34 protein-coding genes are annotated in these 44,295 nt (G+C 46.3%); 15 read left to right on the top strand and 19 right to left on the bottom strand.

From position 1 onward, the window contains the following. Window positions 1-204 precede the first annotated feature (204 nt). The 5 genes from QZ327_RS08195 to QZ327_RS08215 form a co-directional block, all read right to left on the bottom strand. A complete protein-coding gene (locus tag QZ327_RS08195) occupies window positions 205-729 on the bottom strand; it encodes a chromate transporter (protein ID WP_294618590.1) in 525 nt (174 codons plus the stop codon). Then, window positions 726-1,277 (bottom strand): chromate transporter, encoded by a 552-nt coding sequence (locus QZ327_RS08200; protein ID WP_294618591.1) that lies wholly within the window; start codon window positions 1,275-1,277, stop codon window positions 726-728. Before QZ327_RS08200 ends, QZ327_RS08195 begins: the two co-directional genes overlap by 4 nt. Window positions 1,278-1,369: 92 nt before the next feature. After that, entirely contained in the window at window positions 1,370-2,806 is a 1,437-nt protein-coding gene (locus QZ327_RS08205) for a DUF3868 domain-containing protein (RefSeq protein WP_294618592.1), read from the bottom strand. Window positions 2,807-2,831: 25 nt separating this feature from the next. Next, complete coding sequence (locus tag QZ327_RS08210; RefSeq protein WP_366143349.1) at window positions 2,832-4,406, bottom strand: DUF5723 family protein; 1,575 nt, start codon at window positions 4,404-4,406, stop codon at window positions 2,832-2,834. Between the two features lie 14 nt (window positions 4,407-4,420). Continuing rightward, on the bottom strand, window positions 4,421-6,181 hold the full coding sequence (locus QZ327_RS08215; RefSeq protein WP_294618594.1) for a hypothetical protein: 1,761 nt from the start codon (window positions 6,179-6,181) through the stop codon (window positions 4,421-4,423). A gap of 393 nt (window positions 6,182-6,574) precedes the next feature. Between QZ327_RS08215 and QZ327_RS08220 the strand changes: the two genes are divergently transcribed. The 3 genes from QZ327_RS08220 to QZ327_RS08230 are packed head-to-tail and all read left to right on the top strand — an operon-like array spanning window position 6,575 to window position 8,786. Further along, window positions 6,575-6,970, top strand: a complete 396-nt coding sequence (locus QZ327_RS08220; protein ID WP_294618595.1) for a hypothetical protein — start codon at window positions 6,575-6,577, stop codon at window positions 6,968-6,970. A gap of 2 nt (window positions 6,971-6,972) precedes the next feature. Next, complete coding sequence (locus tag QZ327_RS08225; protein ID WP_294618596.1) at window positions 6,973-8,262, top strand: DUF3440 domain-containing protein; 1,290 nt, start codon at window positions 6,973-6,975, stop codon at window positions 8,260-8,262. Further along, window positions 8,259-8,786 (top strand): ParB/RepB/Spo0J family partition protein, encoded by a 528-nt coding sequence (locus tag QZ327_RS08230; protein ID WP_294618597.1) that lies wholly within the window; start codon window positions 8,259-8,261, stop codon window positions 8,784-8,786. The genes QZ327_RS08225 and QZ327_RS08230 overlap by 4 nt, the downstream gene beginning before the upstream one ends. Window positions 8,787-8,794: 8 nt before the next feature. On the opposite strand, the gene QZ327_RS08235 is transcribed toward QZ327_RS08230, so the two are convergent. The 4 genes from QZ327_RS08235 to QZ327_RS08250 form a co-directional block, all read right to left on the bottom strand. Further along, a complete protein-coding gene (locus tag QZ327_RS08235; protein ID WP_294618598.1) occupies window positions 8,795-11,686 on the bottom strand; it encodes a PD-(D/E)XK nuclease family protein in 2,892 nt (963 codons plus the stop codon). Continuing rightward, entirely contained in the window at window positions 11,683-15,129 is a 3,447-nt protein-coding gene (locus QZ327_RS08240) for an exodeoxyribonuclease V subunit beta (RefSeq protein ID WP_294618599.1), read from the bottom strand. The genes QZ327_RS08235 and QZ327_RS08240 overlap by 4 nt, the downstream gene beginning before the upstream one ends. Before the next feature lie 88 nt (window positions 15,130-15,217). Continuing rightward, window positions 15,218-17,278, bottom strand: a complete 2,061-nt coding sequence (uvrB, locus tag QZ327_RS08245; protein WP_294618600.1) for an excinuclease ABC subunit UvrB — start codon at window positions 17,276-17,278, stop codon at window positions 15,218-15,220. Beyond that, window positions 17,271-17,462, bottom strand: coding sequence for a hypothetical protein (locus tag QZ327_RS08250; protein WP_294618601.1), 192 nt, complete (start codon window positions 17,460-17,462; stop codon window positions 17,271-17,273). The genes uvrB and QZ327_RS08250 overlap by 8 nt, the downstream gene beginning before the upstream one ends. A 716-nt stretch (window positions 17,463-18,178) precedes the next feature. Between QZ327_RS08250 and QZ327_RS08255 the strand changes: the two genes are divergently transcribed. The 5 genes from QZ327_RS08255 (at window position 18,179) to QZ327_RS08275 (ending at window position 22,044) form a co-directional block, all read left to right on the top strand. Then, window positions 18,179-19,477, top strand: a complete 1,299-nt coding sequence (locus tag QZ327_RS08255; protein WP_294618602.1) for a phenylacetate--CoA ligase family protein — start codon at window positions 18,179-18,181, stop codon at window positions 19,475-19,477. Window positions 19,478-19,496: 19 nt separating this feature from the next. Then, window positions 19,497-19,922 (top strand): hypothetical protein, encoded by a 426-nt coding sequence (locus QZ327_RS08260; RefSeq protein ID WP_004290856.1) that lies wholly within the window; start codon window positions 19,497-19,499, stop codon window positions 19,920-19,922. 468 nt (window positions 19,923-20,390) lie between these two features. After that, a complete protein-coding gene (locus tag QZ327_RS08265; RefSeq protein WP_294618603.1) occupies window positions 20,391-21,194 on the top strand; it encodes an outer membrane protein assembly factor BamD in 804 nt (267 codons plus the stop codon). Window positions 21,195-21,250: 56 nt separating this feature from the next. Further along, window positions 21,251-21,586 carry a DNA-directed RNA polymerase subunit omega gene (locus tag QZ327_RS08270; protein WP_294618604.1) on the top strand — a complete coding sequence of 112 codons (336 nt, stop codon included), beginning with the start codon at window positions 21,251-21,253 and terminating at the stop codon, window positions 21,584-21,586. Next, window positions 21,586-22,044, top strand: coding sequence for a DUF4293 domain-containing protein (locus QZ327_RS08275; protein ID WP_294618605.1), 459 nt, complete (start codon window positions 21,586-21,588; stop codon window positions 22,042-22,044). Before QZ327_RS08270 ends, QZ327_RS08275 begins: the two co-directional genes overlap by 1 nt. A 272-nt stretch (window positions 22,045-22,316) precedes the next feature. Here the strand turns inward: QZ327_RS08275 and QZ327_RS08280 are convergent, their stop codons facing one another. From QZ327_RS08280 to QZ327_RS08290, 3 genes are all read right to left on the bottom strand, one after another. Next, a complete protein-coding gene (locus QZ327_RS08280; protein WP_294618606.1) occupies window positions 22,317-23,186 on the bottom strand; it encodes an Rpn family recombination-promoting nuclease/putative transposase in 870 nt (289 codons plus the stop codon). Between the two features lie 120 nt (window positions 23,187-23,306). Further along, window positions 23,307-23,993 (bottom strand): porin family protein, encoded by a 687-nt coding sequence (locus tag QZ327_RS08285; RefSeq protein ID WP_294618607.1) that lies wholly within the window; start codon window positions 23,991-23,993, stop codon window positions 23,307-23,309. Window positions 23,994-24,046: 53 nt separating this feature from the next. Further along, complete coding sequence (locus QZ327_RS08290; protein WP_294618608.1) at window positions 24,047-25,849, bottom strand: LysM peptidoglycan-binding domain-containing protein; 1,803 nt, start codon at window positions 25,847-25,849, stop codon at window positions 24,047-24,049. A 185-nt stretch (window positions 25,850-26,034) separates the two neighbouring features. Here QZ327_RS08290 and uvrA point away from each other — a divergent pair, with 185 nt between their 5' ends. From uvrA to QZ327_RS08305, 3 genes are all read left to right on the top strand, one after another. Then, a complete protein-coding gene (gene uvrA, locus QZ327_RS08295) occupies window positions 26,035-28,866 on the top strand; it encodes an excinuclease ABC subunit UvrA (protein WP_294618609.1) in 2,832 nt (943 codons plus the stop codon). 140 nt (window positions 28,867-29,006) lie between these two features. Continuing rightward, window positions 29,007-29,486 (top strand): Cys-tRNA(Pro) deacylase, encoded by a 480-nt coding sequence (ybaK, locus tag QZ327_RS08300; protein WP_294618622.1) that lies wholly within the window; start codon window positions 29,007-29,009, stop codon window positions 29,484-29,486. Between the two features lie 107 nt (window positions 29,487-29,593). Then, window positions 29,594-31,156 carry a peptide MFS transporter gene (locus QZ327_RS08305; RefSeq protein ID WP_294618610.1) on the top strand — a complete coding sequence of 521 codons (1,563 nt, stop codon included), beginning with the start codon at window positions 29,594-29,596 and terminating at the stop codon, window positions 31,154-31,156. 86 nt (window positions 31,157-31,242) lie between these two features. Here the strand turns inward: QZ327_RS08305 and QZ327_RS08310 are convergent, their stop codons facing one another. Continuing rightward, window positions 31,243-31,746, bottom strand: a complete 504-nt coding sequence (locus tag QZ327_RS08310; protein ID WP_294618611.1) for a GNAT family N-acetyltransferase — start codon at window positions 31,744-31,746, stop codon at window positions 31,243-31,245. 400 nt (window positions 31,747-32,146) lie between these two features. Here QZ327_RS08310 and QZ327_RS08315 point away from each other — a divergent pair, with 400 nt between their 5' ends. From QZ327_RS08315 to QZ327_RS08330, 4 genes are all read left to right on the top strand, one after another. Beyond that, window positions 32,147-32,473: a PadR family transcriptional regulator gene (locus QZ327_RS08315; RefSeq protein WP_294618612.1), complete on the top strand. Its 327-nt coding sequence runs from the start codon at window positions 32,147-32,149 to the stop codon at window positions 32,471-32,473. Window positions 32,474-32,487: 14 nt separating this feature from the next. Continuing rightward, the gene (locus QZ327_RS08320) at window positions 32,488-33,603 is read left to right on the top strand and encodes a PspC domain-containing protein (RefSeq protein WP_294618613.1); all 1,116 of its coding nucleotides are present in this window, start codon (window positions 32,488-32,490) and stop codon (window positions 33,601-33,603) included. A gap of 198 nt (window positions 33,604-33,801) precedes the next feature. After that, window positions 33,802-34,104, top strand: a complete 303-nt coding sequence (locus tag QZ327_RS08325) for a hypothetical protein (RefSeq protein WP_294618614.1) — start codon at window positions 33,802-33,804, stop codon at window positions 34,102-34,104. 4 nt (window positions 34,105-34,108) lie between these two features. Further along, window positions 34,109-34,891 carry a hypothetical protein gene (locus tag QZ327_RS08330; RefSeq protein ID WP_294618615.1) on the top strand — a complete coding sequence of 261 codons (783 nt, stop codon included), beginning with the start codon at window positions 34,109-34,111 and terminating at the stop codon, window positions 34,889-34,891. A gap of 142 nt (window positions 34,892-35,033) precedes the next feature. On the opposite strand, the gene QZ327_RS08335 is transcribed toward QZ327_RS08330, so the two are convergent. From QZ327_RS08335 to QZ327_RS08360, 6 genes are all read right to left on the bottom strand, one after another. Continuing rightward, on the bottom strand, window positions 35,034-35,156 hold the full coding sequence (locus QZ327_RS08335; protein WP_294618616.1) for a hypothetical protein: 123 nt from the start codon (window positions 35,154-35,156) through the stop codon (window positions 35,034-35,036). 17 nt (window positions 35,157-35,173) lie between these two features. Then, window positions 35,174-38,455 (bottom strand): fimbrillin family protein, encoded by a 3,282-nt coding sequence (locus QZ327_RS08340; RefSeq protein WP_294618617.1) that lies wholly within the window; start codon window positions 38,453-38,455, stop codon window positions 35,174-35,176. A gap of 163 nt (window positions 38,456-38,618) precedes the next feature. After that, window positions 38,619-40,043, bottom strand: a complete 1,425-nt coding sequence (locus QZ327_RS08345; protein WP_294618618.1) for a fimbrillin family protein — start codon at window positions 40,041-40,043, stop codon at window positions 38,619-38,621. A gap of 89 nt (window positions 40,044-40,132) precedes the next feature. Next, a complete protein-coding gene (locus tag QZ327_RS08350; RefSeq protein ID WP_294618619.1) occupies window positions 40,133-41,119 on the bottom strand; it encodes a DUF5119 domain-containing protein in 987 nt (328 codons plus the stop codon). Beyond that, window positions 41,116-42,513, bottom strand: coding sequence for a DUF3575 domain-containing protein (locus tag QZ327_RS08355; RefSeq protein ID WP_294618620.1), 1,398 nt, complete (start codon window positions 42,511-42,513; stop codon window positions 41,116-41,118). The genes QZ327_RS08350 and QZ327_RS08355 overlap by 4 nt, the downstream gene beginning before the upstream one ends. A gap of 388 nt (window positions 42,514-42,901) precedes the next feature. Next, window positions 42,902-44,295: S9 family peptidase (locus tag QZ327_RS08360; protein ID WP_294618621.1), on the bottom strand; the 1,394-nt coding region annotated here is incomplete at its 5' end.

The raw sequence follows: 44,295 nt of genomic DNA on the forward strand, positions 1-44,295 counted from the left end.
GCTAAGATATTGAGTACTTGAAGAATAAAACTAAGGTTCATCTTCCGTACGCACCGCTTCTCAAGAAAGCAAGATAATGAAAAGCTCTGATTCTTAACGGAATTAGAGCTTTTTTTTATATTCTTCCTTTGCTATATTTTAAAAAATGATGTGCATAATATGCGACCAATTTTAATAATCCGTGCGACTAATTCATGTAGTATTTTAATATAAGATGTATCCGGATACTCCTGCAAGTATTATCAGCAGGATAGGATGTATATTCCATTTCCAAGTTACTCCGAAGGCGGCTGTAAAAATCAGAATACTTTTGCCATCTATGAAATTCTCTTTATTCATCAATGATAAGGCGGCTGCGGCAATCAGTGAGACGGACATGGGCAGTAATCCCGACATGGCAGCCTTAATGTATTTATTATCCCTGCATTTCACGAAGAAATAGGAAATAAGCAGTACCAATATAAATGAAGGCAGGCAGACTGCTGTTGTAGCTATTATCGCTCCCCATACGCTTTGAGTAACGGCATAGCCGACATAAGTGGCACTGTTGATGCCGATTGGTCCCGGTGTCATTTGTGAGATGGCTATGACATCGGTGAATTGCTGGAGCGTTAACCAGTGATAGTGATCTACCACTTCATATTGGATTAGTGAGAGCATGGCATAGCCGCCTCCGAATCCGAACGTTCCGATTTTCAGATAGACTAAGATAAGTTGCCAGTAAATCATGCTTGAAGTTTTGTCAGTTTATCTTTTAACCATAATGTATAAACCAGTCCGCTGGCAATTCCTGCCAGTACGATATATACGGGAGACAGTCCGCACTGCCATATAAGTAATGTAGCAATGGCAGGAAGCATCAATTGCCGGTATTTCAATTTCAAGGCGCGTGTAGCGGAAATACAGGGAAATACAATCAGGGCAACTACCGCCGGACGAATGCCGTTAAAGATGCGTATCATTACCTGATTATCCTGAAAGTGTGCAAAAAACATGGCTATCAGCATCATAATGATAAAAGACGGAAGTATGGTGGCCAGGGCGCATACAATGCTACCTTTCACTTTATACAACTTGTAACCTACAAAGATGGATATGTTTACAGCAAATACTCCCGGTAGCGATTGGGTCAATGCGAACATTTCCATGAAATCCTCTTTAGTCATCCACTTCTTGTCCACAATTTCCCTCTCGATAAGAGGAATCATAGCATATCCGCCGCCGATAGTGAACATGCCTATTTTGGCAAATGTAAGGAATAGGATAAAATATTTCATTTTCTTGCTTATATCTATATATGCTGAAAGAGTTGCAAGATAGGGAGAAAATCCCGTTATTGCAACTCTTTCGCGTGTTATCTAAGTATGTGTTACTTAATCTTATTCAGGTTCTTCTGTGCCTTTTCCGGTTCGATGCTCAGGGCTTTGGTAAACCACTCTTTGGCTATTTCATCGTTCCCTGACAGCCATGCCAGTACGCCCAGGTTGTTCCATGCGCGAGGATCGTCTTTCACTCTTTCCAAATATTGCGCCGCACGGTCGAAATCGCCGTAGACGATATTGGCAGAGGCGGCATTGATATTTGCCACGATATCTGTAGGATAGCTTGTGGCTGCTATTTCATAAACCTCTTTGTATTCTTTCGTTCCCGGTTGGAAATTTTTGGCTACTCCATACATTTCCTGCAAGTTCAGCATTTTAGGATTCGTATGAATCAATGTTGCCGCTTCGGAGTTTCGTACTTCGCGTATTTCGTAATCGACGGCGATGGACAGACGGCGCAGGCGAGGGTAGTACTCGTTCATCATGGCACGATAAGAAACTGCACCAAGTCCTGCTTTCAGTTTAGCCTCACGCACATCAAGGTTGGTGTACTTATTGATGATTTCCAATGCCTTGTCCGCGTATGCGGGTTTTTCTGCTTCGAGCATCCTGACGAGACCGTCCCAGTCTTCACCGGCAGAGGTTACGTTCAGTATGCTGTCCGGGAAGTTATAACTTCCTCTCAAGTAAAGGGCGAATGAGTCGGCACGTTTTGTAGCTACGCGGTCGTTGGTCTTGGCGGAACCATCGGGAGAGGCATATCCACATACGTTGATGGCCTTGAAAGTCACTAAATCGCCTTCGGTCAGCGGGTTCAGAGTCTTTTTCAGTTTTTGGATTTCGGCAGAGTTGTTTCTGAAGTCTGCCTTGAATTCCGTGCCGCCTACTGCGTATTCTATATACAGAGTGTTCTGCTCCGAACGTACTTTCAGCGGTTCTTCCGTCGGAGTGAGGTAAGATACCATACTCATGCACGGTTCGCAGATGGAACCTTTCTGCGGCAATGGCTCTTTTTCCACTACAACTACCGGTTCTATTACTTGTATTTCGGGTAAATCTATCAAACAGTCTTTTCTTCCTTCCTGCAAAATCCACATATCCGCCTGGCTCATCCACTTTTCGTAAGGCAGGCATACGGTGTAGCTTACCAGGTTCTGACGGTTGGCAGGCTTGCCTTTAAGCACAGTGTAGGGTGCCTTGTAATAGCCTTTTTTGGCAAGTTTACGGTCTTTATGGCGCATTTTGAACTTACTCTTGCCGGTAACGACAACAGGCGGCAAAGTTTTATAGTTTTTTCCGGCAAACAGTACCGGAGTAAAAGCGTAAGACTGTGTACTGTTGACTTTTACGGCTTCCATGTTCCACTTGAAGTCCAATGTCAGCGTATCGTTCTTCAAAGTCAATGCCGGTTTGGTGACTTTTACTTCACCTGCCCATACAGCCAATGGCAACAAGGCAAACAGCAGACAATATATTTTTTTCATATTCTTCTTGTTTTAGTTGATGAATTTAAAGTGATTGGGTTTCTATCGTTTTGTATTTACGCTTGTGCTTGGGGCCGAATGTGAAGTTGATACCCAGATTAACGTTAACGGCAGCACGGCTGATAGGAGCGCCATAAGCCGGTTCGTATTTGCACATGGGAACATCCGCACCGATGAAGAAGTTGAAACCGCGCGGGTGGAAGTTCAACATGACACCTGCATCGGAGCCGAAGTTGGATAAAGCGTAGTTTACCGATGCTTCAAACCAAGAGAGCGGGGCGATGTTGGCAGAAACGCGCGCTTCTGTCCATGAGTGCTTGCCTTGCATACGGGTAGTGGAGAGGAGACCGAAATTCAGACGGTCGTAGGCTGGCAACGTGTACTGGGCACCTATGTGTAACGTGGCGGCAAGGGCAGTCGTACGTTTTAAACATTCACCTGCCTTATCGAATTTAGCCAAGTCCGACAGGTCGTCCACCAATTCATCTATTTGGGTATCCAGTTTTTTGTTATTGCTGGTCTCATCGTCTTTTATGGAGATTTCACTAAAACCATCGAACGTAAAGTTTTTGTTCATTGTTCCTTTAGTAGTATTTTTCCACGAAATGAAACCGAGGTCAAGCAAAGAAGCGGAAAATGTCCATTCGTCATTCAACTTGTAAGTTGCTCCCAAGTCAATTGCCATACCGAAACCTGTAGGACCGAGATTATCTGTATCGAAGTCCAGGTCATCGTAAGAAATCTGCTTGTCGGTACCTTCTTTCAATTGTTGTGTTCTGTCTCCGTTGGCATCCAGCATATAGTCATTTTCCTGATAGTTGCCGGTTTCACCTTTGGTGGGCACAATAAGACCTTTGGCAGACATATAGAGCTCGGCATTTTTCGGAGTGATGGTCCATTTGTCTTGAGAGGCGAGGATATTCAGCTCGTCAATGTGCATGGTTGCTTTTGCCAACCCCACAAGTGCCTTTACTTTAGCACCCACGGTCAGACGTTCGTTGATTTCGCGTGCGTGGCCGAGAGCGATTTCCGCATAGTTGGTAGATGTGATATCCAGGTTTTTCACATTGTAGTTACTTCCCGCTTCACTGGCTACTCCGTTTTTCATGAATTTGAAAAACTCATCGGGCATGGAGAAGTTGGTGTTCGATTTTACGGAAATGCCGAGTGTGTTGAAGCCGCCCCAGGCATGGAAGCCTAAGGAAAGTATTGTTTCGTCTAAGTTGGCGCCAACTTTCAGCCTTTTAGGCAGTCCTTTCAGGAATTCGGCACTGCCTACCTCTTCGTTCATGAAGATGGTGAGATCTCCGTTGGCTTTTTTGAAGATAAAGTCGCCTACGCCGCCTGTGGTTTGTGCACCGATGGTGAGGTTACCCAATCCGGGAAGGCTTACATAGCCGCGTTCGCCCATAAAGGCGGGATTGAGTTCGTGGCGGTAGGTGCTTCCTTCCAGAAAATAAGTTGAACGGCTATTTTGCGTCTGTGCCATTACGTTACCGGTTGCCAGTGCCGTTACTGCTCCGGACAGTATAATCGCTAAAATATTTGTTTTCATTCGTTTCATTATATATGATGGTTGAATCTTTTGTTTGTATTGCATGAAATGTGTCTCTTTTAGTTCAAATCCACTTTGATACCGTTAGGGATTTTGAGTTTCATGTCTTTAAGTTGTAACCATTGGGAACTTAGTAATTGAACGTCGGTTGCTTGTCCCGATATAGCCGTAACTTTCAGTTTCAGACCGTCCAACTTGCCGATGGCACCTTCTGTTGTTTCCTTCAAGGTGATATTAATCAGGCTTGAAGTCTCGGTTTTGCCGTCTTTGCTTTCCGTGATGTTTCCTTCTACGGTCACATCAATATCGTTTATCACGTTTCCGTTGACATCCAGTGCGCTGATATTCTCGTTCTTTATCTCCATTGCCAAAGGAATGGTGTTGACTGCGTTTATCGACAAAACAACTTTTTTAATGCCTATATCCTCAAGGTCGAGATCAAAACCGTCAATGGTCTCTTCGTATACGATTTTCAGGTCTTTGCCGAAACTCAGGGGGATATCGATGTCATAGCTGCTTTCCATCGTATATGATTCTCCTAAGTCGACAGTATAATATTCGTTGTAGGTTATCGCAGGTTGTAATTTCACGTCTACAGCATCGGGTATCTTCTTTATCAGGTTGTTGATGTCCGATACCTTAATGTTTACAGCTCCTTCTTTTCCGCCTGCCCCCAAACGGGAAAGTGCGATTGTGGTGGTTGAGTTAGGCGCCAGAATGATGGATTGTCCGTCCGTGCTCTTTTCATCACCTATATACACGACAGAGTTGTCTATTTTGACGCCATCCTTGCTGCCATACATCTCGCCATTCAGTACGATAGGGGCATTCAAAGGATTTTTTGCTATAAATGTGAATATGGGATTGGCTATGTCCAGTTCCGTTGCATCATCTTGCAGGAAGTCGGGAAGATTGTCCAGGCTTACGTTGGAAGCCGTTGCATCAATAGTGGGCTGTATAACACCTGTAATGCTTTTGATAGACATTGTGCCTATGCTGATTGACGGTTTGATATATAACTCACCTTGTGAATTGGCAGCAACTGTTACTGTAGAATTGCCTGTCACTTTGATGCCGTTATCTTCGATGACTGCTTTTTTGCCGTTAACAGATATTTCTCCTTGTTCGCCGGCCTTTTCTGCAAAACGGTAACCTGTAATGTTGTAATTGTATTCTATGTTGGCATTGTCTCCTTTAGTAATGTCCAAATTTAACGATAAAACGTTGTTATCATCTATTTCCGGATACTTTTGGGCGAATACCAGGAATTTAGGCAGTTGTATTTTCAAATCGGGCACTTGTATGCTTTTGTATTCCCGTTGACCTTCTATCACAATCTTAATTGTGAGAGGTACCGGATTCTGGGCAGTGATGGAACCTATTTTTTTTACAGCTTCGTCTACATTATTTGCTTCTGCCTTAATACTGCCATTCTGTGAGATAGTTGTCTCGATTTCTATTTCCACAGGTGATGCTGCGGCTTCTGTAATGGCTATCTGATTGATATCACTGTCGGTTGCATCTATACTTACAGGATCCACTGTTGTCGTGCTCGGGTCAATATTGTCCGATTTCAACAGATGATATTCTCCATTAACAATCTGCAGATCATCATCTTCACCAAGTTCGATGATTTTGTCCAGCGTTATTTTCTCCGTATATCCTACGGGGATTGCCAGATGTTCGCCACCAGCATTGATTGTCATGTCAATGTCTTTGTTTAAGTCATAGCTGTTATCGATGCACGATGTAGTTACTCCTAACGATGTCAATAACAGGGCCGCTGCTATGAGCGGTCTTCTTTTTGTGTTTAGCGTCATAATTCTATTGTTTATAATTGTAATTATTTTGTTGCTTGTCGTTTGTTAAGTACATGGCAAAATAGAACAGATTAGAAGTGTTTTAGAACACTTTCCAAAAACGGTGCAAAGATATGCATTTTATTTAATTAACTAAAGACCGATTGATGTTTTTAAGTAAAAAGTTTTTGAGTTTTGCTCCTTTTTTAACCTCTTTCCGGTTTATTTTCTGCTTTTTATCCTTATTATATGTAGCCCGTCATACTCCTATGGCAGGTGCGCAAAGTAAATCTCCAATTCTGCAGATGGCGTCTTAATTCTTAAAACTGTTTAAAAAGTACTTAGGGCATAAGGTTTAATATATATCTTTGAGCACTTTCATATATTACAAAATTAAAACACCGCTAATACTGGATGATACAAATTATTCAATTACAGGGAACAGACAAACGGCTTTATGAACTTGTGGCGCCATTGGTGATGAATCCCGATGTCTTAAAGCAGAATTATAACTATCCGTTTCGCACATCAGAAAATTTTGTCTGGTTTGTGGCAGTAGATAATAAGCAAGTCACTGGTTTTATACCGGTAGAAGAAAAGAAAAGGGAGTGTGTCATTAATAATTATTACGTGAAAGGTAATAATGAAGACACACTGAAATTATTGTTAGAGAAAGTCATATCGGAAACCACCGAAAGCAAGGAATTGACTTCGGTTACTTTTGTGGAGCATTGTTCTCTTTTTAAGGAATTGGGCTTTTCTGAGGAAAAAGTCTGGACTCGCTATGTGAAAATGAAAAAAGACAGATGAGTATGGCTGTATCTAAAAATGTATACGAACTGGCACAGGAACGTCTGGATTTGATATTCAGAGATTTTGATACGATATGCATATCGTTTTCCGGTGGGAAGGACAGTGGCGTATTGCTGAATTTGTGCATAGACTACATCCGGCGTAATAACCTCAAGCGGAAGCTGTGTGTGTTTCACATGGATTATGAGATACAATATACTGTAACCATAGATTATGTAGACCGTATATTGAAAGCCAATAAGGACATTCTGGAAGTCTATCGGGTATGTGTTCCTTTCAAAGTCACTACCTGCACATCCATGTATCAGAGTTATTGGCGTCCGTGGGACGAGGGCATGAAAGAACTTTGGGTACGCCAGATGCCTGCAGGGGCTCATACGAAAGAATCTTTCCCTTTCTATACGGAGAATATGTGGGATTACGAGTTTCAGATGCACTTTGCCAAATGGTTGCATTTGCGAAAAGATGCGGTGCGTACCTGTTTCCTCATAGGTATCCGTACGCAAGAGAGTTTCAACCGCTGGCGCAGCATTCATTTAAGCCGTAAATATCAGATGTACCATAACTACAAGTGGACTTCCAAAATAGGCAATGACATATTCAATGCTTATCCTATCTATGACTGGAAAACAACGGACATCTGGACTGCTAACGGTAAGTTTGGTTTCGACTATAACTATTTATACGATTTGTATTATAAGGCAGGGGTCAATATTGAACGCCAGCGTGTGGCAAGCCCGTTTCTTTGCGAAGCACAAGAGAGCCTGGCATTATATAAGGTGATAGACCCCAATACTTGGGGAAAGATGATAGGCCGTGTCAATGGAGTGAATTTCACAGGTATCTATGGCGGTACGCATGCTATGGGATGGCAAAGCGTACGCATTCCTAAAGGATATACGTGGAAAGGTTTTATGCAATTCCTGCTTTCCACTTTGCCCGAAGATACCCGGCGTAATTATCTGAAAAAGCTTACGGTCAGTATTGAGTTCTGGCGGACAAAAGGGGGATGCCTCAGTGATGATACCATAAAAAAACTACAGGATGCAGGTGTTTCCATCGAAGTGATGAACCATACCAATTACAAGACAAGCAAGAAACCTGTCCGCATGGATTACCTGGATGATATCGATATCGCGGAGTTCAGGGAAATACCTACTTATAAGCGTATGTGCATTTGCATCCTGAAGAATGATCACGCCTGCAAGTACATGGGCTTTGCCCTGACTAAGGAGGAGATATACAAACGAGATAAAATAATGGAACAATTCAAAAATATGATGTTATGAGTGTAGATAAAAGTCCGGTATACAATGTAAAGGCAGTACCTGTAGAAAAGATACAAGCCAATGATTACAATCCTAATGTGGTGGCGCCGCCCGAGATGAAATTATTGGAATTGTCCATTTGGGAAGATGGTTTTACAATGCCCTGTGTCTGTTATTACGACCGGGAGAAAGATAATTACATTTTAGTAGACGGGTATCACCGTTATCAGGTCCTGAAGACTTCCCGGCGGATTTATCAGCGTGAAAACGGTTTGTTGCCGGTTGTCGTGATTGACAAGGAACTGTCCAACCGGATGGCGTCCACTATCCGTCATAACCGTGCGCGCGGATCACACAACATCGAGTTGATGTGCCACATTGTCGCCGAATTGGACCATGCCGGTATGTCCGATCAGTGGATTATGAAAAACATAGGAATGGACCGCGACGAACTGCTTCGTTTAAAGCAGATTTCGGGCTTGGCAGACTTGTTTGCCAATAAGGATTTCAGTATCCCCGATAATCAACCGGAATACATTTCTTGACATGTCCTTTATCTTTTACATAATCTCTTAAAGTCGCAGTACTCGCATTTTTTTGTATCTTCCGTTTGTGTGAAGGGAATTTCCGGATTGTATATTTCTTGCAGAAGTGCCAATAGCCGTTCGCGAAAATCATCTTCGTAAAATGCAAAATTATAGACCGGCACTTTAGGCTGGCGCGGTGCGCCCATTTCGATAACGGGCGAGTAACTATCGGATGCTGCACGGTGGATATACAGCAGGGATGGAGCTACTTTCAGAGCTTGCTTGCGGCACATGATGGCAGCGTACAGGAAAGTCTGGAAAATATAGCTTGGCCGGTTGTCGGCAGGAGTGAACAACTGTTCTATGTTTTCGGGAGTTTTGGGCGTACCGCCCGTCTTGTAGTCCACAATGCGCAGGGTGTCTTCCTTGCTGTCCATGCGGTCTATGGTTCCGCCGATGTTCAGGGGGAGTATTCCCATAGGAGTGTCTACTTCTATGGTCTCTGTCACTTTCTGTTCCATTGCTTCCATCCGGAAAGGGGCATACTGCAAATCGTTGCGGAGCAGTTGCCGCAGATAGGATGCAATGACTTTGGAGTGAATAAGTTGTGTGCCGTTGTACTCCGGCTGTTCGCCGGCAGGCACATGGAAAAACTTTTCTTTGAAAGCGGTGTCTACGTATGTCTGCAATGCTGCATCGTTGCGGAGCAACTGTTCCAGGTCTTCCTTGCGTATCTCTTTTCCGTTGGCGGTGAGGTCTTGATATACCAGTTCGGCGGAACGGTGAAAGATGGTTCCGAACAGGGCAGAGTCTATTTCTGCGCTTACCTCATCGGGAACTTTCAGTCCGGCAACGTAACGGTAATAGAATTTGAGCCGGCAGTCAAGATAAGTGTTGAGTGCCGAAGGCGAAAAGAGCGCGTTAGGATGCCGCCGGATGTCGTATGCGTTGTACATCCGTTGCAGTATCTTATCCGTCTTCCTGATTTCTATCTCGAAGCTGTGTTGGGGAGATTGTCCTGCTTCCAGGTATTCGCGTAAGATATCATGTGGAGATTCTACAAGGAATTGGAGCATGAAGCGCGACATTTCACCTCGATTCAATCCGTCGGACGCTGTATTGTATAGTAAAGTGACGTTCTCTGCACGCTGTATAAGACGATAGAAATAATAGGCATATACGGAATTCTTGTGCTCGATGGTAGTCATGCCGAATGCTTTTCGCAGGTTGTAGGGGATGAATGATGAGTCACCACCGGCTTTGGGAAGCTGGCCTTCGTTGAGCGATAGCATGACGAGGTTACGGAAATCGAGATTACGCGTTTCCAATACTCCCATTACTTGCATGCCGATAGCAGGTTCGCCGTGAAAGGGGATATTGGTCGATGTGAGCAGGCGGTTCATCAGACGGTTCAGCGTATCCGTTTGCAGGCTCAGCCCGTCACTTTCTATCAGGCTGAGCAGGCGGTTGACAAGGGTATAGCTTTTGAAGAGCGATTCTCTATATAATTGGTTGAAGATATCTTCTTCATCTTTCTCCTGGCGGTAGATGACTGCCACTTCGCGCAGCAGTTCGGTAAGATAACGGCAGATAGCGGCAATGCCGTTCTGCGGGGCGAATATCTGTTCAAGAAAGGCGTCTCTCTTAAGTTCCGACGGGAGAGGGTAGAAACGGTTGTCTTTGGTAAGCTGTCTCTCCAGATCTTCCGCAACGGCAGACAGTTGCCGGGTATAGGGATGCTTCAATACGGCAAGTACCGCTTCGTATGTATAGCGTCCCGTATCTTTGCGGTAACCGGAGGTCTGCAACTCCATAAGGGCATTGATATAACTGTATACGGGTGTCTGCGCCAATGGAAATCCCATGGTTATATTGACGTTCTCCACTTCGGAAGGAATGGAGTGCAGCACAGGCAGCAGCAACGCTTCGTTGCACAGTACGATGGCATTTTCCTTCTCCTTGCTTGTTTCAGTATCGTTTTTCATAACCGTACGTACCCATTGGGGCAGGTAGCGGGCTTGCGCATTCTCCGTAGGGGCGGATATGAAACGCACTTTCTTGGGATGCCGCAGAACGTCGAAAGCCGTTTCGGGCAGTTGGTTGGGAAATAACTTTAAATTGCGCAGGATGAATTCGCCCGCTTCATGCACGTAGGGTGGCTGCTGCGTATGGGGCAGGCGGGTATAGAATATATCATAATCCCAGTAGAACATGGCTTTACCCGCATCTTGTAGAAGTTGGAAGAAGCGGGTTTCCACTTTATTCAGTACGTTGAAACCGACAAATACGTAGCGGTCATAGCGCAGCCGGTCCGTATCAAGTTCTTCAATGACATGGCGGTACATCATGCCTTCGTATGCAACTCCCACTTCCGAAAGGCGCTTCCGGTAGTGTCTGTAGATGTCGCCCAACTTATCCCACAGGGAGATAAACTTCTCTTTCAGTTGCGTACGCTTGTCGATGGAGAAGTTTTGGAAAAACTGTTGTATGGCTTCTTCCTGTTCTTTGTCGAGAAAGTCGTAGTCGTCCATGATGTTTTTCAAGTCCTGCAGGTTACTGAATAGCTTGTCGGCATCCACAAGGTTTTTGTCTACATCATCAAAATCGCTGATGAGCAGTTCTCCCCAAAAATAGAAATCGTCCAAAGGTTCCTCGCTATGCCTCTCTTCACGGAACACTTTATACAGTTCGCACACCAGGCGGATAGGGTCGCCCGGTTTCAAGGGTGAAAGTTGGCGGAATAGTTCGCTGATATTGACGTATGCGGGCGACCATAACGGGCGGTCGCTCTCTGCTGCCAGGTATTCATTGAAAAACAGGCTTGCACGTTTGTTGGGGAATACGATGGCTGTGCGCGACAGGTCGTTTCCTATCTTGGAGTATAAATCTTTGGCTACTAATTGGAGGAATGTTTTCATACTTTCTCTATTATTTCTTCTTCTACATACCACAGATATCCGCTGATGGCAGTGGCATCATATCCCATGCGGATAAGCAATTCTATGTATCCTTGTACCTGTTTGTTGTATTTTTTATTAGGCTTGCCGAACTTGAAGTCTACAACTACAATTACGCCGTTCCGCATCATCACACGGTCGGGACGGCGATTGCGTAACTCTCCGTTCTCCTGCCAGATAATGTCGCACTCGTTGAATAACTGCCAGGTTCCCGAATACCAGTCTTTTATCTGCGGCAGTGCGAATGCTTTGCGGGTAAGCTCTCTTATCTCTTCTTCGGTTTCGGCACGTCCGATAATTCCTTCGAACACCAACCGGCTGATGGCATCGTCAATGTCCGCTTCCGTTTCGATAGCAGAGAAAAGTGTGTGCAACAGACGTCCCCGGTTGATGAAACGCCGGTTCGACTCGGCTTCGTCCACTCCGGCAATGAAGTCGGCGGAACGGTTTGACTGTCTGAACTCAATATCGTGGCGCATACTCTCCATGTGTACCGGAAGTTTGACGGGTTTCTGTGCAAGCTTGTTCGGCACTTGGTTTTTATCATTCCGGACGCTTTGAGGACCATCTTTTTCCGATGGATATACCGTTCCGTTTTCGTAGAGGTTACCTTCTTCGTCCCAACTGCCTTCTCCTGTTTTTACCACGTGGGGCAGGGCGGCGGAGAGAAGTTCGGACATCGTTCCTTTCTGTCCTTTTTTGCTCCACAGGATAAGGTTTTTCCCGGCACGGGTAAATGCTACATACAGCAGGTTCAGGTTGTCTACCCATAGCTGCAACCGTTCGTTCAGGTAGTCTTGCCGATAGACGGATTCTGCCATCGTGGAAGAGTAGTTGACGGGTACAAGGTCTATCGCGTTGTACGGCGATTGGGGGGCGGTGCACCACACCAACTGGTTGTGCGTCTCATTCTCTAACTTCCAATCGCAGAAAGGAATGAGTACCGTGTGAAACTCCAATCCTTTGGATTTGTGAATGGAAAAGATACGTATGCCGTCCATTTCTCCACTGGGGATTGTTTTGGAACAGAGTGTCTCGTCCCAATAGCGGATAAAAGCATCAAGGTCGGAAGAGTTGTTTTGCAAGTACTCCGTCACTGCATCGAAGAAAGAGAACAGGTAGGCATCCTGTTTCTCGATGCTGCCCATATCGAACAGCGTGAACAATTCTTCCAGCAGTTCGTACAAGGGCATTAGGCGCAGTTCGTCCATACGGGATACGAATGTAGCCGGGAGTGCTGTCGCCACATCGGCAGTCAGTAGCCCGTGCCAGTCCGCAGGCTTTGTAAGGTTCTCTTCCGGGTGGTTTCCATTTGCTCCTACGGCATATTCTTCTTCCCGAAGATTACTTGCATCTTCTACTGTCTTTTCCGCTTCTTTTTTGTCTGTGATTTGTAATCTGTAATTGGTGATTAACGATGCCCTGGCTATCTTTTCTTCCGGATTCGACAGATAGCGCAAGGCGTCTATCAGCATGCAGACGGCAAGCGAGGCATCAAGGCGGAACGCTTCGTCCGATACGACCGGCAGATGAAGCTCTTTGTCGAAATAATCCGCAATGGGTGGTATGTTCTTGTTTTTGCGTACAAGAATGGTGATATCATTCAGCCGCACGCCTTCCGAGAGCAGCCTTTGCACTTCTTCACCTAAAGCCGACAAGGTTTTCCCGGTATAGTTCTGCTCCTCGTTAGGCTCTATGAAAGAGACCTTGACATACCCCTTGCTTTCTGTCTTGGGAGACTCTTGGGCTACATCGGCGTAGGCGCGCTTTAAAGGAAAGCATTCCTCTTTCAACTCTTCCAGATGCAAGGTGTTCAGATAGTCTACCGCTGCGGCAAACAGGCGGTTGTTGAAGTTGATGACATTCGTCTCGCTTCGGCGGTTTACCTTTAATGTTTCCACGCGTACGGGATAAGGAAAGGGAAGTTGAACACTATGATTGTAAAGTTCTACACTATTATCATAATGTTCAACTTTAGGTTGTGAGTTTCCCAACCCGTTCAATATGCCCCAATCACCGTTTCGCCAGCGATAAATGGACTGTTTCACATCGCCCACAATCAAGCTGTCCGCTCCTTGCGAAAGCCCTTCGAGCAGCAGCAACCGGAAGTTATCCCATTGCATGCGGCTTGTGTCCTGAAACTCGTCTATCATCACGTTACGGATATTGGCGCCTATTTTCTCGAACACGAAAGAGGAGTCGCCTTCGCGCACCAGTTTATGCAGCAGTGCATTGGTGTCGGATAGCAGGAAGCGGTTATGCTCCCGGTTCAACGTACGCACTTCTTCATCAATGTGGTTGAGCAGTTGCAACTTGTTGAGGTGTTGCAACGAGAGACGGCAACTGTTTATCGTGCGGTTTTTCTGTGGGCGAAGCCTTTCCGCGTCCTGCAATAAGGATATCAGGCTGGTTTCGGCAAGGCGGATAATCTCATTCTTGCGCGAAGACGTTTTAGTCGCCCAGTTCTTGGCATCTGCCAGGCTGTTTTGCAAGGTTGCGTTCAATACGTCTTTGTCTGTCAACCGTCCGTCACGCAATTTGCGGAAATAGCTGCCTATGCCTCGTGCGCCACCTTTCAGGTCTTCGGCTACAAGGGCATGACCATCCAGTTCGCCTTCAAACTGGTCGTAGAAACCTTTCATCTGTTCCAGTGCGTCGGTTTCCATTTCGCGAAGCACGTCGCGATAGAGTTTTATTGTTTCGGGAGAGCGTAGTTTAAATCGCAGCCCTTCGCCACGTTCTATATAACTTTCATCGAAGATGTTTCGTCCGAAGCTCTTGACTTCGCCCGATACGTTCCAGCGTTTGTCATCGGCAATGCGTTCGTTGATATAGTCCAGCAACCAAGCCAATACGGGTGAAGTGGGAGTCAGTTTTTCAATCATGCTGTCTACGGCATCGCTCAGCACTTCGGTGTTGTTCAACTCGATATTCAGGTTGGGGCTAAGCTCCAGTTCGCGGGCAAGGTTGCGCATGACGGATTGGAAAAACGAGTCGATTGTCTCCACACGGAAGCGGCTGTAGTCGTGTAGCATGTATTGCAATGCCATTCCGGCACGTCGGCGTAACTCTTCATCGGAAAAAGAAACTGCTTTCCCGTCCGTTTTGTCCGCCGGGCTTCCTTCTTCATTCTCTTTACGGTATGTTTCCTGCCGGTGGTTTGCAGTTTGCAAGTCCTCTTTGATACGTTTCAGGTAGGCATCCGATGCGGGATCTTTCTTCCAGATGCCGTAAAGTTGTGTCAGGATACGTTCCTTCATTTCTGCCGTGGCTTTGTTGGTAAAGGTCACGGCAAGTATCTGACGATAGGCACGAGGATTGAGAATCAGAAGTTTGATATATTCCACTGCCAGTGTGAAGGTCTTTCCCGAACCGGCTGAGGCTTTATATACTAATAGTTCCATGTAGATTGCAACTTTGAAGTTTGATTACAAACATAGGTAAAAATCATGAGAAAGGCTGTGTAATGTTATGAAAAACAGGCATGGATTTTCATTCTGCCTTTTCTTTCAGCAAATCTTCCATTTTCAACACCTCGTCACGGTATTGCGCCGCTTCGATAAAATCAAGCCGCTTGGCAGCTTCCTGCATCAGTTTCTTGGTACGTTCGATACTCTTTTCAAGCTGCGTACGGCTCATGTACTGTACAATCGGGTCTGCGGCGAGCATGGTACCGCTCTCTTGTTCCATATATGGGCGGGGTGCTGTTGCGGAAGGCTTGTCTTTGCCGGCTCCGTTTTCGGCAAATCCTTCCGTACCGGCAAATACATTGAGGTTCTTTGCTTTCTTGATTTGTTGCGGAGTGATGCCGTGCGTTTCATTATACTTCAATTGTTTTTCGCGTCGGCGGTTGGTCTCGTCAATGGTGAGCTGCATGCTTTCCGTTATTTTGTCGGCATACATGATAACCATCCCGTTGACGTTACGGGCGGCACGTCCGGCAGTCTGCGTCAATGAGCGGTGGGAGCGGAGAAAGCCCTCCTTGTCCGCATCCAGAATAGCTACAAGAGAGACTTCCGGCAAGTCCAGCCCTTCGCGTAAAAGATTGACTCCGACAAGTACGTCGTATGTTCCTTCGCGCAGGTCGCTCATGATTTTTACCCGTTCCAGTGTATCCACATCACTGTGGATATAATTACAGCTTACACTGTTATTGAGCAGGTATTCCGTCAACTCTTCCGCCATACGTTTGGTCAGAGTGGTGACGAGCGTCCGTTCGTTGCGTTCGATGCGCAATTGTATCTCTTCCATCAAGTCGTCTATCTGGTTGTGGCTGGAGCGCACTTCGATAATGGGGTCCAGCAGACCGGTGGGGCGGATTACCTGCTCCACGACAATACCTTCGGATTGTACCAACTCATAGTCGGCAGGAGTGGCACTGACGTATATCACCTGCTTTGCCATAGATTCGAACTCTTCAAACTTCAGCGGGCGGTTGTCCATTGCGGCGGGAAGCCGGAAACCGTATTCTACCAGGTTTGTTTTCCGGGCACGGTCGCCGCCATACATGGCACGTATCTGCGGAACGCTGACATGGCTTTCGTCAATGACGATAAGGAAATCATCAGGAAAAAAGTCCAACAGGCAGTAAGGACGTGTACCTGCCGCGCGTCCGTCAAAATAGCGCGAATAGTTCTCGATACCCGAGCAGTGACCCAATTCGCGTAACATTTCCATATCGTAGGTGACGCGTTCCTGTAGACGTTTGGCTTCAAAGGGGCGTCCCTCGCTTTCGAACCACTGCACTTGCTTGTGCAAATCGTCCTCTATGTCATGGATGGCGCGCAAGGTGGCTTCTTTGGTGGTCATGAAAAGGTTGGCGGGATATATCTTGTAGGCATCGAACCGGGCGATTGTGACACCGTTTATAGGATCCACCTCTTCGATACTGTCCACTTCGTCACCCCAAAAGACTATCCGCAGCAGGTTGTCGGCGTATGCGAGATAGATATCCACGGTATCGCCTTTCACACGGAAGTTGCCGCGGTTCAGATCAATATCGTTACGGACATACAGGCTGTCTACAAGGCGTCGCAGGAATACGTTACGGCTGTAAATCTTCCCTTGCTGCACTTCGATTACGTTATTGTAGAAATCCGCCGGGTTCCCCATACCGTAGATGCACGATACGGAAGACACCACTATCACATCTTTTCGTCCGGAAAGCAGGGCGGATGTGGCGGCAAGCCGCAACTTGTCTATCTCGTCGTTGATGGCGAGATCTTTCTCTATATAGGTGTCCGAAGAGGGCAGGTAGGCTTCGGGCTGGTAATAATCATAATAGGATACGTAATACTCCACCGCGTTGTTCGGGAAAAATCCTTTGAACTCGCTGTATAGCTGTGCCGCCAGCGTCTTGTTATGGCTTAATATGAGAGTGGGTTTGTTGATGTTGGCTATGACGTTGGCGATGGTGAACGTTTTCCCGGAGCCTGTCACACCTAACAAGGTCTGTGCGGGAACTCCCTCGCGCACGCCTTCGGTGAGCTGTGCGATGGCTTCCGGCTGGTCGCCGGTAGGGCGATAGGCGGATGTTAACTCGAACTTATTCATATATCTTTCCCATATATAGAATCTTTGCAAGCAACGAATAATCAACCTGTCCCCAATCAATATCATTAAACTCAGATGAAGAATAATCCTCTATCCACGATTGCATGGCATTGAGAAACTCGCCTATCGTCCTGTTTTCCCATTCCTCGGAATTTGTTAGGAAACTGCTATTCAGTTCGTCCAAGAATACTAAAAAAGCTTTTTTATCAGCTATTTTTTCGATACGTTTAGAAATACAATCCATAGTCATTTATCACGATTCAAAAACGCAGTTGCAACTTCGGGCGAACTCAGTTGCCTTGCCGAAAAGTCTTCCTACGTTGCCTACTTACAAGAGGGCATACCGCTTCTTGTTTTTTTTCGTATGTGTGGGATAGAGTTGCCTCAATCCAAATACAAAGGTAATGAAATTCCCGTAAAATCTCTCGCTGACAGATGAAAAACAGCGTTTGACGGCTCATTTTCCCCTTTTTGTACCGCTATTGGTTCTTCAAGCGTTCAAAAACCTGTTTTTTAGCGGTGAAAGATAATCCCTTGACAATCCTTTACGATTTAGACACGCGTAAAGTTCTTGAACTGAATGTTTAAGAATATTATTACGATCTCCTCTTTCTTCATACCCCCTTCAGAATGTGTTCTGGAGAGGTTGACGATGAGTCAGGGAGTAAAAGGCATTCAGCTCCTGGCTCAAAGCCTTTCAGTCCCTGGCTGAATGGACTTCATTCGTTGAGCCATTGTTGGATGCACTTGCAGATTGATTGTTTTGTAAGTATATAGCACTATTCATTGGGACGGTTGAGAATATTGAAGTTTTTGGGAATGAAAATTTGTAAATCAGTAAGTAAAACATATCTTTGCACTATCAAATTAATAATAACCATTAATGTAATACAACAAAACATGATTTGGAATGAGAGCATCGAATGTATGGACCGCGAAAGCCTTCGTAAAATCCAGGGCATTCGTCTTAAAAAGACAGTGGAGCGTGTATATCATGACACTCCTTTCTACCGCAGGAAAATGCAGGAACTGGGAATCACTCCCGATGATATCAACAGTATCGATGATATCGTAAAACTTCCTTTTACCACCAAATACGATCTTCGGGATAATTATCCTTTCGGGCTTTGTGCCGTTCCCATGAGCCAGATAGTCCGTATCCACGCATCTTCCGGTACTACCGGCAAACCTACCGTAGTAGGATATACGCGCAAAGACCTCTCGGCTTGGTCGGAATGCCTGTCGCGTGCCTTTACGGCATACGGTGCCGGCAGTTCGGACATTTTCCAGATATCATACGGCTACGGGCTCTTTACCGGCGGGCTGGGTGCTCATGCCGGTGCCGAGAATATAGGCGCTTCCGTCATTCCCATGTCCAGCGGCAATACGGAGAAGCAGATTACGTTGATGCACGACTTCGGTTCGACGGTGCTTTGCTGCACGCCTTCTTATGCGTTGTATCTGGCAGATGCCGTTAAGGATTCCGGTTTTCCGCGCGAGGAGTTCAAGTTGAAATTCGGTGCATTCGGTGCGGAACCGTGGACGGAAAATATGCGCCGTGACATTGAGGCGAAGTTGGGAATAAAGGCGTATGACATTTACGGGCTGAGTGAGATAGCAGGTCCTGGCGTAGGATACGAATGCGAGTGTCAGCACGGAACGCACCTCAATGAAGACCATTATTTCCCGGAAATAGTAGATCCGAATACACTTGAGCCGGTTGCGCCGGGCGAGACGGGCGAACTGGTGTTTACCCACCTGACTAAGGAAGGCATGCCGTTGCTGCGCTACCGTACCAAAGACCTTACCGCCTTGCATTATGACAAATGTCCCTGCGGACGCACATTGGTGCGTATGGACCGCATTCTCGGACGTAGCGACGACATGCTTATCATACGTGGCGTGAATGTATTCCCCACACAAATCGAATCCGTTATTCTTGAAATGCCGGAGTTCGAGCCGCATTATCTGTTACTTGTCGACCGTAAGAACAATACGGATACTATGGAACTGCAAGTGGAAGTCCGTCCGGAATATTATTCGGATGAAATCAATAAAATGCTGGCTTTGAAGAAAAAACTTACCGCACGTCTACAAAGCGTATTGGGCTTGGGAGTGGATGTCCGCTTGGTAGAGCCGCGCAGCATTGAACGCAGCGTAGGCAAGGCGAAGCGCGTAATTGATAATCGTAAATTGTAAATCGACTAATAATAAAACTATGGTAGCAAAACAACTTTCTATTTTTTTGGAAAATAAGTCCGGTCGCCTTACGGAAGTGACGGAAGTTCTTGCCAAGGAAGGTGTTAATCTTTCTGCTCTCTGCATAGCCGAGAATGCCGATTTCGGTATTCTTCGCGGCATCGTCTCCGAACCCGATAAGGCATACAAGGCTTTGAAGGATAATCATTTTGCCGTAAACGTAACCGATGTGGTGGGAATCAGTTGTCCCAATATTCCCGGTTCGCTGGCAAAGGTGCTCCGTTGCCTGTCCGATGAAGGCGTGTTCATTGAATATATGTACTCCTTTGCCAACGGACAGACTGCCAATGTCATTATCCGTCCCAACGACATGGAAAACTGTATCCGGGTACTGACAGAGAAGAAAGTGGACTTGCTGGCTGCAAGCGACTTGTATAAACTCTGATTTGGGTGATTAAGATTTTGTTTAAGAGCCTGTTAAAGTCTTATTCAGTATTATTTTGATGGTTCTTTTCGAGGATGTTTTTCAATTTTTATGAGGAGCATAGCGGGCTGTGTGACGAATAAAAAGAGGGAAACAGACCGGAAAGAGGCTCAAAAGAAGTTGAAGAAAATTTAAACAGGCTCTTAAACATTCATTAATACTCGGTTTCCGAATAGCGGATATCAAAACAGAATAGAGGAACGCAAATTATACAAATTGCGTAAAGTCATTTTTTAGGTTTCTGGTAATCAGGACTTATCGTATCGGTCGTTTGCACTATTTGTGTGGTTTGCGTTCCGCTCGTTTTTTTAATACACATCCTTTCGCCATAAACCGCTTCCTATTGTCCTTGTTTTTGAAAAATTAAGGGCGTATCGTTGTTTAATTCGATGCGAACCTCTATCTTTGCGCATTATTTGAACAAAAGTAATGAAGAAGAACATCCTTATAACTTTGCTTGCAGCACTGCTGCTCTCCTCGTGCGGAGAATACAACAAGTTGCTGAAAAGCACGGACTACGAATACAAGTATGAAGCGGCAAAAAACTACTTTGCAAAAGGTCAGTACAACCGTGCCGCAACGTTGCTGAACGAGTTGATTGCCATTCTTAAAGGTACTGATAAAGCGGAAGAATCACTTTATATGCTGGGTATGAGCTATTATAACCAGAAAGATTATCAGACGGCGGCACAGACATTTATCCAATATTATAATGTGTATCCGCGTGGTACATTTACCGAATTGGCACGTTTCCATGCCGGAAAGGCATTGTATCTGGACACGCCGGAACCTCGTTTGGACCAGTCTGCCACATACAGCGCCATTCAGCAATTGCAGATGTTTCTTGAATACTTCCCGAACAGTGCAAAGACAGAAGAAGCCCAAAGCATGATATTCGCTTTGCAGGACAAGTTGGTTATGAAAGAATATCTTTCTGCCAAACTTTATTACAATTTAGGAAACTATTTGGGAAATAACTACGAATCGTGTGTCATCACTGCACAGAACGCTTTGAAGGATTATCCTTATACCAATATGCGTGAAGATTTATCTATCCTTATCCTGCGTGCCAAATATGAGATGGCTGTGTATAGTGTGGAAGATAAACGGGCGGAACGTTATCGTGAAACGGTAGACGAATATTATGCTTTTAAAAATGAGTTTCCCGAAAGTAAATACACGAAAGATGCCGATCGCATCTTTAAGGAAGCACAGAAAATCTTGAAAGACTGATAATAGAAAGTGAGAGATAATTGTTATAGAATAAAAATTAATTTAGATAGAAATTTATGGATTACAGAAAGACAAATGCTCCTTCAACTACGGTGACTCGTGACATGATGGAGTTGTGTGAGGATACCGGTAATGTATACGAAACTGTAGCGATTATTGGTAAGCGTGCCAATCAAATCAGTGTGGAAATCAAGAATGACCTTTCTAAGAAATTGGCGGAGTTTGCTTCTTACAACGATAATCTTGAGGAAGTGTTCGAAAACCGCGAACAGATTGAAATATCCCGCTATTATGAAAAGTTGCCGAAACCTACATTGATCGGTACTCAGGAATATCTTGAAGGTAAGGTATATTATCGTAATCCTTCTAAGGAAAAAGAAAAATTGCAGTAATGATACAGCGTATTCAGTCCGTCTATTTATTATTAGTGGCTATCCTGCTGGTTGTAGCTCTTTGTTTGCCGGTAGGACAGTTCTTAGGTTCGGATGGGGTGGCGGCTCACGTGTTCAAACCGTTGGGCGTAACTTTGGCTGACGGAAGTTTCCAGTCCACTTGGGGATTGTTCGGCATTCTTTTGTTGAGTGCGATTATTGCGTTATGCACCATATTTCTGTTCCGTAACCGTATGCTGCAAATTCGTATGACGGTTTTCGGCAGTCTTATGCTGATAGGTTATTACATTGCTTTTTTTGTGTTCATGTTTATCCTGAAAAGCGATTTGAATGCAATGGGTTTCCAGTTGGGATGGGCTTTATGCCTGCCTGCCGTATCAATCATACTGAACTATTTGGCTTTCCGTGCCATCTATCGTGATGAATTGATGGTGAAAGCTGCGGATAGGTTGCGTTAATGGGAAAAGAAAGAATAATTTCTTATCATACTTTTTTCTTATCATGCTTATATTATATAGTGCACACGCTTTTGTATGTAACTAAAAAATAAGAATCTGGTAAGAATTGAAAATCGACTCAGACGTAGTTTTTTTGCGTTGACAGAATCACGCATCGCCCATTTCCGGGCTTTGGGACAAAAGAGCACAGCGGACAATTGCCGTTGTGCTCTTTGTCGTTTTCGGGAATTCCATCGGGGTAGGCAGTGTGATCTCTCTCCGAGAATAGCCACTTATAAAGCTTCTATCTCTTCGGCTGACAAGCCGGTAGACTGGGCAATGACGCTTGGAGACATATTGTTTTGCTTCATTGTACGGGCAATGGCTAAAGTTTGTAGCCTTTTACCTTCTTCCCTTCCTTCCTTTCTTCCTTCCTCTCTTCCTTCTTCTCTTCCTTCCTCTTTGGAAGCTTCCTGTACGCTCAATGCAGTGCGATAGGCATTGATGCTTTTCCAATACAACTCATGTTCTTCCTGGTTGAGGGAGGATACGTCTGCTATTTCTTCCAGTTTTTCAAAGACGGCTTTACGTGCTTTGAAAGGCATTCTCTTCAGTGTGTCCATATTCTTTAACGTATAGATCCAGCGTTCAAAATCAGTTTCACATTCTTCCTCTTCTTTGTTGAAGACGGGCAGGGCGAGGAAAATCTGGCGCATCTTGTCGGTGAACAACTCACCGGTCTCGCGGTCGGCAAGGATGACATCTGTACGGAACTTAACATTATCCTTGAGCAGGAAGTTCATGAAAAACACGCCATAAACGGCCTTAATGTCGAATTTCCAGTAATCTCCCGTCTGTCCTTGTCTTGCGACGGCGTGCGATAGATAGAACAAAGCACGTTCCTTGAAGTGCACTTGCGACTTGTTCTGCATTTCTACAATGATTTTCTCACCTGTATCGGTGGTGCAGTAAATGTCGTATATCAACGCACGTGCATCCTCCCATTCGGGAAGTTGCTCATTGTTCAGGAAAGTGAGGTCGGTTATCACACGCTCACCTTCCAGCAGGTCGTTCAGGAAATCTATCAGCAGTTCCTTGGATATTTCCTGCCCGAAAATCTTTTTGAATCCGTAGTCGGTAAACGGATTGATAAACTTTACCATAATGTTGCAGTTCTTTTGGTTAAGACTTCCGCAAAGATAGGGAAATAGTCCGATAAGGCAAGTATAGAGGCTTGTTTTTCTTGAAGTTACCCGGGTGGATGCCGCTCATAATTCATCCTGCTATTTCCTCAAATCGAACAAGTAAGTGATTTTAGCCGTAATGACTCCGTGCGCCGAACGGGAGAAATAGTCTTTCTTGGTGCTGCTGTAAAAATCGGACAAGGCGTAATAGTATCTGCCCTCTATCAGGAAATTTCCGGCTTTGGTACGAAGTTCTACACCGGCTCCGCCCGTAATACCGTAGTCAAACTTGTTGTCTACGGCTTTGTTGTGTTGCTCAACGGTCAGCCCCGGATAATTGTCCCAATCGCCGCTTTTCGTATAGCTGTCTCCCAAGAAGAAGCCTATCTGCGGTCCGGCATGGATAAAGAACTGCAAACCTCTTTCCTTGCCGAACGCCAGATGGGCAAGGAAGGGAATCTCTACATAGTTCATCTTACGTGTATATTGCAAGTCGGGATAATCCTCGTAAAATTCATCCCAACCATGTTGGGAGAAGTTCATCTCGATTTGCGCGCCACATATCATGCTGAAATACTTTTCGGAAATATAGCGTGCCGTTAGTCCGCCGTTGACGCCCACCAGATTGCTTTGGCGGACTCTGGGAGAGAAACTTACACTATTCAGGTTGATACCGCCGTTGATACCCACAGAGAAGTTGTGGCGTTGTTCGCCTATCTGTGCGCTTGCCGGCAAGGCATGTATACCCGCCAAAAGTGCAGTTCCTATGATTGTCTTTAGTTTCATCTTTCTTAAATGGCAAATTGCGAATTACTGTAATCGGGCAGTTGTCAATAGTTTTAATCGAAATCAAGCTTTATCAGCTCAAAGTTCTTGGTAAAACGTACAAAGAATACCTTCCGGTTGATAAATCCGCCCCAGTTGTTTACGCGTTGGAATTTAAATCCGGTCTGAATGGGAACGAGGTCCATTCCGTTCAAGTTCTTTTCAAACCCCGAACCGTAGCGTGATAATCCTTTGAGGAAGAAATAACCCGTATCGAAGCCCAGCATGCCGAATTTGGGATAACGTTCGTCCATGTCCTTTCCATACCACTTGCGATAACTCTTGGTGAAGTTGATGGCAGCCGGCAGCAAATTGTTCGTATAGAAAGAGGAGTAGAAATAGGTGTCCAACTCAAAGAAAGCTTCAAGATGGTCTTTGGTATAAGTCTGCCATTCCGGATAACCGAACAGGTGCACGCGGCTTTCGGGCTTTTCGCGTACCAACAATGTCAGTTGCGGCAGTATCTTGATCAGTGTAATGTTGCTTCCTGAAGTAGGGATGAAGATATTCTCGCGGTCATCGCGCAGCACGGCTTTCAATGATGTCACGGTAGCATCCTCTTTCACTGATTTCATAGGTATGGAGCGGTTGCGCAACTCCTCTTTCAACCCCTTGATGAAGTCTGCCTTATCCTTGGTTCCCTGGCTTGCCTCGATGAAGATAACGTTGGCGTTGGGAAACTGGCGCACAAAATGGTCGTACACTTCCGAATAGAGATAGGAGTGGGGCGTATTGATTTGATACACGGACGGGTTTCGGAATACGGTATTGTCTTTGGATGTGAACGGTATCACCAGGCGTATATCATGCTTGTCTGCAAAATCCGCCAACGGCTTGATGTGCTGTTGGTGCAGCGGACCGAAAATTACATCCATGTCTTTCATTTCGCTTTTTGCAAGTATGGAGCTCAAAGACGATGTGACAGCACCAGTACTATATGTGTAGAGGTCAATGGACGTGCCCGTACGTTTCAGGCTGTCTACCGCCATCAGGAATCCTTCATAATATTCCACCATTTTGGCAGATTCGCTTTTGCTTGCTCCATCGGATAAGAAAGGAAGGATTACGGCAGCTTTGATGACATTGATGCGCTCGTTACTCTTCCGGTTCTCGCTGAATAGCTCGCTGTCGCTCGGTATCGTCTGAGGCTGTGTGTTTTGTGGCGTCCGGGATGGAGAGGAAGGATAGGGGATGCAGAGAAACGATCCTTTCTTTATCTTCGTCTCGCCCCGCAGTTCCGGATTGGCAGCTATGAGTTCGGCTTCCGTAATGCCGTATTCGCGGCTGATGCTGAATACCGTTTCTTTACGTTTTACCTTATGCATATCGCGGCAGCGCGACTGTACCGGAGCTTGCACGGATACGCTCTCTACGGGAGGGGCGGCAAGTTCCGGCGTACCGGTAGCGGCGGTTTCCGTATCCGTAGAAGACGGGATGCGGATTACTTGTCCAAGACGGAAGTTTTCGGCACTCAACCCGGGGTTGGCATCGCATATTGCTTTGGCGGATACGTTGTATTTTACTGTAAGCCTATAGAGGGTCTCTCCGGGAACTATGGTATGGAAAGTCTCTTTTTGTACACCGGCATCCGTACGCGGAATACGCAGGGTGCGTCCTACATATATCTTGTCATCGCTTCCCGGATTCAGTTTTACTATATCCGTTTGGCTGACGTTATACATGCTGGCAATGGAATATAAACTCTGGCCTTTTTCTATTGTATGCAGAAAATAAGATTGGTTTTCTTGTGCGTTTACGCCAAAACTGCATGCGCCGGCAAGCAGCAGGGAGCAAAAAATACGGTTAATCGTTTTCATTCAGTAATCGTTGGTTTATGTTTACAATTTCCCAAAGTAGCCGCAAAGTTAACAATATTGTCCCATTTTAACCAAACGATTGCGTTAAGAAATAATATAGTGCATTTCAAAACCGAAAAATAGTCCGTTTCGACTGATATTCGGTCGGAAACCGTTATTTTTGCACAAATTCATTCATTTAAAGTATGCAAGAAGAGACAGAATATATCAACGTATACGGAGCGCGTGTACACAATTTGAAGAACATTGATGCTGAAATTCCCCGCAACAGCCTGACGGTCATCACCGGGTTGAGCGGAAGCGGTAAGTCATCCCTCGCGTTCGATACGATATTTGCCGAAGGCCAGCGCCGTTATATCGAAACTTTTTCCGCTTACGCCCGTAATTTCCTGGGCAACCTGGAGCGCCCCGATGTGGATAAGATTACAGGTTTGAGTCCTGTGATTTCCATCGAGCAGAAGACCACCAATAAAAATCCGCGTTCCACCGTAGGCACGACAACGGAGATATACGACTATCTTCGTCTGCTGTATGCCCGTGCCGGCGAAGCCTATTCCTACCTCTCCGGTGAGAAAATGGTGAAATATACCGAAGAACAGATTCTTGAACTTATTCTGAACGACTATAAAGGCAAGCGTATTTATCTTCTTGCCCCGTTGGTGCGTAGTCGTAAAGGGCATTACAAGGAGTTGTTCGAGCAAATCCGCAAGAAGGGTTATCTCTATGTCCGTGTAGACGGCGAGGTACGCGAGGCTTTGCCCGGCATGAAACTTGACCGTTATAAAAACCACGATGTGGAAGTGGTAATCGACAAGTTGGTGGTGGCGGACAAGGATGATACCCGCCTGAAAAACAGTGTTGCCGCTGCCATGCGCCAGGGAGACGGATTGCTGATGGTTCTTGATGCCCAAAGCGAAAGCGTGCGCCATTACAGCAAACGCCTGATGTGTCCTGTCACCGGATTGTCTTATCGCGAACCCGCCCCTCATAACTTTTCTTTCAACTCTCCGCAGGGAGCTTGTCCTAAATGCAAGGGGCTGGGTGTGGTGAACCAGATTGATATAGACAAAATCATTCCGGACCGTGAACTTTCTATCGGCGAAGGTGCTATCATACCTTTGGGAAAGTCCAAGAACAGTATGATATTCTGGCAGATTACCGCTTTGTTGGAGAAATACGAAGCTACGCTGAAAACTCCTGTCAAGGAGTTGCCGGACGATGCCATTGATGAGATTTTATACGGTTCGGACGATCGTATCAAGATAAAGAGTTCGCTTATCGGCACCTCTTCCGATTACTTTGTCACTTTCGAAGGCGTAGTGAAATACATTCAGATGTTGCAGGAAAAAGATGCGTCCGCTACTGCGCAGAAATGGGCGGAACAGTTTGCCAAGACCGCTGTTTGTCCCGAATGCCATGGGGCGAAACTGAATAAGGAGGCTTTGGCATACCGCATTCATGATAAGAATATCCACGAACTTTCCACGATGGATATCAACGAATTGTATGATTGGCTGATGAACGTGGACCGCTATCTCAGCAACAAGCAACAGCAGATTGCCGTAGAGATATTGAAGGAAATCCGTACCCGTCTGAAGTTCCTGTTGGATGTAGGGTTGGATTATTTGTCGTTAGACCGCAGTGCTGTCAGCCTTTCCGGCGGCGAAAGCCAGCGCATCCGGCTCGCCACGCAGATAGGCTCGCAACTGGTAAATGTGCTCTATATCCTTGATGAACCGAGTATCGGGCTGCACCAGCGCGACAATCAGCGGCTTATTCATTCGCTGAAAGAGTTGCGCGATATGGGTAATTCCGTCATCGTGGTGGAGCATGACAAAGACATGATGCTTGCCGCCGATTACGTTATTGATATGGGGCCCAAAGCCGGACGGTTGGGTGGCGAGGTGGTTTTTGCGGGCACTCCGCAGAAGATGTTGCAGACGCATACGCTCACGTCCCAATACCTGAACGGCGAGCGTGCCATTGAAGTGCCTGCCGAACGGCGTAAGGGAAGCGGTCATAGTCTTTGGTTGCGCGGTGCGAAGGGCAATAACCTGAAAAACGTAGATGTGGAGTTCCCGCTCGGTAAACTGATTTGTGTAACGGGCGTGTCGGGCAGTGGAAAGTCTACGCTGATTAATGAAACGCTTCAGCCTATTCTTTCGCAGAAGTTCTATCGTTCCCTGCAGGACCCTTTGGAATACGACAGTATCGAAGGGTTGGAGTATATAGACAAGGTGGTGAACGTAGACCAGTCTCCTTTGGGACGTACGCCGCGCTCCAATCCCGCTACCTATACAGGTGTGTTCTCCGACATCCGTAACCTGTTTGTCGGTTTGCCCGAAGCCAAGATACGCGGCTACAAAGCGGGGCGTTTCTCGTTCAATGTCAGCGGTGGACGTTGCGAAGCCTGCCAGGGCAACGGCTATAAGACTATCGAGATGAACTTCCTGCCCGATGTGTATGTTCCCTGTGAGGTTTGCCACGGCAAGCGTTACAACCGCGAGACGCTGGAAGTGCGTTTCAAAGGGAAATCCATTGCCGATGTGTTGGATATGACGATAAACCGTGCGGTGGAATTTTTTGAGAACGTGCCTCAGATTTTGAATAAAATCAAGGTTATCCAGGAAGTCGGTCTGGGATATATCAAACTGGGCCAGTCCTCCACCACGCTTTCCGGTGGTGAAAGCCAGCGTGTGAAACTGGCTACCGAACTTGCCAAACGCGACACGGGCAAAACACTTTATATCCTTGACGAGCCTACCACCGGATTGCATTTCGAGGACATCCGCGTCTTGATGAGTGTGCTGAACAGGCTGGTCGATAAAGGCAATACGGTTATCGTTATCGAGCATAACCTCGATGTGATAAAAATGGCGGACTATATCATCGATATGGGTCCCGAAGGCGGTAAGGGCGGGGGAGAATTGTTGTCTTGCGGCACGCCCGAAGAGGTGGCGAAGAGCACCAAAGGACATACCCCGAAGTTTCTGAAAGAGGAGTTAGAGCCTGCTTGAATTTTGTTCAGCCTTCTTTTGATAGTTCTTTTCGAGGATGTTTTCCTGTTTTTATGAGGAGCACGGGCCAGGCTCTTATAGCCGTGGTTCCGATGAAAAAATTATTTACTCGTATCTAATCATAACTTGCAATGAAAGAAGTGAAAATCAATAAAACCAATGCCGCCCGGCTGCTTGATAAGGCTAAGATTGCCTACGAACTTATTCCGTACGAGGTGGATGAAAAAGACCTGAGTGCCATACACGTTGCCGCCAGCTTGGGGGAAGATATAGAACAGGTCTTTAAAACACTGATATTGCATGGCGACAAGAGCGGATATTTTGTGTGCGTTATTCCCGGAGAGCATGAAGTAGACCTGAAAATGGCGGCGAAGGTGTCCGGAAACAAGAAGTGCGACCTCATACCTATGAAAGAGCTGCTTCCGCTGACGGGATACATCCGCGGCGGCTGTTCGCCTATCGGCATGAAAAAGCCTTTTCCCACCTATATCCACAAGACTTGCCTGCGGTTTCCCTATATCTATATCAGTGCCGGGCAACGCGGGCTGCAACTTAAACTCAGTCCGGAAGATTTGATAAAGGAAGTACGTGCCGAGGTCTGCACGCTTTTCGAGGAATGAAAAATCCGTGCTTCCGGCAAGAGATATTCCGTTTTTTTACCGGAAATCTCGATGAAAAACATATAAATAAACTAATACTAATTACTAATTTACAAAAACTTATTTTTATGTTTAGCAAACACCCTAATGGTTTGATTGCTGCCGCTTTGGCTAATATGGGAGAGCGTTTCGGCTTCTATATTATGATGGCAATCCTCACACTGTTTATCTCGGCGAAGTTCGGGCTGTCTGAAACAACCACCGGATATATCTATTCCGCATTCTATGCATCCATCTATATCTTGGCATTGGCAGGCGGTATCATTGCCGACAAGACGAAAAACTTCAAAGGCACTATTCTTGCCGGATTGCTGATGATGGCTGTCGGCTATCTCATCATTGCCATTCCTACTCCTACGCCTGTTCCCAGCTTAGGTCTTTATTTGGGGCTGACTTGTCTCGGATTGCTGGTTATCGCTTTCGGCAACGGTTTGTTCAAAGGCAATCTTCAGGCATTGGTAGGCCAGATGTACGATGACCCCAAATACTCAAGCCTGCGCGACTCCGGTTTCCAGATATTCTATATGTTCATCAATATCGGCGGTTTCTTTGCTCCGTGGATTGCCATCGGTGTGCGCAACTGGTGGTTGAAGGTCAACAACTTCGACTACGATGCCACCTTGCCCGAGCTTTGCCATCAATTCCTCAAGGAAGGCGACAAAATGGCTCCCCAGGCAATGGAGAACCTTACGGCATTGGCAGACAAAGTGACGCTCGACGGTAGCCATGTGGCGGATATGGGTGCATTTGTCAACAACTATCTGGATGTGTTCAACCGTGGTTTCCAATACGCTTTCATGGCCGCCATTGTAGCCATGTTGATTTCATTGGTAATCTATCTGGCAAACAAGAAACGTTTCCCCGATCCTGCAAAGAAGACGGTAGCGGCTAAAGAGCAGGATACTACTGTAAGCAAGGAAGAAATCAAGATGAGCGCAGCCGAAATCCGACAACGCATTTATGCTTTGTTCGCCGTGTTCGGGGTGGTAATCTTCTTCTGGTTGTCGTTCCACCAGAACGGTTATTCGCTCACATATTTCGCACGCGACTATGTAGACTTGAGCGTAATCGACATCGACCTCGGTTTTACCCGCATCAAGGGTGCTGAAATATTCCAGTGCGTAAACCCGTTCTTTGTGGTCTTCCTTACTCCGTTCATTATGTGGCTGTTCGGCGCGTTGAAGAAGAGAGACAAAGAGCCGTCCACTCCGATGAAGATTGCTATCGGTATGGGCATCGCGGCATTGGCTTACGTGTTCCTGATGGCGTTCTCGTTTACGTTGCCCGCCAAAGACGCGTTGAGCACGATGAGTGCTGCCGAAGTCAGCGCCATCCGCGTCACTCCGTGGATTATGATCGGTTTGTACTTCATTCTTACGGTTGCCGAATTGTTCATTTCGCCGCTGGGCTTGTCTTTCGTGTCTAAAGTGGCTCCTCCTCATTTGCAGGGACTGATGCAAGGCTGTTGGCTGGCTGCAACTGCGGTGGGCAATTCATTGCTCTTCATTGGCGGCATTCTTTATACTACTGTTCCCATTTGGGCATGCTGGCTGGTATTCGTGGGTGCCACTGCCGCTTCCATGATTGTGATGCTCTCGATGGTGAAGTGGCTGGAGAGAGTAGCGAAATAACCGGATAGTATAAAAAACAAAAGAGGATGTGTCGAAACCATGTATAAGTTATTTCGACACATCCTCTTTTTTTGTAGCCGCACCGCCTATTCTTCAATCTCCAGTTGCATTATATAATCGTTCATATAATATCCGTTTCCTATCGGAAAATCACCTTCCCTTGATTTCTTCATTCCCATGTGCTCGTAGAAACGCACCGCCTTGTTGTTGCGGTTCACGTTCAGTTCCATCGTGCACGGACCGGGATGCACGTTCCTGATGTATTTCACAGCCTCCCGAAACAGGAAACTGCCGCAGTGTGCGCCTTGGTAATAGGGGAGCACATAAATCTTTTGCAGATGGAACAGATTTTCTTCTTCCTGCTGCACGGATACGTAGCCCGCCGCTTCACACTCCTCGTAGGCAATGAGGTATACGTGTCCTTCCTCTTCCATCTGCTTGCGGATGTTCGCTAAAGAGTACATCCATTCCATCATATATGCTATTTGTTCTTTGGAGAGTATCTCTTTGTAAGTTTCGGGAAATATCTGCCAGGCAAGTTTATGAATTAACTCGCAATCGGCACTTGTCGCTTTTCTGATAGTAAACATATTCTGTAGTGTTTATATTAAGAGCCTGTTTAAATTTTCTTCAAAAAGTTTTTTCAGCTTCTTTTGAACCTCTTTCCGGTCTGTTTCCCTCTTTTTATTCGTCACATAGCCCGCTATGCTCCTCCTCAAAAAATTGAAAAACATCCTCGAAAAGAACGCTCAAAACAATGCTGAATAAAATTTAAACAGGCTCTAATGGAATACAAATATAGCGAAGTAAGTTGTTCTTTAACAGGTATGGCTCTTAAAAAATATTAAACGTAATGTACCTTGTAATGCAAGGTACTTGCATAATACATATATTTGTGCCATGCAAAGGACAGGGAGACGACAGCTTTGTCCGCAAAAGCAGAATCATATAAAACCTATTAAACAGGCTCTTAATAAACATAAAGAGATTATGGACGTTAACAATGTAAAATCGCAAATGCGTAAAGGGATGCTTGAGTATTGCATCATGCTGTTGCTTCACAAGGAGCCGGCGTATGCCTCGGACATCATACAGAAACTGAAAGAGGCGCGGCTGATTGTAGTGGAAGGGACACTCTATCCGTTGCTTACCCGTCTGAAAAATGATGATTTGTTGAGTTATGAATGGATAGAATCCACGCAAGGACCGCCACGCAAGTATTATAAGCTTACGGGGAAAGGAGAGGGCTTTTTGAGGGAACTGGAAGTGTCCTGGCAGGAATTGAGCGATACGGTCAGTCATATTGCAAACAAATAAAAAAACATATAACAATGAAGAAGACATTCACAGTAAACTTGGGTGGAACGGTTTTTCACATTGATGAAGACGCTTACCGCCTTTTAGATAACTATTTAAGCAACCTGAAGATACATTTCCGCAAGGAGTGCGGTGCGGACGAGATTATCGACGACATCGAACGCCGCATTTCCGAACTGTTTGCGGAGAAGCTTGTTACGGGTTCGCAGGTGATTACCATTGCCGATGTGGAAGAGGTTATCGCACGCATGGGCAAACCCGAAGAGTTGGATACTGATGCGGAGAATGGCGCTGCCAAAACGGAAGGCTGTGAGAGTGGTGGCGGCAGCCGTACGGGCAATGCGGGTACGGACTTTTCGGCAACTGCCGGAAAAGTGCATCATCGCTTTTATCGCAACCCCGACGACAAGATGTTAGGGGGCGTGGTGAGCGGATTGGCTGCCTATTGGGGGTGGGATGTTACCATCTGCCGCCTGCTGTTTGTCGTAATCATGATATTCGGTTTCAAGTTCTTGCTGCCCGCCTATATTGCTTGTTGGATAATCGTTCCCGAAGCCCGTACGGCAGCCGAAAAGTTGAGCATGCGGGGAGAGGCGGTCACGGTGGACAATATAGGAAAAACGGTGACCGGAGGTTTTGAAAAGGTGGCAAACGGTGTGAACAATTACATGCACTCCGACAAACCCCGTACTTTCCTGCAGAGGTTGGGCGATACGTTGGTGATGGTTGTCGGATTATGCCTTAAGGTTTGTTTGGTGATACTCGCCATTCTCTGCAGTCCGCTGTTGCTGGTGTTCGGGATAGTATTTGTCGCATTGCTTTTTGCTGCCGCAACGGTTGCCATCGGTGGGGGAGCGGCACTGATTTCCATGTTCCCCGCTTTCGATGTGGCATTGCCTACCTCTCCGTTGGCTGCTATCGTAATGTGCATTGCGGGTGTTCTGTTGGTAGCCATTCCGTTGATGAGCCTTGTCTGGTCAATCTTCAGCTTGGCATTCAAATGGCGTCCTATGGCATTCGGGCTGAAGTGGACGTTGGTAATCCTTTGGATTATAAGTGCGGCACTGTTCGGCATCTGCCTTGCCATGCAGGAACCCATACTATCGGCATTGCCCTTCTCCTTTTTGTAAAGGGTGGAAAAAATTATCTTTGGAAGTTGTTCCTAACCTATCCGGCAGGTTTCTTCTCAGACACGGATTTCGCGGTTTTCACGGAAAAATCACGAAATCCGTGTAAATCTTAAGATGTTTTACATCAAAAACTACTAAAATGTTTCCGATTGACGTAAATTACATCTACCTTTGTGAAGCATTCCTAAAGACAATAAGATGAAAAAAGACTATGAGACTATAGTTAAGGAGATAGTGGAACACCTCTCCAAAAGTGGTAAAAGGTATTATTCCGATTTTTATATCGGGATTACAAATGATGTGGAACAGCGCATGTTTAAAGAACACAATGTGCCGAAAGAGAAAAACTGGTGGATTTTCCGTACTGCCGAAAACTCTGATATTGCCAGAGAGGTAGAAAACCACTTCTTAAAATTAGGAATGAGAGGGGATAATAAGGGCGGAGACGACACAAGCAATGTGGTTTATTGCTATGCCGTTACTCCCACAACAGCTGAATGACGCTATGGATATAGAACAAAGTATCCCTATATTAGAGGATGAAAATGATTTCCAGCCGCAAGTAGATAAAAATACGACTAACCGTTTTGTCGTATTTTTGGATATAATGGGGTTTAAAGACCGTGTTGCCCGTACTAGTCATAACAAGTTGCTTGCCCAACTGACAGATTTTAATAAAAGCATTATCGGTTGTATAGGTAAATATCAAAATGCGGATATACAGTTAGCGCAGTTCTCAGACAGTATCGTGTTGTTTAGTAATGATACTACTCAGAAGAATCTGAGAATAATAGCCGAAGTTGCAAGTGATCTTATGCGGGTGGCGATTAAGCAGCAAATCCCTATAAAGGGGGCTATTGCGCAGGGGCGCATTACTTGCGACATTCCTAAGCAGTTGTTTTTTGGGCAAGCGCTGATTGATGCTTATCTTTTAGAGGAAAACATTCATTATTATGGGATATTGATACATCATACTGCTGAAGCTTCTATCCTGAAATTGGAAGAGGATATTGTTTTTAAAGATATTAAGGCGCCTTTAAAGAGCGGGAAAATATCTCACTATGAATTGTCTTGGTATCTTAAAGACTCTGATAAGTCCAAGAAGGAACAGCTTAAGGAGATAGAAGATGCTTTGAACAATATCAGACAAACGGTGTCGGATGCACCGAGAAAGTATATAGATAACACCTTGGAAGTTATAGAAAACTATTATAAGGACAAGGGGAATGAAATTGTTCCCGTTTTCCCATTCTCAACTGAAGAGGAAGAAAAACCAATTGACTCGTAATGAGTTAGTTGGTTTCTTTTTATTACTATATTTCTCTCCGGATTTGTTTCGCATACTTCCCATTTGGTCCATTATGCTTGTCTTTACCCACAGTTCCTTGCGTTTAAGGGAGTTAGAGGAATTGTCGGGAGTTAAAGGGGAGTTAGAAAGCCGGTAGGGGAGTGGAGAAACGGTCGGTAAGCAGCAAGCCTGCATTTCCGTCATTCCGGAGGGGGAATGTGTAGATGCAGGCTTGCTGTGTTCCATGTAAGAGAAGCGGAGGCATGATGCCATGCCTCTTTGCTATTCGTCACGTATCGGGCGGATACTGAATCCATATGCATTATTAGTAGCAAGGTTTATAGAAATTCCCAAACTCCCCTTATCCATAGGTACCATGTTGCCATTTATCTCAATAGTGTCGAATTGAGATCTGTTATCGAGTGAAAACAACAGGCAACTGCTACCGCTACTGTCGCCTTGAAAACCGGAAGTCGCTATAAAGGTCAGGCAGCTATGAGCCGGCCATGAACCTTCTTTTTCTCCTAAAATCTTGTAGTGCTTATTCCCCAAACCCATATCTCTTAGTCCGGTAGCAGGAAAGAAAACAACTTTGTTGTCAATCATGGTTGTGTCCATACCACCGGTACCGTCATTCTTGGGAACTATATCATATAAATTTACATTCCAACCAATACATATACCTTGGTCCGTAATAAGTGTGACATTCTCCGGCTTCTTTTCCGGATTCGTAAGCAAATGAGCGAACTGCGTTCCGACAGGGTATTTTCCTGGTTTACGATTACAGAATAATGAAAAAACATTGGGTTCCGGCACTTTATAACCCGCTGGGCATGGGTCGTATACGGTTTTTATAGTCAAATCTCCATTGGGAGAAACAAGATCGTTTGATTTACACTCAACATCATGATGCAAATTCCAAAAGTTCATGATTGGCTTTTTAGTAGCTACGTCGCCATCACTTCCTCCATTGTACCAATGTCGGCGTAGATAATTTTCTAATGTGCCACTAGCATCATTTTCTGTTGCTGTATGTATAAAGAAGTGATGGGGTTCTTGTATGGATTGCCCGATAGTTACTCCGCTTTCGGCAGCACCAAACTCATATTCTCGGGTAGCATAGAATGGTTTGTTCTGCATGTCAAATTGTCTGATGTACTCGACTTTTGTTTCATCAGTTCCGTAGTTCGCTCTGGCTTCATCAAGGGTCTGCCGGTTGTAGATGCCCGGAAGCATCGGGTCTTTACGTCCCCATTGGTAGTAGGGGTTGTCTCCTGCCATGGATGCTACCACTGCTTCCTGCTTCAATGTAACGAACCCCTTGGTTGCTTCTTCCCTGGTTTGGGCGCTCCCGGTTCTTGTAGTTGCTGCTGTTTTGGCATTCGTTGATTGTATTGTTACAACCTTAGAGTCGGACGTCTTTGTATCTGTTGTAACAAACGTTGTGCCATCAAGCATTGTTATTTTGAAGCGTATCTGGATATTTCGTTCCTCATTGGCGCCTCGTCGGTCGCAATAACCTAAGTTGCAGGGGGCAAGGTGATGCGTTCCGTCACCACCGTGATTGCCGGTAACAATTGCTTTAATTTCTTGTGTGCCACTTTTGCTCCAGTCGGCAGGAGTAGCCCAAATGTGCCAGCTCCATATAATTGTGCCGCCATCATCGCGCACGGCAATGATGGCATTGCCTTGGCCCAGGCTGGGGCGAGGCACACGGAACAGTACCGCGTCTTTCGTGTCATTCAGGGTTACATCCGTCACTAAGTCGGGGGTGTCTTGCCAAATGATTATCGCGTCTTTCGCATTTTGAATCTCCTTCTGAGTAATCGGATTGTTGTTATAGTCCGTTAATACTTTCAACACTTTGTCATTCGGACTACTTCCTTTGTATGTATAAGGTTCGTAATTTGTCTTGTTTATCGAGTTTCCGTAAACGAGCGGGAAAGTGTAGTAACCGTGGTCGTTCACTATATAGCAGTTGGCGCTTTCCTGCGGGTCATTTTTTTCTACCAAATCCCACGGGGCGCTTTCCGTCCCCTTTCCAGTTTCGGTTATGGTGTTGAATTTGTTACGCAACGCAGTAAAAGACGATTGTGCCGGCAAGCTGAGCGACCCTGCTACAGGGGTTTTCGTATCGGCAAGGGCTTCATAAAGTTTGTCGCCTGTCAGTGTACCGTTTTTGGGCTTCCAGCCATAGTTTTCGTCTTTGCCATTGGCATCCTGCCAGTTTGTTCCGCCGTCTGTGGAGTATTGCAGGGTATAGCCTTTGATAGGAAATGTCTTCGTTGCCACCTGGCCTGCCTGCACCACCCGGACGCGCGCGTTCAACCCCACGTTGTGCAGGTATCCGCTCATGGGCAACATTCCTTCGGGGTATGTGGCTTGGCGGTCTATGCTGATGTCTATCTGCGGCTCCACGAGTATGCCTTTGGACGAAATGGAGTAGGTCACTTTCTTGCCTATACCCCATGTGCTGCCTTTCAAATCGGCGGTAAGTGTACGTTCGGTCTTGGTAAGGCTGTCGGTGAATTGTACCGTCAGCTTTGCGTTGTCGGGCAAGGTCTGCGGCAGCATCATGAAAGTACATTCGTTGTCCACAATGATGCTGGTACCGGGTTCGGTGTAGATGTTGTCTTTATTCCCGCCTTTATCCACCGGCAGGTCTATACCTTCATTTTCCCCGTCTTTTTTGAGTGTGGCGGTGTATGTAGTGAGCGGGGTGGTTACATCCGTGGTCCACTTGCTGTCACCCATTTTGTAGCTTCCTTTGCCATGCACTCCCGAAATGGATACACTCGTAATCTTTCCTGCCAGCATGGCCGTGCCTGCCTTTATGTTGATTGCCGTAAGCACATGCTTGAATGTCAGCGCTACGTGTCCGGCAGAGTTGATGGCATCGCCGGTTCCGTTTCCGCCGCAGTCGGCGGTGGCAACCATCAGGTCGGGCTGCTTAGCAACTTCTGTGGGCACTGTATAGGTCAGTACGGGCACACCCTTCGCACTTTGCGAGGAGTGGACGATGCCGGATTCATTGGTGGAGTAGGGCGAATAGGCATAGAACTTGATGTTGCCCGAACCTACCCAGTTGAGCTTCTCGCCATCGGCAACGTGCCATGCCGTGCCGCCTTTTTCCACTTTCAGGTTATAGGCAAAATTTACGGGCCAATTGTCGGCATCGGTGTCGGACCAAGTGCCTGTGTAGCAGATGGCAGACAAACCGAAGCTGGTGGGGAAATTGTCCTTTGTGATTGGTGTGCCGCGCGTCACCACTCCGTCGGTGGAGACTGTAGCGCTGCTGTTAGCATCAGTGATTTCCGTGATGAGGTAAAGCGGTTGGTCTCCGGCGGATGCCGACATCTTCCGGATGCTTATATCTTCATCGGCAACACGTGCGGAACCGCTGCCCCAGTCGGTAGGGGCTTCCACATCGAACAGAAGCAACCCCGTTGCCCGGTGTTGGGTGAAGGCGTCATCGGTGCACGATGCTACAAGACAAAACGAAACGCATGCGGACATGCCGACCATGAGTCTGCATGCGTGGCGGAATAATTTGAAGTGTTGCATAATCTCGGTTTTGCTGGTTACACTATGTAAAAATTTCAGGTACGGAATTACACGGCTTTCACGGAAAAAGAGAACGGAAGAGCCGCGGAACCTGTGCCCGAAAAGGAGTGAATAAAACGCTCCCCGGACGTGCCAGGGAGGGGGAGGATAGGGAAATCCTCGGTTATTTCATGTCTGTCGGTTTGTCTTCTTCCGGATTGCCTGTAGTAACCCAGTCTGTTACTGCTACTTCGAAAGTTATAGGCTGGTCGAGTACCGGGTCGCCCGGCTTCTTGTCACTGTCACTACCCGGGGCTCCCTCAGGTCTGTAGACAATTTCCACATCATTGTTGTAATCCGGTTCCAATGGTTTCCAATCAGCAGGCAAATCCGGCGGATAAACACCCGCACCACTGTTTTTGCCACAAAAAGTAAGCTTGTATGTGTACTTTTTACCCGGTAACCAATTGATTTCAATGGGAACACAGGTATATCCGAACTCTTTGGGATTAATTTTTCCTTCATTATTAACGGGGAATAGCTGGTGGTAATGATAGGCATCTTCCGCTTTTGTACCTGCTTGGGCATTCACATCCTCTCCTTCCGGATGGAAAGCACCGGGATGTTTGGCAACCACACGGCACAACAACAGGATGTATGCGCCTTCTTGCTTTTCTTGGTCTTTTGCCTCGAATTTGTATTCGTTTCTTTGTTGCGGGATAAGCATCAAATTGGTGGATGAGCCGTTTTCGGTCTGCTCGCCACCAATTAAAGGAGTGTCACTGCTACCAAGCAAGAGCTCTTGGGGACCCAATTCTTCACTCGTTACAGCCTTATTTGATTTTACAATGCCATAATCTTTAAAAATGTTGGTTGCCGGTTTCCAATGCATCCAATTTTCATGTATCTCGGGATATGGAGTCGTTGTATCGGGATCTTTCGTTTTTGCAAAAATCATTGTTCCCTGACCATGCACTTGCATCAACCATGCTCCCTTGATGTAGACAAGTTTGTCGCCAGCGTTGTTGCCATTTTTGGCGGTAACATTGATTTGCGACAATGCATGCACGAATTTCAGCGGAACGCGCATACCGGTGGCATCGTTTCGTTTTATGTCGCTGTATGCCAGCACCAAGTCTTTCTGTGTCTTTCCACCTTCTGTCAGGCTGACTTCCGGTACTATATTCGCCAATTCCTGTCTGCCTGCATTGATGGTAGTAGCATCTTTATCCACTTTAAAATCGTCTTTTTCGTCTGCATTGCCGGCGGGACCGTATGCCCAGAACCGGATTGAGTTTATATTGGAAGGCCAGTAATAATTGCCGGTTCCATCCGGATTCAAGAGCTGGTAATGATTATTTGACTGGCTTCCCTCTTCTTTGGTAGCCACTGCTCCGTCTATAAACATTTCGTCGTACCCCGGAGCATCCGCATATACTTTGAATGCATTCAGATTAGCGAGCGTAGTCACGGTGGCACGCGTTGATACCCGCGTGTTGAATGAAATGGCTTCTCCTTGATAAACGTTTACCACTTCATCATTCGAGCAACCGGCAAATAGCAGAGCGGTTGCTGCAATCAATTCAGGAAGTCTGTTAGTCTTTTTCATATATGTTTTTCTTTTATTGTTTTTTCGGTCTTGTTATATGTTGGCCGCTTCTTTATCAGTCTGTGGCTGTCTACATTATCGAAACGTCCTTAGTTCATGTCAATCTCAATGTCTTCCTCATTGTCACCCCAATCCTCCATGTCGGGATTTACTCCCGAACCGGGCAGTTTCAGCCCGTCAATGATAATCTCTATATGCTTGGCGTCCAGAGTTTCGTGCAGCCGGTCGGTCACATCACGCGTATAGTGATACTTGTTGGAAGTGTAGATGGAGAGGATGTGCTTTGATTCCTCTTCCGGACAATGGCCGAACGAGAAGAACCGTGCCACAAGTGTGGGGTCGTGATTCTCGTCCTCGCCGGGACGCAGCCCAAACGAGAGGGTTGCCTTGGCGCAGGGGGTGCTGTCGGCAATCCGCCAGCTTTGCGCCATACCGCTCAGGGCGGCACTGAAGTCTAGTTCGTTGTCCCAGTTCTCTATGTTGCGTATTTCAATGCTATATTCGGCAGTGGCTTCGGTGGGTGTCAGCGTGACCGTTTGCCCCTCCATACCCACCTCCAGATTCAAGTATTCGTGGCTGCCGCCCCAAACCATTTCGGGTGTGGCGCGCACCGGTTCTTCTTCCGTTCCCTCGGGACGTGGCGGGGTGTCGCCTTTCATTTCTCCGCGTCCCATAGGGTCGAGCAGCGTTTGGGGGATGCCCGACAGCTTGTAGTCGTCATAACGGTCGCCTTGTTCGTCCACGGTCTCCATCCCGCCGTTGTGGAACAGCAGTTTGTATTCCCCGGCTTCGATGCGTATCTTACCACCGTCGTTTGACAGCTCCCGGCTTTCATAGTACCTGCCGTCCGTGGTGAAGAATTGCACCACCATGGTGGAGGGAAGCGCATCGCTTGGCGATGCCTTGCTTGCCAGCAGTTCGCTTGCCAATGCTTCGCTCCAATCGAATCGGATGTCCAGCTCTACTACGTGCGAATGGTCGTAACAGAGTTCTTTGTGTTCGCATGCGCAGGCAATGAATGCCACGCAGAGCATGATGCCATGTTTTAACAGGAGGGATACGGAACGTATTCTCATCGCATACCTCCTTTCGTTGTACGGCGTCCGCCCATGAACCACACTAACGATACTTCGGCTTTTGTAGGTCCGAACCATTTGCGCCGGCGGGTAGATTCCCATACGTAGCAGTTGTCTTGTACGTTGTATGTCATATAATCGCCTGTCAGATAGCCTATGCCCAGTGTGAAGTCGATGTTGAACTGTTTGCCCACAGGTAATGAATAGCCGTAGGAAACTCCGGCGCCCCAACTCCATGGTCGTCCCTGGTAGCCTTTGCCGCCCCATTCAAAGTCGTAGGTCAGCATCTGTCCGTAGATGCCCGCATGATGCCCGCAGAAATCTTGCTGTGCATTGCCGCGCGGCAAACGGAACCACCGCCGCACTTCAAGGTCGCCGCCGTATGCGCGCCAATAACGATGTTTGGCATTGCTGCTCCACCAGGCATGCATCCAGTTGGCGCTTACCGACCACTCTTGTCCGATTCCTATTTCCAAACCGATATTGGGCAGGAGGGCGGCATCGTATAGCATATTGGTCTTCAGCAAGGGAGTGAATGGAAGTTTTTCGATGAAAGACGCACCTTTCTTTCGCTGCATGTCGTCTGCCGGCACTGTCGTTTGCGCGGATGCAGCATTGTTCCAGGCGGCATCGGATGTATCGGTTGAATCAGTTACATCTGCGGTAACTACTATTGTTGCAGTGTCTGCCATACTTACTGTATCCGTCACGTCTGCCGTAGCTGCCACGTTTGTCGCATCTGCCGTTTCAGTAGTTTCTACAAAAACTGTATCTTGCTTTGCAGCAAGGTTGCCGGATATGGTGGCTTGCCGTTGGGTGAGCCTATCGGGGACGTTGTTGCGCATTTCCTGCTCGTATACGATTTGGAACATGGCGTTGCGCATGTCCGGGAAGAAGTTTTTCTTCATATATTCCCATGCACGTCCGCCCCGTAGCATGCCCAATTGGTTTTTACGTCCGTCAATGATATGGTTTTTATCATCGTAGATGTATATGGGAGTTTCATTGATAATCTTAATCGCTTCGTCACGCCACGGCTGGTCTGTGTTTGCCACCAACTTGCCCAGCAGTTCCCAGTCTATATGCGAGAGAGCCACTTTGACAGTGGAATCGGGCAAGGAAGTATGTTCCAACATATATGCACGAAGATTGTGTGCACGTTTCTCGGACAGTCTCCGGTTGTAAGTGATGTATCCTTCGGGCGAGGCGCTGCCCTTGATGGTAATAGATTTTATGGCAGCAATCGGGTTGGTTTCCAGTTGTTTAAGTTGTGTAATCAGTTTGTTCAGGGATGCTTTGTTATTGCCCAACAACGTATCCAGAGTGGAGTATCCTTTTTGATACTTTATTTGTACATAAATCTCCTGTCTACCATCCGGTTCTTGTGCAGACACACTAAGTGCTGCAAATGATAACAGGCAGTAACAAACCTTCTTTATATTAGCTATCAGACAAGCGAACATAGATGTTGTACATAGTTAAATCATTGCAAATTTATAAATGAGCGTATTAACAACAAATATTTTTATTGTTAACGCGTGTAAATTTTAGAATAATTAACTATTTGTGGCGAACACGGTGTATGTTCTCTGTGCGTGAGGAATGTAATGCAGCGTCTGCTGTTAGTTAACATCATATCCGAAAGGAAGTTAACTAAGTAGTTCGCACGAAGTTAACATCATGAAAAAAGGAAGTTAACATCTATGCGGTAATGATGTTAACTTCCTTTTTCTTAGAGCCTGTCTGGATCTTGTTCAGCCTTCTTTTGAGCGTTTTTTGGATTTACAGGGTTTCCTTTTTCAGCCATTTGTCCAACCATTCGAAGAATGTACGTTGCCACAAGACACCGTTTTGCGGTTTCAACACCCAGTGGTTTTCGTCGGGATAGATAAGGAGTTCGGCAGGAACGCCGCGCATCACGGCTGCATCGAACGCCGCCATAGCCTGGTTGGCGAGGATGCGGAAATCTTTTTCACCGTGGATGCAGAGGATAGGGGTATCCCATTTGTCTACAAAGAGGTGTGGTGAATTGGCAAATGTACGTTGGGCAGTGGCATTGTCCTTTTCCCAGTATGCGCCGCCCATGTCCCAGTTGGCAAACCATTTCTCTTCCGTCTCCAGGTATTGCATTTCCATGTTGAAGATGCCGTCGTGGGCAATGAATGCCTTGAAACGCTTGTCGTGGTGTCCGGCAAGCCAGTAGACGGAGAACCCGCCGAAGCTGGCGCCCACACAGCCCAGACGCTCTTTGTCGACAAACGGCTCTTTAGCCATTTCGTCGATAGCCGTGAAGTAGTCCCTCATGCACTGCCCGCCGTAGTCACCGCTGATAGCCTCGTTCCATTCCACGCCGAAGCCCGGAAGCCCGCGGCGGTTGGGAGCCACGATGATGTAGTCGTTGGCTGCCATAATCTGGAAGTTCCAGCGGTAGCTCCAGAATTGGCTCACAGGACTTTGCGGGCCGCCTTCACAGAATAATAAAGTAGGGTACTTCTTGCTCGCGTCAAAATTGGTGGGATAGATCACCCATGAAAGCATTTGCTTGCCGTCGGTAGTCTTGGTCCATCTTTCTTCCACTTTGCCCAGATTCAATTGTTTGAAGATATGGTCGTTCTCATGCGAGAGCTGCGCCACTTGTCCATCAGTAGGAGTGAGGGTGTAGATTTCATCGGCCGCACTGATGGAATGACGTTTGGTAATTATTTTGTCGCCTGCCATGGCTACTGATCCGTAGTCATACATGCCGTCAGTCAGTTTTTTTACATCACCGTTCAGATTGGTGCTGTATATCATGCTGGTTCCATGCCATACGCCGACAAAGTACAGACTTTGCGAATCGTTATTCCAACAGTAGTCATCTACGCCCGATTCGAAACTTTCAGTAACAAATGTCTTCTGACCATTGTCCAAATTATAGACACACAGGCGGTTTCGGTCGCTTTCGTAACCATCGCGCTCCATGCTTTGCCATGCAATGTATTTACCATCGGGACTGAATTTAGGATTGGTGTCATACCCTCTCATTTCATCTGTTCCGTTCGAATCTTTTCCATTCAATTTGCACAGGTTCAGCGTTGTACCTTCCTCTATATTATATAGGTATATATCCGAGTCGGTAGATATGGCGTATGCCAATCCTTGCTTTTTCCGGCTGGTGTAAGCTATTTGTTTAGAAT

The organism is uncultured Bacteroides sp. (assembly GCF_910578895.1).
In the GTDB taxonomy this organism is placed as follows: domain Bacteria; phylum Bacteroidota; class Bacteroidia; order Bacteroidales; family Bacteroidaceae; genus Bacteroides.

Excerpts from the sequence above, each read along its gene's own strand:
- QZ327_RS08195 (WP_294618590.1), bottom strand. The coding sequence starts at position 729 with ATGATTTACTGGCAACTTATCTTAGTCTATCTGAAAATCGGAACGTTC.
- QZ327_RS08200 (WP_294618591.1), bottom strand. The coding sequence starts at position 1,277 with ATGAAATATTTTATCCTATTCCTTACATTTGCCAAAATAGGCATGTTC.
- QZ327_RS08205 (WP_294618592.1), bottom strand. The coding sequence starts at position 2,806 with ATGAAAAAAATATATTGTCTGCTGTTTGCCTTGTTGCCATTGGCTGTA.
- QZ327_RS08210 (WP_366143349.1), bottom strand. The coding sequence starts at position 4,406 with ATGCAATACAAACAAAAGATTCAACCATCATATATAATGAAACGAATG.
- QZ327_RS08215 (WP_294618594.1), bottom strand. The coding sequence starts at position 6,181 with ATGACGCTAAACACAAAAAGAAGACCGCTCATAGCAGCGGCCCTGTTA.
- QZ327_RS08220 (WP_294618595.1), top strand. The coding sequence starts at position 6,575 with ATGATACAAATTATTCAATTACAGGGAACAGACAAACGGCTTTATGAA.
- QZ327_RS08225 (WP_294618596.1), top strand. The coding sequence starts at position 6,973 with ATGGCTGTATCTAAAAATGTATACGAACTGGCACAGGAACGTCTGGAT.
- QZ327_RS08230 (WP_294618597.1), top strand. The coding sequence starts at position 8,259 with ATGAGTGTAGATAAAAGTCCGGTATACAATGTAAAGGCAGTACCTGTA.
- QZ327_RS08235 (WP_294618598.1), bottom strand. The coding sequence starts at position 11,686 with ATGAAAACATTCCTCCAATTAGTAGCCAAAGATTTATACTCCAAGATA.
- QZ327_RS08240 (WP_294618599.1), bottom strand. The coding sequence starts at position 15,129 with ATGGAACTATTAGTATATAAAGCCTCAGCCGGTTCGGGAAAGACCTTC.
- uvrB (WP_294618600.1), bottom strand. The coding sequence starts at position 17,278 with ATGAATAAGTTCGAGTTAACATCCGCCTATCGCCCTACCGGCGACCAG.
- QZ327_RS08255 (WP_294618602.1), top strand. The coding sequence starts at position 18,179 with ATGATTTGGAATGAGAGCATCGAATGTATGGACCGCGAAAGCCTTCGT.
- QZ327_RS08260 (WP_004290856.1), top strand. The coding sequence starts at position 19,497 with ATGGTAGCAAAACAACTTTCTATTTTTTTGGAAAATAAGTCCGGTCGC.
- QZ327_RS08265 (WP_294618603.1), top strand. The coding sequence starts at position 20,391 with ATGAAGAAGAACATCCTTATAACTTTGCTTGCAGCACTGCTGCTCTCC.
- QZ327_RS08270 (WP_294618604.1), top strand. The coding sequence starts at position 21,251 with ATGGATTACAGAAAGACAAATGCTCCTTCAACTACGGTGACTCGTGAC.
- QZ327_RS08275 (WP_294618605.1), top strand. The coding sequence starts at position 21,586 with ATGATACAGCGTATTCAGTCCGTCTATTTATTATTAGTGGCTATCCTG.
- QZ327_RS08280 (WP_294618606.1), bottom strand. The coding sequence starts at position 23,186 with ATGGTAAAGTTTATCAATCCGTTTACCGACTACGGATTCAAAAAGATT.
- QZ327_RS08285 (WP_294618607.1), bottom strand. The coding sequence starts at position 23,993 with ATGAAACTAAAGACAATCATAGGAACTGCACTTTTGGCGGGTATACAT.
- QZ327_RS08290 (WP_294618608.1), bottom strand. The coding sequence starts at position 25,849 with ATGAAAACGATTAACCGTATTTTTTGCTCCCTGCTGCTTGCCGGCGCA.
- uvrA (WP_294618609.1), top strand. The coding sequence starts at position 26,035 with ATGCAAGAAGAGACAGAATATATCAACGTATACGGAGCGCGTGTACAC.
- QZ327_RS08305 (WP_294618610.1), top strand. The coding sequence starts at position 29,594 with ATGTTTAGCAAACACCCTAATGGTTTGATTGCTGCCGCTTTGGCTAAT.
- QZ327_RS08310 (WP_294618611.1), bottom strand. The coding sequence starts at position 31,746 with ATGTTTACTATCAGAAAAGCGACAAGTGCCGATTGCGAGTTAATTCAT.
- QZ327_RS08315 (WP_294618612.1), top strand. The coding sequence starts at position 32,147 with ATGGACGTTAACAATGTAAAATCGCAAATGCGTAAAGGGATGCTTGAG.
- QZ327_RS08320 (WP_294618613.1), top strand. The coding sequence starts at position 32,488 with ATGAAGAAGACATTCACAGTAAACTTGGGTGGAACGGTTTTTCACATT.
- QZ327_RS08325 (WP_294618614.1), top strand. The coding sequence starts at position 33,802 with ATGAAAAAAGACTATGAGACTATAGTTAAGGAGATAGTGGAACACCTC.
- QZ327_RS08330 (WP_294618615.1), top strand. The coding sequence starts at position 34,109 with ATGGATATAGAACAAAGTATCCCTATATTAGAGGATGAAAATGATTTC.
- QZ327_RS08335 (WP_294618616.1), bottom strand. The coding sequence starts at position 35,156 with ATGCCTCCGCTTCTCTTACATGGAACACAGCAAGCCTGCATCTACACA.
- QZ327_RS08340 (WP_294618617.1), bottom strand. The coding sequence starts at position 38,455 with ATGCAACACTTCAAATTATTCCGCCACGCATGCAGACTCATGGTCGGC.
- QZ327_RS08345 (WP_294618618.1), bottom strand. The coding sequence starts at position 40,043 with ATGAAAAAGACTAACAGACTTCCTGAATTGATTGCAGCAACCGCTCTG.
- QZ327_RS08350 (WP_294618619.1), bottom strand. The coding sequence starts at position 41,119 with ATGAGAATACGTTCCGTATCCCTCCTGTTAAAACATGGCATCATGCTC.